Raw genomic sequence first — 57,388 nt, forward strand, 5'->3', positions numbered from 1 at the left:
CGGCGGGGGCCCCTCGCTCCCGGTAGCGCTGCTGCGGGAGCTGCGACTGACCGTCCATCACTTCTGCCCCACCCTTCGAGGATGACTCAGCCCTTACCTCCCGTGCCATGCCCGCGCAGACCCGGGTGCATTCCCGTCCACATCCCCGCAACACTCCCCTGACGCCCCTGACGCCCCTGCGGACATCCTCACGCGCGGCCCGACGGCCGGGCAACCGGGCGAATCCGCCCGGTGCGGCGGGAGAGCGCTTCCGATGGCCGCCGCGCATGGCCCGGTACGGCAGCGGGCAGATCGTGGGAGGTGCGGCGGATCGCCGCGCACCAGGAACGGGCAGGTGGGTGACGTGCACGACGACCGGCTGCTGGTGGAACGGCGACTCGACCGGGCGATGGAGCAGTGGATCCGCCCGGCGCAGTACGGCGCCCGGTCGCCGCTGCGGGTGGCGGCCCTGCACCTGCCGGGCGAGCCGGTGCCGGTGCGGGAGGTGCTGGGGGCGGCGTTCGAACCCTTCGCGGTCGGCGGGGCCTGGGGGCCGCCCTGGTCGACGACCTGGTTCCGGTTCGAGGGCGAGGTGCCCGAGGGGTGGGCGGGACGGCGGGTGGAGGCGGTCTTCGACCTGGGCTACGGGGAGGACGGGCCGGGCTTCCAGGCCGAGGCGCTGGTGTACGACGAGGCGGGCGCCCCGCTCAAGGGGCTCCATCCGCGCAACCGCTGGATCCCGGTGGGCACGCCCGCCGCCGGGTGCGAGCGGGTGCGGCTGCTGGCGGAGGCGGCGGCCAACCCGGCGGTGCTGCACGGCTTCCGGCCGACCCCGCTGGGCGATCGGCTCACCGCCGGCGACCAGCCGCTCTACCGGCTGGTGCGGGCCGACCTGGCGGTGCTGGAGGAGGAGGTCTGGCACCTGGTGCTGGATGTGGAGGTGCTGGCCGAGCTGATGCACGAACTGGCCGTCACCGACCCCCGGCGGCACGAGATCCTGCGCTCCCTGGAGCGGATGCTGGACGCGCTGGACCTGCACGATGTGCCGGGCACGGCCGCGGCGGGCCGGGCCGAGCTGGCGCCCGCGCTGGCCCGTCCGGCGCATGCCGGTGCGCATCGGCTCTCGGCGGTCGGCCACGCCCATATCGACTCGGCGTGGCTCTGGCCGCTGCGGGAGACGGTGCGCAAGGCGGCGCGGACCTTCGCCAATGTCACCGCGCTGGCCGGGGACTACCCGGAGCTGGTCTTCGCCTGCTCGCAGGCGCAGCAGTACGCCTGGGTGAAGGAGCACCAGCCGCAGCTGTGGGAGCGCATCAGGCGGGCGGTGGCGACCGGGAACTGGGTGCCGGTCGGGTCGATGTGGGTGGAGTCGGACACCAATATGCCGGGCGGTGAGGCGCTGGCACGGCAGTTGGTGCACGGCAAGCGGTTCTTCGCCGAGGAGCTGGGGGTGGACACCCGTGAGGTGTGGCTGCCCGACTCGTTCGGTTACACGGCGGCGTTTCCGCAGTTGGCGCGGCTGGCGGGGATCCGCTGGTTCCTCACCCAGAAGCTCAGCTGGAACCAGTCCAACCCGATGCCGCACCATACCTTCTGGTGGGAGGGGATCGACGGCAGCCGGGTCTTCACCCACTTCCCGCCGGTGGACACCTACAACGCCACCATGGCCGGTGGTGAACTGGCCCGGGCGGTGCGCAACTTCCGCGAGCACGGGCTGGCGACCCGGTCGCTGGTGCCGTTCGGCTATGGCGACGGCGGGGGCGGGCCGACCCGGGAGATGCTGGAGAAGGCCCGCCGGCTGCGTGACCTGGAGGGGTCGCCCCGGGTGGCGGTGGAGTCGCCGGTGGCGTTCTTCGAGGCGGCCGAGGCCGAGTACGGGACGCAGGCGCCGGTGTGGACCGGGGAGATGTACCTGGAGCTGCACCGCGCCACGTACACCACGCAGGCCAAGACCAAGCAGGGCAACCGGCGGGCCGAGGCGCTGCTGCGGGAGGCGGAGCTGTGGGCGGCCACGGCGGCGCTGCGGGTGCCGGGCTACGCCTATCCCTACGAGGAGTTGGACCGGCTGTGGAAGACGGTGCTGCTGCACCAGTTCCACGACATCCTGCCGGGCAGCTCCATCGCCTGGGTGCACCGGGAGGCCCGGGAGACCTATCGGGCGGTGCACCGGGAACTGGTGGGCATCGTGGAGGCGGCGGCCGGTGCGCTGGGGTCGGAAGCGGATGGGGAGCCGGGGGCGGCGGGGGCGGCGGGGGTGCTCAACGCGGCGTCGTACGACCGGGCGGAGGTGGTGGTGCCGGGTGACGGCGGCGATGGTGACGGCGGACGCGGTGAGCCGCAATGGGCGGAGGCGCCCGCGCTGGGGGCGGGCACGCTCCGCGCCGACCTGCCCGACGGGGTCGCGCCCGTGCTGCTGAGCGCCGACGGCGAGGGGTTTCTGCTGGACAACGGGCTGCTGCGGGTGGTGGTGGACGGCGACGGGCTGCTCAGCTCGGTACGGGACCTGGCCGAGGACCGGGAGGTGCTGCCGCCGGGGGCGCGCGGCAATCTGCTCCAGCTGCACCCGGACCACCCCAACCGGTGGGACGCCTGGGACATCGACCAGCACTACCGGCGCCGCCGCACCGACCTCACCGAGGCGGAGGCGGTGACGGCGGAGAGCTCCGGCCCGCTGCTGGCCTCGGTCCGGGTGGTGCGGCGGTTCGGTGCCTCCACGGCCACCCAGGAGCTGCGGCTGGCGGCCGGTTCGCGGCAGTTGGAGATCGACACCGAGATCGACTGGCGGGAGTCGGAGAAGGTGCTGAAGGCGGCGTTCCCGCTGGATGTGCATGCCGACCGGTCCACCGCCGAGATCCAGTTCGGCCATGTGCACCGGCCCACCCACACCAACACCGGCTGGGAGGCGGCCCGGTTCGAGATCTGCGCCCACCGCTGGATCCACGTCGGCGAACCGGGGTACGGGGTGGCGCTGCTCAATGACTCCACCTACGGCCATGACGTCACCCGCACCGCCGGACCGCACGGCACCACGACCACCGTCCGGCTGACGCTGCTGCGCGCCCCGCACTGCCCCGACCCGGAGACCGACCAGGACGTGCACCGCTTCCGGTACGCCCTGCGGCCCGGCGCCTCCATCGGTGACGCGGTCGCCGCCGGCCAGGCACTCAACCTGCCGCTGCGGCCGGTGCCCCGGGCGGCGGGCGGGCCGCCGCTGGTCGCCGTCGACCATCCGGCGATCACCGTGGAGTCGGTGAAGCTCGCCGACGACCGCTCGGGCGATGTGGTGGTGCGGCTGTACGAGTCCCGGGGCGGCCGTGCCCGGGGAACCCTGCGGGCCGGCTTCCCGGTCGCCGCCGCCGTCGTCACCGACCTGCTGGAGCGACCGGTTCCGGACGGGCCCGCCGATCCGCTGGCGCTGTCGCTGCGGCCCTTCCAGATCCTGACGCTCCGTCTGACCCCCGGGCCCGGGGTCGATGGAGCAGCAAGGCTGCCCTGACCTGGCAATGGCATCGGCCCCCCGGTCCTTGGTCATCACCGCCCCCGGCCAGAAGACCGGCTGCCCGGCGGGCGCCGGCCGCCGGCTGACCGTTCCCGGCGTGCCGACGGGGGCCGGACGGGCGAGGCTGGACAGAGCGGCACCGCTGGGGTTGAATGCGATCCAGCCCGTTTGAACGCCGTTCTAAACACTGCCGAGCGAGGGCCCGTGCGACTGACACCCACCGAGCGGGACCGGCTGCTGATCTTCACAGCCGCCGAACTGGCCCGCGCCCGCCGCGCCCGAGGGGTACGGCTCAACGTCCCCGAGGCGACCGCCCTGATCGCCGACACCGTCTGCGAGGCCGCCCGGGACGGGGCCCGGCTCGCCGAGGCCATCGAGGCCGGCCGCACGGTGCTCACCGCCGAGGACGTGCTGCCCGGCGTACCCGATGTGGTCACCGTGGTCCAGGTGGAGGCGGTCTTTGACGACGGCACCCGGCTCGCCGTGATCACCGATCCCTTCCAGGGCGCGGGTTCCCTCGGCGACGACGCCCCCGGCGCTCCCCTGCCCGGCAGCGGGGCGGGCTATGAACCGGCCGCCGCACCACTGCGCATCCCCGTGCACAACACCTCCGATGTGCCGATCTCCGTCACCTCCCACTTCCACTTCTTCGAGACCAATCCGCGCCTGGCCTTCGACCGCGCGGCCGCATACGGCACCCGGCTTGCCGTGGCGGCCGGTTCCTCCGTGCGCTTCGATCCGGGGGCGGTCGTGGAGGTGGAGCTCGTGCCGATCGGCGGCGCCCGGGTGGCCATCGGCTTCGCCGGGCTGGTCGACGGGCCGCTGGACGCGCCCGGGGCCAGGGAAGCGGCGCTCGCCAAGGCGCGGGCGACCGGATACCTGACCGCGTTCGACCGCCCCGACGGCGGCAGCGACGGCGGCAGCGACGACAGCGGCGGCGGCAGCGGCAGCGGCAGTGCGGGCGAAGGGAGCAGCGGGGTATGAGGTCCTCGAACGCGGAGATCACCGGCGGTGGCGGCACCAGCCTCCATGGCGGCATCGACCCTCATGACTACATCGCCGTACACGGCCCCCGGGCCGGCGACCGGATCCGGCTCGGTGACTCCGGGCTGATCATCCGGGTGGAGTCCGACTCCCAGGCCCCGGGCGACGAGTTCCTGGCCGGCTTCGGCAAGACCGCCCGGGACGGACTGCACCTCAAGGCCGCCGCCGTCCGCGCCACCTGCGACGTGGTGATCAGCAATGTCACCGTGATCGACGCGGTACTGGGCATCCGCAAGACCTCGATCGGGCTGATCGGCGGCCGGATCGCCGCCATCGGCCGGGCCGGCAACCCGGACACCCTGGACGGGGTGGACGTCGTCGTCGGCACGGGCACCACCATCGTCTCGGGCGAGGGCCTGATCGCCACCGCCGGTGCCATCGACACCCATGTCCATCTGCTCTCCCCCCGCATCATGGAGGCATCGCTCGCCTCCGGTGTCACCACGATCATCGGCCAGGAGTTCGGGCCGGTCTGGGGCGTCGGCGTCAACTCCCCCTGGGCGCTTCGGCACGCCTTCAATGCCTTCGATGCCTGGCCGGTCAACATCGGCTTCCTCGCCCGTGGCTCCTCCTCCGACGAGGCGCCCCTGGTGGAGGCGCTGGCCGAGGGCGGCGCCTCCGGCTTCAAGGTGCACGAGGACATGGGCGCCCACACCCGCGCCCTGGACACCGCGCTGCGCGTCGCCGAGGAGCACGACGTCCAGGTCGCCCTGCACACCGACGGCCTCAATGAATGCCTCTCGGTGGACGACACCCTCGCCGTCCTCGGGGGCCGCACCATCCACGCCTTCCACATCGAGGGCTGCGGCGGCGGCCATGTCCCCAATGTGCTGCGCATGGCCGGCGTACCCAATGTCATCGGCTCCTCGACCAACCCCACCCTCCCCTTCGGACGCGACGCGCTCGGCGAGCACTTCGGCATGATCGTCTCCGCCCATGCCCTCAAGGTGGACCTCCCCGGCGACGCCGCGATGGCCCGCGACCGGATCCGCGCCGGCACCATGGGCGCCGAGGACGTCCTGCACGACCTGGGCATGATCGGCATCACCTCCTCGGATGCCCAGGGCATGGGCCGTGCCGGCGAGACCGTACGCCGCACCTTCGCCATGGCCGGGAAGATGAAGGGCGAACTGGGCCCACTGGACGGCACCTCCTCCCTCGGCGAACGCGACAGCGGCGACGACAACGAGCGGGTCCTGCGCTACATCGCCAAACTCACCATCAACCCCGCCCTGGCCCATGGCCTGGCCCATGAGGTCGGCTCCCTGGAGGTCGGCAAGCTCGCCGACATCGTCCTCTGGCGCCCCGACCACTTCGGCGCCAAACCCCAACTGGTCCTCAAGGCGGGCTTCCCGGCGTACGGCGTGGTCGGCGACCCCAATGCCTCCACCGACACCTGCGAACCGCTGGTGCTGGGACCGCAGTTCGGCGCCCATGGGGCCACCGCCGCCGACCTGTCGGTGGCCTTCGTCGCCCAGGCTGCCGCCGACGCCGCAGACCCCGGCGCCTCCGGCATGGCACACCGCCCCGGCGACGGCATGCCCACCCGCCGCCGCCGCGTCGGCGTACGCGGAACCCGGGGCATCGGCCCGCGCGACATGGTCCGCAACGGCCGCACCGGCGAGGTACGGGTCGACGCCACCACCGGCCTGGTCACCCTTGACGGCGCACCACTGCGCTCCGAACCCGCCGACAGCGTCTCGCTCAGCCGCCTCTACTTCCTCTGAGCCTCGACCTCACACCACCTCACACCGCCTCACACGGCCCCACTCCTCCCCACGCTTCTAGGACCACCGATGACCAGCCCCACCCCCTCCGAACTCGGCTTCTCCATGCCCGCCGAATGGCAACCCCATGAGCGCACCTGGATGGCCTTCCCCACCCCCAACGACACCTTCGGCTCCGACCCCGCCGACGGCAGCGACCTTGACACCGCCCGCCGCGCCTGGGCCTCTGTCGCCAACACCATCGTCCGCCACGAGCCGGTCAGCCTCATCGCCAATATTGGGGAAATGGAGACCGCCCGCCGCTATGTCTCCCCCTCGGTGGAGATCGTCGAGCGACCGCTGGACGACGCCTGGATGCGCGATATCGGCCCCACCTTCCTCACCGACGGCAATGGCGGCCTGGCCGCCGCCGACTGGGTCTTCAACGGCTGGGGCGCCCAGTCCTGGGCCTCCTGGGACCACGACGAGCACATCGCCGAGCATGTCACCGGCCTGGCCGGCGCCCGCCGCTTCGCCTCCCGGCTGGTCAACGAGGGCGGCGGCATCCACGTCGACGGCGAGGGCACCGTCCTGATCACCGAGACCGTCCAGCTGGACCCCGGCCGCAACCCCGACTGGACCAGGGAGCAGGTCGAACAGGAACTGCACGCCTTCCTCGGCACCCGCAAGGCGATCTGGCTGCCCCGTGGCCTCACCCGCGACTACGACGAGTTCGGCACCCGGGGCCACGTCGACATCGTCGCCGCCTTCCTCAAGCCCGGCCTGGTCGTCACCCACAGCCAGCCCGACCCCGCCCACCCCGACCACGAGGTCGGCAAGGAGATCGCCGCCCTGCTGCGCTCCTCCACCGACGCCCACGGCCGCCCCCTGGAGGTCGTCGAACTGGCCGCCCCCACCGTGCTGCACGACGAGGACGGCGAACCGGTCGACTACTCCTACATCAACCACTACCTGGCCAACGGCACCGTCGTCCTCTGCGCCTTCGGCGACCCCCGCGACGAGGCGGCGGCCGAGGTCTTCGCCAAGGTCTTCCCGGAGCGTACGGTCGAACTGGTCGACGCCCGGCCGATCTTCGCCAACGGGGGCGGGATCCACTGCATCACGCAGCAGCAGCCCAGGGTCTGACGGCCCGACAGGCCGGGCCACGAGGCCGAGGCGGCTCAGTCGTCGCCGCTCCCGCGAAGGCAGCCAGGCTCCGGAGAGCGTCCACCCCGTCGGGATCGAAGTCGCGCTGTGCGGCCTTCCGTCGGCAAGTACACACCCGATAGTCACGAATGGGACACGAACCCTGCACAGCAGCCCCCGCTGCCGCGCACCGCTGACACTCTGTGCGGACTCCACCACCAGAACCTCGGGGGTCACATGCACAACCCTTATCAGCAGCCGCCCGCACGGCGGGGCGGGCAGTCCACGGGCAAGGGACCGAAGCTCGCAGCCATGGGCTGCGGCGGCCTTCTTGTGCTGCTGCTGGCCGGCTCCGTCGGAGCCGCCATCGGCGGTGGCGGTGAACCGGGCCCCAAGGCGGTGCCGACCGTCACCGCCACCACCACCGTCACCGCCATGGTCACCGCCGAAGCCGAAGCCGAAGCCGAACCGGCGCCCACGGTCACGGTCACGGTCACCGCCACCAAAACGGTCAAGGCCACGGTCACCGCTACCGCCACGGTCACCGCGAAGGCGGCATCGTCAGGCACCCGCAGCAGCACAAGCGGCGGCAGCAGCGGGGGCAGTGGCAGCAGCGGTGGCAGCGGTGGTCAGAGCAACGACCACGGCGGTGCGACGGCCCTGTGCAATGACGGCACCCTCTCATTCGCGGCCCACCACCAGGGGGCCTGCTCCCATCACCACGGAGTGGCCGTCTGGTACAAGTGAGGCCCCCCGGGCGGGGGCGTGCCCTCGGTGCGGCGGGTGGCCGGGGCCTGGTTTACTCACCCTTGAGCACCATGTGAGGGAGGGTGTGATCGCCATCCGTCCGCGAGAGAGCGGGGCGGGCCGCACCCGGCGGGCCGCTCAGCCCAGGGAGCAGGTGCTGGCCGCCGCCATGGCGGCCATCGCCGAGCATGGGCTCGCCAAGCTGACCATGGCGGGTCTTGGCAGGCAGGTCGGGATGAGCGGCGGTCACCTGCTCTACTACTTCGGCAGCAAGGACCAGCTGCTGCTGGAGACGCTGCGCTGGAGCGAGGAGCAGTTGGGCGAGCGGCGCCGCGAGGTGCTGGGCCGTACGGCGGTGGCCGCCCGGGTCCGGCTCGCCGAGTATGCCGACCTGTATCTGCCCGACGGCCCCGGTGATCCGCGCTGGACCCTCTGGATCGAGGTGTGGGGCCGCTCCCTCGGCGGCGAGGAGATGCGCGGCGGCCAGGTGGCGATCGAGGAACCGTGGCATCGCGATCTGGTGGCGCTGCTGGAGGAGGGTTCGGGCGCCGGGGAGTTCGGCCCGGTGGACGCGGAGGCGGCGGCCGTACGGATCCGGGCGCTGCTGGACGGGTTCTCCACGCCGATCGCGATCGGGCTGCCCGGGGTGCGGCGGGAGGAGTCGCTGGCGCATATCGCCGCCGTGCTGGACACCCTGCTGGCCGGGGGCTGAAGCGGAGGCGGCGGCGCGTCAGCCGCTCCAGAGCACCACTGCGGTGCGGTCGTCGGCGTAGCCCTTGGCGCGTACCTGGAGTTGGCGCAGGAAGTCCACCGTCCCCGGCGGGTGCGGGTGGGACCAGTGGGCGGCGAGGAAACCGGCCACGGCCGGTTCCTCGCGCACCGGGTCGGCGAAGCCCGCCGTGGCCAGCAGCAGCACGTCCCCGGGGCTCGCCGGGACCAGCCGGAAGCGGAAGGCTTGGTCGGACGGCGGGTCGGCGGCGGGCTGCTGCTCGCCCGGGTGGTGCAGCAGCCGGGCCCCGTAGGCGTCGATCCAGTGGGCGGAGCGCAGCAGGAACAGGCCGCCCGGGCCGATCCCGAAGCAGACCCGGTCACCGGCGGAGGGGTCGAGCGGGGAGAGTACACAGTGCAGCGAACCGGCGGCGGGTTCCTGCGGATCGCGTGGGTCCTGGGGGTCGCGCAGATACTGGGCGGCGCGGGCGGCCATCCGCTGGAGTCCGAAACGCAGCCCGTCGCGTGCCCCGCTGCGCAGGTCGGCGACCAGTTCGGCGCGGCTGCGGCCGACGGCGGCGGCGAGTTGGCGGCAGGCCTCGGCCGCTGCGAGCGGCGGTGCCTCGGCGCTCCGGGCGGCCCCGGCCACCACGGTGACCAGGATGCCGTCCGGCGGTTCGCCGAACCGGGCCACGAGCAGGGCGTCGCGGCGCGGCTCGCCCCGGTAGCGGGCGGAGTCGCCGCGCACGCTGGCGGCCCGCAGGGTGAGGGTGCCGTAGCGGGCGCCCTCCACGGCGGTGTCGGGGACCAGTTCCGCGAGGAGGTCGGGGTCGGCGAGGGGGAGCGCCGACGGCTCGGGGTCATAGGTGGGCGGTCTGTCGCCGATGTGCGGGAGCGGGGGCGCGGGCGCGGGCTGCGGGGCGGGCGGCGGCGCCTTCGCGCTCTGGGGCTGCCCGGTCGCGGCGGTCGGCTCGGTCGGCGGTTTCCCGTCGCTGCCGCGCGGCGGGTCGGTCGGTGCCCCGGCCGAGCGGGGGTCGGGCACCGTCGGGGGGCGGCGGCGCGGATCGGCGGCAGGCTCGGCGGGCTCGGCGGGCTCGGCAGCCGGGGTGGCGGCGTTGTCCCGGGGGTCCCGTACGGGCGTCGGCTCAACCGGCGGCGGAACCACAGCCGCGCCCGGGCCGCCCATAGCGCCCTGCGCAGAGTCGAACCACTCATCCACCGTCGACATCCCCCGCGCCCCCGCATCGGCCGGTGGCGAGACCACGTCCGAAGCCGGATCGCCGATGACGCCCTGCGCAGAGTCGAACCACTCATCCACCGTCGACACCCCCGCATCCCCAGGCGGCGGGACCACGCCGGAGCCCGAATCCGAGTCGCCGATGACGCCTTGCACCGAGTCGAACCACTCGTCCACCGAGCCCTGCCCGGTGCGGGCCAGGGGTGTGTCGGGGACCGTGCTGCGGGGGCCCTGGTACACGCTGTGCCACCAGGTGTCCTCGGCACCGTCCCGGGGTGTCGTCTCCTGGCTGCTCATCGTCGCTCTCCTCCGCCGGGTGGATGGGGTGAACTCCTGTGCTCGCAGGAGCTGCTGAGCGGTCACCGGATTGCAGCGGTCCGTGGGCCATTGTCCACAGGCGCGGCGGCGTACGCCGGGTGAACCACGGGATTGAGACACCTCGGAGACCCGGGCCGCCCGCCGGGTCGCCGCCGGCCGCACTGGCAGAGTCCGCAGGTGATCGAACATGATGTCGGAGGCGGTTCGGTGCGACGCGCGCGACCGCCACGGCACCGCGCGTCGCAGCGCAGCGCCTGCGGACGCGGCTGCCGGAGGCAGCGAGTAAGGGGTGGGTCGAGTGCTCGGCTTCGTCGGACTGGACGACCGCGAGGAGAGCGCCTACCGCGCGCTGGTCGGGGTGGGCGCGGCTGCCGCGCCTGAGCTGGCGCGGCGGTTGGGCGCCGCCGAGGACGAGATCGCCGTGGCGCTGCGGCGGTTGGAGCAGCGCGGGCTGGCGGCTCCGTCGCCGGGTCGGCCGGAGCGGTATGTGGCGGCCCCGCCCGCGGTGGCCCTGGGCGCGCTGCTCTCCCAGCGCAGGCATGAGCTGGACCAGGCGGAGCTTGCGGTCTCGGCGCTGGCCCGGGAGTACCGGGTGGGCGCGGCGGACATGGCGGCGCACGACCTGATGGAGGTGGTGACGGGCCTGGAGGCGGTGCGGCACCGCTTCGAGCAGTTGCAGTTGGGGGCCCGGCGGGAGGTGCTGGCGATGGTCACCGCGCGGCCCGTCGCGGTGACCGGGGAGGAGAACGCCGCCGAGGAGCGCGCGGTGGAGCGCGGTGTGGCGTACCGGGTGGTGGTGGAGCGCAGCCTGCTGAGCCGCCCCGGCGGCCTGGTGGAGCTGGCCGCCGCGCTCGGCCGTGATGAGCAGGTGCGGATGGTGGACGCGGTGCCGTCGAAGCTGATCGTGGCGGACCGGTCGATGGCGCTGATCCCGCTGACGGCGGGTTCGGCCTCGACCGAGCCGGCCGCGCTGGTGGTGCACGCCAGCGGGTTGCTGGAGGCGCTGGTCGGGCTGTTCGAGGCGGTGTGGGAGCACGCCCGTCCGGTACGGCTCTCGGGTGCCGTGGCGGAGCAGTCCGAGCCGGACCAGCCGGACGGCACCGACCTCCAGATTCTGTCGCTGCTGCTGATGGGCCTCACGGACAGCAGCGTCGCCAAGCAGCTGGAGCTGGGGCTGCGCACGGTGCAGCGGCGGGTGAAGCGGCTGATGGACATGGCGGCGGTGTCCACCAGGATGCAGCTGGGGTGGCATGCGTACGAGAAGGGATGGGTGCAGCGGCAGCCTGCGGGGGCGCAGGCTGCGGCGCCGGACGATGCCGCCCGGGGTGCGTAGAAGAGGTGTAAGAGCGCAAAGAGAGGCCGCTCGACCCCGACCCTCTCACCCGTTCGGCTGATTAATATGTGCGCATGACCGTATCTGTTCACGGACAACGCCCGGCGTGGCAGGCCCTGCGGCCCAGCCCGTCGGCGCGGACCCCGTGGACGGCGCTGCTGGTCATGCTGGTCCTCCTGGTGCCGTCGGCGGTGTCCGCGCACGGAACCGGCATCGGCGGTGGACACACCACCGCCGCTCCCGCGTCGACCCCTTACCCGGACGGGGCGGCCCCGGCGGACCGGGTGGGCCCGGCCCCCGTGGCGCAGCGCGGCCCTGCGATGCAGGGCTCCGGGCACTCGGGCGGCGGCGACCATGGCGTCCGGTCGGGCGCCGACCCATGGGACGACGGTCCGGCGATGCTCTGCCCCGTCCTCGGCGGCGGCAGGTCGGACAGCGGCTGCTCCAGCCACCGGCACTGCGCGCAGGACGCGATGCTGCCGAACGCCCCGCCGCAGCCGCCGGCCGCCACCCTGCCGAGGGCGCTGGTGCTGCGCCCGGTCCCCGGCGTCCAGCCGCGCGGCCCGCTGGTCGGCAGTGACCGGGCTCCCGACCTCCACCTGCTCCAGGTCCAGCGGACCTGAGCGGAACCCCCGCCCGACCGCGTGCTCTGCCGCAGCCGGGCCGGTTCGGCGTCCCCATCCGGGGGTGCCGGGCCACTCTCCGCAATCTCTTCCGTGAACACAGAGAAGGACACACCCATGGGTTCCGCTTCCAAGCAGGCCGCGGCGACGCGCAGAGCGCGTATCGAGCAGCTGCGGCAGGAGGAGAAGCGCCGCGAGCGCCGCAACAAGATCATCGCCTTTACGGTGTCGGTCCTAGTGCTCGCGGGCATGGTCGGCGGCGGTTTCTGGATCGTCTCCGACGCCAACAGCAAGGACGACGCCAAGAAGGCCGTCGCCGCCGCCTCGGCCTCCGCCAAGGCGCAGGCCGCCAAGGTCGAGATATCCGGGGTGAAGACCTGGAAGGACCTCACCTTCAACCATGTCCAGGGCAAGGTCGACTATCCGATGACCCCGCCGGTCGGCGGGGACCACAATGCAGCGTGGCTCGACTGCGACGGCAAGGTCTACGACAAGCAGGTGCCGAACGAGAACGCGGTGCACTCGCTGGAGCACGGCGCGGTCTGGGTCACCTACAACGACAAGGCCAGCCAGTCCGACATCACGACGCTGTCCGAGAAGGTCGCCAAGACCCCGTACTCGCTGATGAGCCCGTACCCGAGCGAGAAGGGGACCATCACCCTCTCCGCCTGGGGCACCCAGCTGGTGGTGGACAGTGCCACGGACCCTCGGGTGAACCAGTTCTTCCTCAAGTATGTGCAGGGGCCGCAGACGCGTGAGCCCGGGGCGTCGTGCAGCGATGTCGGGGTGATGCCGTGAGCGACACCCGGGAGGCTCTGACGGGCGGCGACGGCGCGGACGACGGCACCGGCGACGGCAGGGCGATGCCCGGGCGTCGGCAGCGCCGGCTGTGGTGGCCCGCTGCGGTGGCGGGGTTTGCCGCGCTCTGCGTGGGCGCGCTGGCGATGGTGGTCGGGGCGTCCGGCGGTTCGCCGGCTTCCGCCGGGGAGCGGCCCGCAGCGGTGGCGCCGGCGGACGACTCGGCTGACGCCGGGTTCGCCCGGGACATGTCGGTCCACCACCAGCAGGCGGTCAATATGTCGTTCATCGTCCGCGACCGCACCCGCGACCCGGAGGTGCGGCTGCTGGCCTTCGACATCATCAACACCCAGGCCAACCAGCGCGGCATGATGACCGGCTGGCTCGACCAGTGGGGCCTGACGCAGACCTCCAAGGCCAAGCCGATGGCCTGGATGCAGATGGGCCACGACTACCAGGCGCACGACGGCTCGCTGATGCCCGGCATGGCGACCAACGCGGACCTGGACCGGCTGCGCACGGCCGACGCCAAGACCGCCGAGGTGCTCTTCCTCCAGCTGATGATCGAGCACCACAAGGGCGGTGTGGCGATGGCCGACGGATACCTCGGACTCAGCCACAACGCGGTGGAGAAGCGGCTGGCGGAGACGATGGTGGTCGGGCAGATGTCCGAGATCAAGCTGATGACGGACATGCTGACCGCTCGCGGGGCCAAGCCGCTGAGCTGATTCCGGCGCACCCGGCAGGGGCGGGGCAGGGCGGCCGACGGTGCCGCCCTGCCCCGCCCCTCGCACCTGCGGCGGCGGGGTGCCCTTCGGCTACGGGGTGGCTGCGCCACGGCCGCCGGGGTCGCGCCTGACGTACAGGAGGGGTCCCACCGGGGGCGAGACGGGGGGTAAGGGCCGCCGACGCAACACCCGCACCCGGCCACCGCCCGGTCACCGCGTACAGCAGCGGCGGCCCCCGCCCCGGCCACGGGGGGCGAGCCACGCCGTAAGAGCCGCCGCAGCAGCCACGCCAAGCAGCACCAGCACCGCCCACCGAGGCCCCTCCGCTGCCCCCGTCCCCGGGGCGAGGTGGAGGGCGAGGGTGACCAGGGCGACGCCCAGTGCGGTGCCCAGGCCCCGGGCCATGTTGACCAGGCCGCCGCCGGTGCCGGAGACCCGGGCGGGGAAGGCGGACATGATCACGGTGTTGTTGGCGGGGGTGAAGACGCCCAGTCCCAGCCCGAGCAGTGCCAGCAGCGGCGTCAGCCAGGCCACCGTCAGCGGGACGGCGAGCAGTCCGGCCAGCGCCGCAGCGCAGACCGCCGCCCCCGTGAGGCAGCGGCCCCGGTCGGACAGGGCGCGGGGCAGCAGCCGGTCCGCACCGGCCGCCGCCAGGCCGAACCCGGTGGGCAGGGCGGTGAGCACCAGCCCCGCCGTGAGTTCCGAGGAGCCGGCCCCGGTGAGGACCACCGGCACCAGCACCAGCGGCCCGAACAGGACCAGGTAGCCGCAGAGCGCCCCCAGCAGTCCCAGGGAGACGGCCCGGGGCCGCAGCAGGGCCAGGTCGACCAGCGGCGCGGCCGTCCGGCGCTGCCGTACGGTGAACGCCCACCCGGCGCCGGCGGCCACCGCGAAGAGCGCGACGACGGCCCCGGCGGGCAGCGCCAGCCCGGAGGCGGCGGAGACTCCCAGCAGGGCGCTGGTGGTGGCGGTGGCCATCAGGAGCAGGCCCAGCGCGTCGAACCGGGCGGCCCGGTGGCGGGTGCGGGTGCGGGGCAGCAGGTAGTACCCCAGCACCACGGCGACGATCCCGACCGGGACGTTGATGCCGAAGACCCAGCGCCAGCCGAGCGTGGCCACCAGCGCACCGCCGACCGTAGGGCCGAGGGCCAGTCCCAGAGCCTGGGCGGCTGCCTGCACGCCCAGCGCGGTGCGCAGTCGGCCGCGCGGCGCGCTGGTGGTCACCAGGGCCACGCTGTTGGCCTGGAGCATCGCCGCCCCGGCGGCCTGGAGGACGCGGAAGACGACCAGCGCCCCCAGCGAGGGCGCCAGTCCGCAGGCGGCGGAGGCGGCGGTGAAGACCACGAACCCGTAGAGGTAGAAGAGCTTGCGGCCATGCGCGTCCGCGAGCCGTCCGACCGGGACCAGCAGGGCGACCAGGGTGAGGAGGTAGGCCAGCGAGACCCATTCCACGGCAGCCGGCGACACCCCGAAGTCGCTGCGCAGGCCGCCGTAGGCCAGGGTGACGATGCTGGCGTCCAACTGCCCCATGAAGGCGCCGAAGCAGACCGTGGCCACGGCCAGCCACCAGGCGCCGGGCCTGCTGCGTATGCGCTCCGGACGGGGCCGCTCCTGGACCAGTACCGCAGGCCAGGGGCGGTGCCGCAGCGACGACGGTGACGTCATGCCGACACCCGCCTCTCCTTGCCTCACGGACAGAGTACATCGGCGGCAGACATATTCGGTGGCCGACCCATAGGCGGTGTATCCGCGGCAGAATTGCTCTGTGGGCGACAACTTCCGGGAGCGAGCCGATCCGCCTGTGCACCGGTCGGGAAAGGAGCAGGTCGGCGGCGGTACGCTGTCCGCCATGCCGCAGCCCCAGGAGCAGCCCCCTGAACCCACCGGACGCACCGGGCGCACCGGAACTACCGCGCCCACCTCCGTACTTGAGGCGAACGCCGCAGCACAGCGGGCTCAGCGGCTGGCGGATGTGATCACCCGGCTGCGGCGGGCGCTGCGCAGCAGCATCCGCACCGAGTACCCCTGGGAGTCGCTGCCGATGGCCCAGGTGGAGCTGTTGCAGACGCTCGCCGCCGCGCCGCTGCGGGTCGGCGAACTCGCCGGGCGGCAGCGGCTGGCGCCGAACACGGTGAGCGGGCTGGTCGGGAAGCTGCTCGACGCCGGGTTCGTGGACCGCCAGCCGGACCCGGGCGACCGCCGCACCGCGCGGATCGCCCTCACCGAGGCGGGCCACCGGCAGTTGGCCGACTGGCAGCGCGCCCATGAGCAGCGGATGGCCACCGCGCTGGCCTCGCTCTCCCCCGCCGAGCGCGACCTGGTGATGCTGGCCCTGCCGGGGCTGGAACGCCTCGCGGACGTGCTCGCCGACCCCATCGACCCGGCCGGAGCCACCGGTGCCACCGGGGCAGCAGCCCCGGCCGCCGAGCAGCCTCCCGGGCGCCGCACCGGCACCGCAAACGGCGGCTGACGGCCGCGCCGGGAAGGCCGCTTCGGAATCCGCTTCGGAGGCCGCTTCAGAAGAGCGCGCCGAGGGGGCCGGCTGCGCCGCTCTCCAGCGCCAGCAGCATGCGCTTGCGCTCCACCCCGGCGGCAAAGCCGGTCAGCGAGCCATTGGCGCCGATCACCCGGTGGCAGGGCCGCACCACCAGCAGCGGGTTGGCACCGACCGCGCCGCCGACCGCCCGCACCGCGAGCGGCGACTCCCCGGCGGCGGCCGCCAGTTGGCCGTAGGTGACGGTGGTGCCGTACGGGATGTCGTCCAGGGCCTGCCAGATCCGCTGCCGGAAGGCGGTGCCGGTCGGTGCGAGCGGCAGCGAGAAGGCGGTCAGCTCACCGGCGAAGTAGGCGGTCAGCTGCTCCGCCGCAGCGGCGAAGCGCTCGGGCGCGTGATTCCGGACCGGCGGCGGGACGGCGGGCGCTCCCTTCTGCCCGGGCGCGGTCACGGCGGTGAGCAGGGTGCGCCCTGTCCCGTCGTCCTCGCCGCGGAGCAGCAGGGTGCCCAGCGGGCTGTCCAGCGTGGTCCAGAGGGTGCCGGTCGGGTCGGTCGGGTCGGTCGGGTCGGTCGGGTCGGTCGGGTCGGTCATCGGGCTTCGGCTTTCCGGGCGGGGGTTTCGGGATTCGGGGCGGCAGCGACCGCCCAGAGGTGGTGGACGGCGTAGGAGCGCCAGGGCCCCCAGGCCGCCGAGAGCTGTGCCGCCGAGGCGGGGTCGCCGGGGTGGCCGAGCCGGGCCAGGCCATGGCGCACTCCGGCGTCGCCGGGCAGGAAGACATCCGGGTCGGCGAGCGCCCGCATCCGGATGTAGCCGACCGTCCAGGGGCCGATGCCGGGCAGGTCGAGCAGTCGGTGGGCGGCCTGGTCCCGCTCGACACCGGCGTCCAGCCGGACCCGGCCGTCGGCCAGCGCGGCGGCCAGGCCGAGGACCGCGCGGCGGCGGGCGGCGGGCATCGCCAGATCCTCGGGGTCGGCACCGGCCAGCGTCTCCGCCGTGGGGAAGAGCACGGTCAGGCCGCCGCTGGGGCCGGCAGCGGCTTCCCGTACCGCGCGGCGAGCCGCCCGGCGAGGGTACGCGCCGCCGCCACCGTGACCTGCTGGCCCAGCACGGCCCGCACGGCGAGTTCCTGCGGGTCGACATGGCCGGGCGAGCGCAGGCCGGGCCGGGCCCGTACCCGGTCGCCGAGCACCGGGTCGGCGCCGAGCTGCCCGGTGACCGCGTCCGGGTCGGCGTCCAGGTCGAAGAGGGCGCGGAGCCGCTGCACCGCCGTGGTGAGGTCGCGCAGGTCGGAGAGGTGCAGCCGGCAGTCCAGCCAGCCCCGGCCGGACGACCCGCCGGACGACCCGCCGGACGACCCTCCGGAGGGCTCGCCCGGCGGCGGGCCGTCCACCTCGGCGATGCCATGGCCGTGCGGCAGCGCCAGGGTGCGCCGGTAGGTGCGTGTGCCGCGCCGCGCGCCGGGGACGACCTCCTCCACCCCGGGTATGGCACGCAGCGCCAGGAAGTCCAGCAGGTGGTCGGCGTCGATCGGCCCCCGGTGGGCGAGGCGCAACGCGATCCCGCCCCCGGCGCCACGGGCCCGCCGGGCGGCGCTGACCTCGGCGCGCAGCGCGCTGGGGGTGCGGTCGTACACCTGCCGCACCGTGTCGTTGAACTGCCGAACGCTGGCGAACCCGGCCGCGAAGGCGACCTCGGTCACCGGGACCTCGGTGGTCTGGAGCAGGATGCGGGCGGTGTGCGCCCGCTGCGCGCGGGCCAGCGCGATGGGGCCGGCGCCCAGTTCGGCGGCCAGCTGCCGACCGAGTTGGCGGGCGCTGTAGCCGAGGCGGTCGGCGAGCCCGGTGACGCCCTCGCGGTCCACCACGCCGTCGCCGATCAGCCGCATCGCCCGGCCGACCAGGTCGGCGCGGACATTCCACTCCGGGGAGCCGGGTACCGCGTCCGGGCGGCAGCGGCGGCAGGCGCGGAACCCGGCCGCCTGGGCGGCAGCGGCGGAGGGGTAGAAGCGGACGTTGGCACGCCGGGGGGTCACCGCCGGACAGCTGGGTCGGCAGTAGATGCGGGTGGTGGCGACAGCGGTGAAGAACACGCCGTCGAAGCGGGCGTCCCTGCTGCTCACGGCCCGGTAGCGGGCCTCGTCGTCCTGGATCACGCCTCCCAGTCTGCGGCATGCCGGGGGCCGCGACTGGCGGGAATCGGACGCGTACGCCGGGCCCCGGGCGGGCCGTCCGGCCGGGCCCCCGGCGGGCCGTCTACTGGAAGCGGACCTCCACGCTGGTGAAGCCGAGCGAGTGCAGCAGTCCCGCCAGCATGGAGCGGGTGTTCTGCTCGGCGCGGGTGTCGAGGTCGCTCTCCTTGGCGGCGTCCTGGATCTTCTGCGTGGCCAGGACGTTCAGCTCGTGCTCATTGCCGGGGTTGCTGCCGAAGAAGTCGCCCAGCCGGTCCAGCAGCCCGCGCTCCTTGGTGAAGACATAGGACCGCTTGGCGTCGAGCGCGGCCTGGTCCAGCTTGGCGTGCGGCAGCCGCAGGACGACGCTGCGGCGGTCGTCGGAGACGGTGACGCCGTCCTTGCCGACCCGGCCCAGGTCGACATACGCGCTGACGGCACCAGCCCCGACATAGAGGGTGCGGTTGCCCCGGATGGCGTCGGGCAGGAATTTGGCGTCCTTCTCCAGGTCCACGATCACCTGGAAGTTGCCGGTGGCGGCCTGGTAGCGGCTCATGTCCTGGATGGACTTGAGCACGGCCGGGCCGCTGCGGTCCTTGGTCTCGGTGCCGAAGATGTCCGGCAGGCCCGGCAGCCAGTCCAGCCGTACGGCGGCGAGGAAGGCCGCCGCGATCAGGGCCAGCGTGATCGGCAGCGCCACATACCAGGGCACCCGGCGGCCGCCGCCGGCCACGGCCCGGCTCTCGTCCCGACCCCTGCCCCGGCCCCCGTCCGGGCCTTCGTCCCGATCGCGCTCCTCGACCACGGTGCGGCCCGGCTTCCGGTCCGGTCCGCCTCTGCCACTCTTCGCTTCGCGTGCCTCTCGGTGGGGCGGCATAGACGAAGACACCTCCCGTCGCCCGCACGTGGGGGCCGATCCCCCACCGCGCTTATGCCCCGGCTCCGGCAGGTGCATGGCATGACTCGGCAGACCGTGACCATCCAGGGACGATTCCATGACCACCGACGGACGTGAGAGCGCTCTCACGCAAGGCCGCCAAAGGTTAAGCTCTCTGTAGACGACCCTCATCATCCGTACCGCAAGGAGCACCAGGTGACCGACGAGTCCGTGCAACAGGGGCGGACCGGCCCGCTCCGCCCGACCCTGGAGGCGGTGGCGGAACTCGCCGGGGTCTCCCGGGCCACCGTCTCACGGGTGGTCAACGGCGGCGTGGGCGTGCGGGCCTCGCTGCGGGAGCGGGTGCAGCACGCCGTCGAGGAGCTGGGCTATGTCCCCAACCAGGCGGCCCGCACCCTGGTCACCCGCCGCAATGACGCGGTCGCCGTGGTGATCGCCGAGCCGGAGAGCCGGGTCTTCTCCGACCCGTTCTTCGCCCAGCAGTTGCGCGGCATCAGCAAGGAGCTCTCCTCCGCCGACTCCCAGCTGGTGCTGCTGCTGGTCGAGGACACCGGGGACTACCAGCGGGTCGGCCGCTACCTGGCCGGCGGCCATGTGGACGGCGCGCTGATCTTCTCGCTGCACCAGGACGACCCGCTGCCCGCGATGGCGCGCAAGGTCGGGATGGTCACCGTCTTCGGCGGCCGACCGGGATGGGTCGGCGCGGAGTCCGACCACGACCTGGTGTACGTCGACACCGACAACCGGGGCGGCGCCCGGCTGGCCGTCGAGCACCTGGTCTCGCTGGGGAGGAAGCGGATCGCCACCATCACCGGCCCGCTCGACCAGACCTCCGGCGTCGACCGGCTCGACGGCTACCGCGACGTCCTGCCCTACGGCGATCCGGCGCTGGTCGCCGAAGGGGACTTCACCCAGGAGGGCGGCGGCCGGGCGATGGCCGAACTGCTCGCCCGCCGACCGGATCTGGACGCGGTCTTCGCCGCCTCCGACCTGATGGCCTCGGCCGCGCTGCGGGTGCTGCGCGAGCACGGCCGCCGGGTGCCGGAGGACGTGGCGGTGGTCGGCTTCGACGACCAGGAGTCGGTGGCCGCCTGGACCGACCCGCCGCTGACGACGGTCCGTCAGGACATCGAGGACATGGGCCGGTTGATGGCCCGGCTGCTGCTGCGCCGACTCGCCCAGGAGGGCTCCGAGGTGGCCCGCCCGGGCTCCCCGACCTCGGTGATCACCCCGGTCCGCCTGGTGGTCCGCGCCTCGGCCTGACGCCCCGGGGCGGTCGGCGCGGTTGCCCACCTCCTCTGCGCTGCTCGACGTACGACCGGCCCACCCGCCGTCCACCGCAGGCGAACCGAGCGGAATCAGCTGCTCGCGAACGGTGTGGACGCGGAGTGTGAGCCTCCGCTCCGCGGGGCACATCGGAGGTACCGCACCCGTCACCGACGACCGGAGGTACCCCATGGTCGGCGTCGTCATCCTGGGCATCGTCATCGTGGCCCTGTCCATCGCCAGCGTCGTCTTCACGCTCTGGCACGAGGGCGAGAAGCTGCCCGGCCGACTCCCGCGCCGCCCGGACCGGACAGGCTAGTGCCGCGTCCGGCCATGCACGCCGGGCGTGGCGTACATGGCCGGACACCGCCAAGGGCCGCCTTCGGCGCTGACCGGGACCGGCCCGGGACCGGCCCGGTCAGCGGCGGCGGACCACCCCGGAGTCGCGGACGGACTTCTGGAGCACCTTCCACCGGCGGCGGCGCTCGGCGGCGAGCCGGGCGTCACTGCGCGACTCGATCCAGGCGTTCTCCCGCTGGAGTTTGCGGTAGCTCTCCCAGCGCCGCTCCGCGAGGGTGCCGTCCGCCAGGGCGGCCACCACCGCGCAGCCCGGCTCGACGCCATGGGCGCAGTCGTCGAAGCGGCATGCGGCGGCCAGCGCCGCGACGTCCGAGAAGGCGCCGCTGATCCCCTCGGCGCCGCCGTAGAGGCCGACGCCGCGCAGGCCCGGGGTGTCGATCAGGACACCGCCGTCCGGGAGCGGGATCAACTCCCGGGTGGTGGTGGTGTGGCGGCCCTTGCCGTCGCTGTCCCGCACATGCTGGACGGCCATCACCTCGGCCCCGGCCAGCGCATTGGTGAGCGTGGACTTTCCGGCACCGGACTGGCCGATGAGGGCGGTGGTGGGGCCCAGGCAGGCGGCCAGTACATCCAGGTTCTCGCCGGTCGCCGCGGAGACCGTGAGCACGGTGACGCCGGGCGCCACATCCTCGACATCGGCCCGGATGTGTTCGGCGTCGCCGGCCAGGTCGGCCTTGGTGAGCGCGACCAGCGGCTGGGCCCCGCTCTCCCAGGCGAGGGCGAGGAACCGCTCGACCCGGCCGAGATCGGGCTCGGCGGCGAGCGAGACGGCGATCAGCACGGTGTCCACATTGGCGGCGAGGACCTGGCCCTCGGAGCGCTTGGTGGCATTGGTGCGGACGATGGCGGTGGAGCGGGGCAGCAGCGCCCTGAGCGCGGGCAGCGGGGCCGCCTCGGCGTCCACCGCCGCCCAGTCGCCGGTGCAGGGGCAGCGGACCGGGTCGGGGTCGCCGACCGGGGCGGTGTCGGCCCTCAGAGTGTGCAGGGTGCCGGTCACGGGGTCGGCGGTGATCACATCGCAGCGGCCCCGGTCGACCCGGGCGATCCGGCCGGGGATCAGCCCGGCTGCGCGGTGGGGGGTGAAGAGTGCGTCGAGTGCGGGGGTCCAGCCGTGTCCGGCCAGGAGGTGGGGTGCGGGGGTCGCGTCGGACAACGCAGAAAGCCCTTCGGGAGTGCGGGTCCCGGTCGGGCGGCGGTACGGGGGTCCGTACGGCTCAGGCGGCGACCGGGTGGAGGTGGGAGGCGCGGGGGCTGCTCGGGGCAGCCGTGATGACGGCGGCAGTCATCGGGCTCACCTCCCTGCTCCGTGCCGGTCTGCTGCCGGCGCTGCTCTCTGCCCGCATGGGCGCGGACCTGCTCCCTCGCCGGGCCGGTGGCTCTCCGGCCCGCGAAGGATCTGCCGTACGACGGCCGGGGACACCCGGGCGGCGCGACAGCGGGAGTCTACGGACCCGCCGACACGGCCGCACCCGGTTTTCGGACCGCACCCGGTTTTCCGGCCGCCCCCAGGTCAGCGGCGCGGCACCCGGTAGCCGACGGACCGGTCGGGCGGCGGGTCGCTGTCGGGCGGCGGCGGGCCGGGGCGTCGGCGCGGGCGGCGGCCGCCGATACGGCCCCGCAGGTCGCCCGGCGGCAGCAGGTCGGCCCAGCGTTCGGGGTACTCGGAGGGCACCTCGCCGCCCGGGTCGTCGTCGTCCGGGTCGGGGTCCTCGTCGTCCCCGGGGTCCGCCGGGTGCGGGGCGGGCGGGCGCTCGGCGGCCCGCCGGGCGGCGGCGCGGCGGATCACCGCAGCGGCGGCCTCCTCGTCGGCGCGCTTGTGCTCGGCGCGCGCCTCGGCGGTCTCCTGGCTGGGCCAGCGGCGGTCGATGGCGGTGTTCATGGCCGCGCCGATCAGTACGGCCAGCGCCACCACGAAGATCCAGAGCAGTACGGCGACAGGTGCGGCCAGCGAGCCGTACACGGTGGGGCCCTCTCCCCCCTCCACCGAGTTGACCAGGTAGACGCGGAGCAGCGCGCTGCACACCACCAGCACCAGCAGGGCGACCAGGGCGCCGGGGATGTCCTCCCGCCAGGGCGTCCGGGCGGGGACGGAGACGTGGTACAGGGTGGTGAGGAAGACGATCAGCAGCACGATCGCCACCGGCCAGTAGAGCGCGCTGACCAGCCCGGCGACTTCGGGTAGCGCGGCCACCACCATCCCGGGGCCGGCCACCAGCAGCGGCAGCACCAGCGAGCCGATCACCAGCGCGGCCAGGTAGAGGCCGAGGGAGAGCGCCCGGGTCTGCACGATGCCGCGCTTGCCGTCCAGCCCGTACATCACGGTGATGGTGTCGATGAAGATGTACAGCGCCCGCGATCCCGACCAGAGGGAGAGCAGGAAGCCGATGGAGATCAGGTCGGGTCGGCCGCCGTCGAAGACGCTCTTCAGCAGGGGTCTGACGATCTGGTCGACGGACTCCCGGGAGAGCACGGTGCCGGAGGCGTCGACGATGTCCTGCTGGAGGTTGTCGATGGTTCCGGCACCGACGATGTCGTCGAGGTAGCCGAGGGTGCCCGCCAGGCAGAGCAGCAGCGGCGGGATGGACAACAGGGTGAAGAAGGCCGCCTCGGCGGCGAGTCCGGTGACCCGGTACTCGACGCAGGTGTTGGTGGTGTCCTTGATCAGCGCCCAGACCGTGGAACGCCAGGAGTCACCCCCGAACCGCCGTCCCGCGCGCCGGGATCCCTTCGCCCGGTGCTTGGGGGCCTTCCGAGGGGTTTCGCCTGCTGGTTGCACGTCCCTACCGTATCCGGAGGGGACCTCCGCACTCACGTTCCGCCCGGGCTGCCGACCGGGCACCCAGCGACCCTGTCTCACCATGCGAATACATTCTGTCTGACATATGGACGACAGTGGACCTCCGGGAGATCCGCATGGGAATCTCTTGCCATGTCTGGTGCCGGAACAACCTTGGTCGGTCGACTCCACGTCGATCTGCTTCGCGTGTCCAGCGCCATCTGTCCGGTGACCTGATTCCCCTGCCGCCACCACTGATCCGGCGCCACCCACCTCGCCATCCCCGCCGACGCGGATGTGCGGGCGCCTCCGGCCAGGTCACTGCCTACCGTCCTTGCGAACCCCGCAGGTCACCGCAGTGCTGCGCCCAGGAGGCCGCCTGCCCCTGTGACACGCGTCACCACCTGCCGAAGGACGCACTCCATGGCCACCACTCCCGCCCCCGACCGGGCAGCGCCCCAGCCGGACGCCGCCCCCGAGCGCCGTCCCGCCGCCCGCAAGGTGACCCGTCACCGCGGCGAGGGACAGTGGGCGAGGGGACACTTCACGCCGCTGAACGCCAATGAGCAGCTGAAGAAGGACGACGACGGTCTCAATGTGCGGACACGCATTGAGACGATTTACGCCCATCGCGGCTTTGACTCCATCGACTCCGCCGACCTGCGCGGCCGGATGCGCTGGTGGGGCCTCTACACCCAGCGCCGGCCCGGGATCGACGGCGGCAAGACGGCCGTCCTGGAACCGCACGAGCTGGACGACGAGTACTTCATGATGCGGGTGCGCATCGACGGCGGCCGGCTCACCACCGACCAGCTGCGCGCCATCGGCGAGGTCTCCCAGGCGTACGCCCGGGGCACCGCCGACCTCACCGACCGGCAGAACGTCCAGCTGCACTGGGTCCGCATCGAGGACGTCCCCGCCATCTGGGAGCGGCTGGAGGCGGTGGGCCTCTCCACCACCGAGGCATGCGGCGATGTGCCGCGCGTGGTCCTCGGCTCCCCGGTCGCCGGGGTGGCCGCCGACGAGATCATCGACGGCACGCCCGCCATCGACGAGATCCACCGGCGCTTCATCGGCAGCAAGGAGTTCTCCAACCTGCCGCGCAAGTTCAAGACCGCCATCTCGGGCTCGCCGCTGCTGGACGTGGTCCACGAGATCAACGATGTGGCCTTCGTCGGCGTGGTCCACCCCGAGCACGGCCCGGGCTTCGACCTCTGGGTCGGCGGCGGCCTCTCCACCAACCCCAGGTTCGGCGTCCGGCTGGGCGCCTGGGTGCCGCTGAAGGAGGTGCCGGAGGTCTGGGCCGGGGTGATCTCCATCTTCCGCGACTACGGCTACCGCCGGCTGCGCAACCGCGCCCGGCTGAAGTTCCTGGTCGCCGACTGGGGCGCCGAGAAGTTCCGCCAGGTGCTGGAGGACGAGTACCTGAAGCGGTCCCTGCTGGACGGCCCCGCCCCCGAGCAGCCCGCCCAGCGGTGGCGCGACCACGTCGGGGTGCACCGCCAGAAGGACGGCAACTTCTACGTCGGCTTCGCGCCCCGGGTCGGCCGGGTGGACGGCGCCCTGCTGAGCAAGGTCGCCGACCTCGCCGCGGCCCATGGCTCCGGCCGGCTGCGGACCACCGTCGAGCAGAAGATGATCGTGCTGGATGTGGCCGAGGCGCAGGTCGACTCGCTGGTCGCCGGGCTGGAGGCGCTGGACCTGCGGGTCAGCCCCTCCCCCTTCCGGCGCGGCACCATGGCCTGCACCGGGATCGAGTTCTGCAAGCTCGCCATCGTGGAGACCAAGGAGCGCGGCCGCTCGCTGATCGACGAACTGGAGCACCGGCTGCCGGAGTTCGACGAGCCGCTCACCATCAACATCAACGGCTGCCCCAACGCCTGCGCCCGCATCCAGACCGCCGACATCGGCCTCAAGGGCCAGCTGGTCACCGGCGAGAACGGCGAGCAGGTGGAAGGCTTCCAGGTGCACCTGGGCGGTGCGCTCGGCCTGGAGCCGTCCTTCGGCCGCAAGGTCCGCGGCCTCAAGGTCACCTCGGCGGAGCTGCCGGACTACGTCGAGCGGGTGCTGCGCCGCTTCCAGGCGGAGCGCACCGAGGGCGAGCGGTTCGCCCAGTGGGCCGCCCGCGCCCCCGAGGAGGCGCTCTCGTGAGCGAACGGGCCGCGCCCTTCTACTGCCCGTACTGCGGCGACGAGGACCTGCGGCCGTCGGAGACCGGCGGCCACGGGGCCTGGGAGTGCGCCTCCTGCTCCCGCGCCTTCACCCTGCGGTTCCTCGGCCTGCTGGCCGGGCCCCGGCCCGAGGGGAGTACCCGATGACAAGCACCACCGCCGACGCCGGCCACCGCCCCGCCGAGGAGCTGGAGTCGCTGGCGCTGCGCGCCGGCCGCGACCTGGAGGACGCCTCCCCGCAGGAGGTGCTGCGCTGGGCAGCGGAGACCTTCGGCCGCCGCTTCTGCGTCACCTCCTCCATGGAGGACGCCGTGGTGGCGCACCTGGCCTCCTCGGTCTTCCCCGGGGTGGACGTGGTCTTCCTGGACACCGGCTACCACTTCCCGGAGACCATCGGCACCCGGGACGCGGTGGCGGCGGTGATGCCGGTCAACGTCATCACCCTGACGCCGCGTCAGACGGTGGCCGAGCAGGACGCCGAGCACGGGCCGAAGCTGCACGACCGCGACCCCGACCTCTGCTGCGCGCTGCGCAAGGTCGAGCCGCTGCAACGCGGCCTGGCCGGCTACGACGCCTGGGCCACCGGGCTGCGCCGCGACGAGTCCCCGACCCGGGCGAACACCCCGGTCGTCGGCTGGGACCCCAAGCGCCGCAAGGTGAAGGTCGCCCCCATCGCCCGCTGGACCCAGGACGACGTGGACGCCTATGTCGCCGAGCACGGGGTGCTGCTCAACCCGCTGCTCTGGGACGGCTACGCCTCGGTCGGCTGCGCTCCCTGCACCCGCAGGGTCGCCGACGGCGAGGACGCCCGCGCCGGCCGCTGGGCGGGCACCGGCAAGACCGAGTGCGGCCTGCACACCTGACCACTGCCTGACCACTGCCTGACCACTGCTTGACCACGCCCGATCTGACCACGCCCCACCTGACCACCCCTCAACTGCACCACCGACCGGGAGCGGACCACGTGACCACCACAGCCGACGGGACGGCGAGCCGGCAGGACACCGCAGCCGCCGCGCAGCAGCGCGGCGCCACCGTGTGGCTGACCGGGCTGCCCAGCGCGGGCAAGACCACCATCGCCTATGCGCTGGCCGAGCGGCTGCGCGCCGAGGGCCGCCGGGTGGAGGTGCTGGACGGCGACGAGATCCGCACCTTCCTCTCGGCCGGCCTCGGCTTCACCCGCGAGGACCGGCACACCAATGTCACCCGGATCGGCTTTGTCGCCGAGCTGCTGGCCTCGCACGGGGTGACGGTGCTGGCCCCGGTGATCGCCCCGTATGCCGCCTCCCGCGAGGCGGTGCGCGCCCGGCACGGCGAGGCGGGCACCGCGTTCCTTGAGGTCCATGTGGCGACCCCGGTGGAGGTCTGCTCGGTCCGCGACGTCAAGGGCCTGTACGCCCGGCAGGCGGCCGGTGAGATCTCCGGCCTCACCGGCGTGGACGACCCGTACGAGGCGCCCGAGCGGCCCGACCTGAGGATCGAGGCGCACACCCAGCCGGTGGCCGAGTCGGCCGCCGCCCTGCACGCCCTGCTCACCGAAAGGGGACTGGCATGACGACGGCGGCTCGGCAGCCCGCGCTCGACGGCACCGACAACCCCTACACCCTCTCCCACCTGGATGCCCTGGAGGCGGAGGCGGTCCACATCTTCCGCGAGGTGGCGGGCGAGTTCGAGCGGCCGGTGCTGCTCTTCTCCGGCGGCAAGGACTCCATCCTGATGCTGCAACTGGCGCTGAAGGCGTTCTGGCCCGCGCCGGTGCCCTTCGCCCTGCTGCATGTGGACACCGGGCACAACTTCCCGGAGGTCATCGCCTACCGCGACCGGGTGGTCGCGGAGTACGGGCTCCAGCTGCATGTGGCCTCCGTGCAGGAGTACATCGACAGCGGGCGGCTGCGCGAGCGCCCCGACGGCACCCGCAACCCGCTCCAGACGGTGCCGCTCACCGAGGCGATCCAGCAGCACCGCTTCGACGCGGTCTTCGGCGGCGGTCGGCGCGACGAGGAGAAGGCCCGCGCCAAGGAGCGGGTCTTCTCGCTGCGTGACGAGTTCTCCCAGTGGGACCCGCGCCGCCAGCGCCCCGAGCTGTGGCAGCTCTACAACGGCCGGCACGCCCCTGGTGAGCATGTCCGGGTCTTCCCGCTCTCCAACTGGACCGAGCTGGACGTCTGGCAGTACATCGAGCGGGAGAAGGTCGAGCTGCCGGAGATCTACTTCGCCCACCACCGCGAGGTGTTCCAGCGGGCCGGGATGTGGCTGACCGCCGGCGAGTGGGGCGGCCCCAAGGAGGGCGAGCCGGTCGAGCGGCGGCTGGTGCGCTACCGCACCGTCGGCGACATGTCCTGCACCGGCGCGGTCGACTCGGACGCCGTCACGGTGGCCGATGTGATCGCCGAGGTGGCCGCCAGCCGGCTCACCGAGCGGGGCGCCACCCGGGCCGACGACAAGCTCTCCGAGGCCGCCATGGAGGACCGCAAGCGCGAGGGGTACTTCTAGAGATGTCGACCGACCTTCACAATGACTCACCGGCACCTGCGGAGAATCCTTTCGGCGAGGCCTCGGCCACCGCGCTGCTGCGCTTCGCCACCGCCGGCTCGGTCGACGACGGCAAGTCCACCCTGGTCGGCCGGCTGCTGCACGACTCCAAGTCGGTGCTGACCGACCAGTTGGAGGCCGTCGAGCACGCCTCCCGCCGCCGTGGCCAGGAGGCCCCGGACCTGGCGCTGCTCACCGACGGCCTGCGCGCCGAGCGCGAGCAGGGCATCACCATCGACGTGGCCTACCGCTACTTCGCCACCCCGCGCCGCCGCTTCATCCTGGCCGACACCCCCGGGCATGTGCAGTACACCCGCAACATGGTCACCGGCGCCTCCACCGCCGAGCTGGCCGTGGTGCTGGTCGACGCCCGCAACGGCGTGGTGGAGCAGACCCGCCGGCACGCCGCCGTCGCCGCGCTGCTGCGGGTGCCGCATGTGGTGCTGGCGGTCAACAAGATGGACCTGGTGGAGTACGCCGAGCCGGTCTTCGCCGCCATCGCCGAGGAGTTCAGCGCGTACGCCGCCTCGCTGGGCGTGCCGGAGGTCACCGCCGTCCCCATCTCGGCGCTGGCCGGCGACAACGTCGTGGAGCCCTCCGCCCATATGGACTGGTACGGCGGCCCGACCCTGCTGGAGCACCTGGAGACCGTCCCGGTCGGCTCCGACCCGTCCGCCGAACCGGCCCGCTTCCCGGTGCAGTATGTGATCCGGCCGCAGTCCGGCGAGTACCGCGACTACCGGGGCTACGCCGGCCGGCTGACCTCCGGGGTGCTGCGCACCGGCGACCCGGTGACCGTGCTGCCGTCCGGGCTGACCACCACCGTGGCCGGGATCGACGCGCTGGGCGAGGAGACCGACATCGCCTGGGCGCCGCAGTCCGTCACCGTGCGGCTGGCCGACGACATCGACGTCTCCCGGGGCGACCTGATCGCCGGCGGCGCCGCGCCCGAGCCGGTGAAGGACGTCGAGGCGACCGTCTGCCATCTGCACGACCGGCCGCTGCGGGTCGGCGACCGGGTGCTGCTCAAGCACACCACCCGCACCGTGCGGGCACTGGTCAAGGAGATCCCGTACCGGGTCGACATCGACACCCTGGAGCGGCGCGGCGCCCCCGAGGGGCTGGCGGTCAACGACATCGGCCGGGTGGTGCTGCGCACCGCCGAGCCGCTGGCGCTGGACGAGTACGCGGACCATCGCTACACCGGGGCGTTCCTGCTGATCGACCCGGCGGACGGCACCACCCTCACCGCCGGCATGGCGGGCGAGGCTTTCGGCACCGCGCTGCATGACGCGGTCACCCAGGACGAAGGGGAGGACTGGGTCTGATGCCCGGCGAGGCGTTCTCCGGCATGGACAAGGAAGGCGGCCGCATCGGCAGCGGCGTCCTCGGCAGCGGCCAGGGCGGCGTGGCGCGATGTGCGCGCGGGCAGGGCGTCTGAGCGCGAAGCCGCGCTGACGCCCTGTCACCGGGCCGTCCGCCGTCCACAGCGGCGGCGGCCCGGGCCCGCCCGGCGTACCACGCCGGACCCGACCTCCCTGACCGCTCCACTCCCGTGAGGACCTGCCATGCCTCCTGCCTTCGCCCATCCTGATGCCCCCGTGCGCCCCGGCCTCGGTCGGATCAGACGTGCCGCCGCCACCGCGGTCGCCGGGCTGACCGCCGTCGGTCTGCTCAGCGCCTGCGGCTACGGCTCCCAGAAGACCGAGGACGACTCCACCCCTGCCGCCGCGACCGCCGGCGCCTCCGGCAAGAAGCTCTCCGCCGACACCGTGCGGATCGGCTACTTCGCCAACCTCACCCATGGCACCGCCCTGGTGGGTCTGAAGGAGGGGTTCTTCGCCAAGGAGCTGGGCGGCACCCAGATCAAGACGCAGGTCTTCAACGCCGGGCCGTCCGAGATCGAGGCGCTGAACGCCGGCTCCATCGACATCGGCTGGATCGGCCCCTCCCCGTCCGTCAACGGCTACGCCAAGTCGAACGGGCAGAGCCTGCGGATCATCTCCGGCTCGGCGTCCGGCGGGGTCAAGCTGGTCGTCAACGGCGACAAGATCAAGAAGGTGGACGACCTCAAGGGGAAGAAGATCGCCACCCCGCAGCTGGGCAACACCCAGGATGTGGCGCTGCTCAACTACATCGCCCAGAAGGGCTGGAAGGTCGACGCGCAGACCGGCCGGGGCGATGTCTCGGTGATCCGGCTGGACAACAAGGAGACCCCGGCGGCCTTCCAGTCCGGCTCCATCGACGGCGCCTGGGTGCCGGAGCCGACCGCGTCCAAGCTGGTCGCCGAGGGCGGCAAGGTCCTCCTCGACGAGAAGGAGCTGTGGCCGGAGAAGAAGTTCGTGATCACCAATGTGATCGTGTCCCAGGCGTTCCTCAAGGACCACCCGGACGTGGTGCAGGCCGTGCTGAAGGGCTCGGTCGCCACCAACGCCTGGATCGCGGCCAACTCCGACAAGGCCAAGGCCGATGCCAACGCCGAGCTGAACCGGCTCTCCGGCAAGCCCCTGCCGGACGATGTGCTCGACCCGGCGTGGGCGTCCATCGACTTCACCGACGACCCGGTCGCCTCCTCCCTCCAGACCAGCGCCGACCACGCCGTCACGGCGGGCCTGCTGGACAAGGTGGACCTGAAGGGGATCTACGACCTGGCCCCGCTCAACCAGCTGCTCAAGGCGGACGGCAAGCCCGGCTACGAGGACGCCGGGCTCGGCGTCGGCTGACCGGCTCCGCCTCCCCCGCTCCGGGGTCCGCCCCCGCCGCCCGTCGATGCCCGTCAAGGGCGGCGGGGGCGGCCCCCGGCACCCTCTCCCCTCTCCCCTCTCCACGCCCCGCCCCCCGTACCAGGAGGTGACCCGATGGCCCCCACACTGACCAAGGAGCAGGACGGCATGGCCGCCGGCGCACCGGCCGACGGCGCGTCCGCGGTCCGGATCGAGCATGTGCACAAGTCCTTCGGCCGCGCCGGCAGCGAGACCCCGGTGCTGGACGACATCACCCTCTCCGTCGCGCCGGGCGAGTTCGTCTGCCTGCTGGGCGCCTCCGGCTGCGGCAAGTCCACCCTGCTCAACCTGGTCGCCGGGCTGGACCGGCCCACCGCCGGGACCATCGAGGTGCCCGGGGGCCGCCCGTCGCTGATGTTCCAGGAGCACGCGCTCTTCCCCTGGCTGACGGCCGGCCGCAACATCGAGCTGGCGCTGCGGCTGCGCGGCGTACCGCGCGCCGAGCGGCGCACGGAGGCGGAGCGGCTGCTGGAGCTGGTCCGCCTGGGCGGTTCCTACCGCAAGCGGGTGCATGAGCTCTCCGGCGGCATGCGGCAGCGGGTCGCCATGGCCCGCGCGCTGGCGCAGGACTCCTCGGTGCTGCTGATGGACGAGCCGTTCGCCGCGCTGGACGCCATCACCCGCGATGTGCTGCACGAGGAGCTGACCCGGATCTGGGCCGAGACCAGGCTCTCGGTGCTCTTCGTCACCCACAATGTGCGTGAGGCCGTGCGGCTCGCCCAGCGGGTGGTCCTGCTGACCTCCCGGCCTGGCCGGATCGCCCGCGAGTGGCGGATCGACCTGCCGCAGCCGCGCCGGATCGAGTCCAGCGGCGTCGCCGAGCTCTCCGTCGAGATCACCGATGAACTGCGCAAGGAGATCCGCCGCCATGGCCAGCACTGAGACCGCGCCCGCCGAGCCCCGGCCGCCCGAGGCCGGGGCGACCGAGGCCGGGGCGACCGAGACCGGGGCGACTGCGGCCGGAGCTACTGCGGCCGGGGCGACCGCAGGCGACCTGGCGGGCGTCGAGGCCGGGCTGGACGCGCTGGACGCCGTACAGATCCGCCGCACCCCGCTCTCCCAGGTGCTGCGGGAGAAGGTGCTGCCCCCAGTGCTGGCCGTGGTGCTGGTGCTGGCGCTCTGGCAGGGCGTGTACGCCGCCGAGGTCTTCCCCGAGTACAAGTTCCCCGGCCCGGGCTCGGTCTGGGACAGCTTCCTGGACCTCTGGCGCCGGGGCCAGGTCTTCGAGGTGCTGTGGACCAGCGTCTCGCGCGGCCTCTTCGGCTTCCTGATATCGCTGGCCATCGGCACGCCCATCGGCCTGATCGTCGCCCGGGTGAGGCCGGTCCGGGCCGCCCTCGGCCCGATCCTGTCCGGCCTCCAGTCGCTGCCCTCGGTGGCCTGGGTGCCCGCCGCGATCATCTGGCTGGGCCTCAACGGCAGTGCCATGTACGCGGTGATCCTGCTCGGCGCCGTGCCCTCCATCGCCAATGGGCTGATCTCCGGCATCGACCAGGTGCCGCCGCTCTATCTGCGGGCCGGGCGCACCCTGGGGGCGACGGGGCCACGGGGTGCCTGGCACATCCTGCTCCCGGCCGCCCTGCCCGGCTATCTGGCCGGCCTCAAGCAGGGCTGGGCCTTCTCCTGGCGGTCGCTGATGGCCGCCGAGATCATCGCCAGCTCTCCCGATCTCGGCCTCGGGCTCGGGCAGTTGCTGGAGAACGGCCGGGTCGCCTTCGACATGGCCCGGGTGGAGCTGGCCATTCTGCTGATCCTGATCGTCGGCATCGCCATCGACCTGCTGATCTTCTCCCCGCTGGAGCGCCGGGTGCTACGCAGCCGGGGCCTTCTCGCCGCCGCCCGCTGACGGAGTCCCGTATGACCATCGGCGATCCCACCGCTCCCGGCCCGTACCGCGCGTACCGGCCGGTGCGGAGCCTCGCCCCGGGCCGCCGCCCGGCACCGGTGCTGCTGCTGATCGCGCACGGCAGCCGCGACCCCCGGCATGCGGCGACCGTGGAAGCGCTGGTCGGGCAGGTGCGCGGGGTGCGGCCGGGCACGCCGGTCGCCACCGCGTACCTGGACCACTGCGCACCGAGGATCCCGCAGGTGGTGCAGCGGCTCGCCGACTCCGGGACGGCTGCGGTGGCGGTACCGCTGCTGCTGGGCAGCGCCTACCACGCCCGCACCGACATCCCCGGTGCGCTGCGCGGTACGGGGCTTCCGGTGGCGGCCGTGCTCGGGCCCTCCCCGCTGCTGCTCGCCGCGCTGGACCGGCGGCTCGCCGAGGCCGGCCTCGATCTGCGCTCCCCCGCCGTACGCGCCCGCACCGGCGTTGTGCTGGCCTCGGCCGGCTCCTCCGACCCGGCCGCCAACGCCGCCACCCGCGAGGTCGCCGCCGAGTGGCAGCGCACCCGGGGCTGGGCTGCGGTGGAGGTGGCCCATGCCTCGGCGGTCCCGCCGCATGTGCCGGAGGCCGTGGCCGCGCTGCGCGGCGCGGGCGCCGAGCGGATCGCCGTCGCCCCGTATCTGATCGCCCCCGGGCTGCTGCCGGACCGCATCGCCTCGGCCGCCGCTGCCGCCGGGGCCGACCTGGCCGCCCCCGTACTCGGCGCCGCCCCGGAACTCGCCCGGCTGCTGCTGGCCCGCTACGACGCCGCCCGCACCGCCGCCACCACCGCCCTCACCGCCTGACACCCACCCCGGCCGCGCCACTTCGCCCACCGCCCCGCACCCGGCCTCGGCCCGGACCGGGTCTCATACGGCAGGCCCGCGCACCTCCCCCGGAACGCCAAGCCCTCCGCCGCGCCGCGCGCCCAGCCACCCCGACCGCCCCAGCCCGGCCCGGGTCTCCCCCACCAGGCCGCCGCGCCCCCGTCCGCCCCGCCCCAACCGCGCCACCCCGCCCGCCGCCGGAGCCGACCCGCCCGCCTCAGCACGACCCGCCCCGCCCCAGCCCGGCCCGGGTCTCCCCCACCAAGCCGCCATCCCCGCCCGCGCAGCCCCCCAATTCCTGACGCCCCGTCAATCCGCAGCTCTGCCGGGCGCGGCAAGCCCGCCCAGGAAGACCTCCAGCCAGCGGGCGCGGACCTCGGCGGGCCGGTCGGTGGGGGCGGTGGCGAGCAGCAGCGCGAAGTCGTCGGTGGTCACATCGGGGCGCAGCCCCCCCTCGGCCTTGGCCACGTCGATGATCCGTGCGGCAGCGGCGAAGGCGCGCTCCTCCAGGTCGCCGTAGTCGGTGGCGCCCATCGCGTAGGCCGCCGCCTTGACCGCGCGGTCCCGGGCCATGCCGTCGACGATGCGGGCGGCCAGGCCGCGCAGCTCGGCCATGGCCCGGCCGCTGTCGGCCACCCGCGCGGCGGTGGCCTCGACATCCTCGATCATCAGCTCGCCATGGACCCGTACCACCGCGCCCACCAGGTCGGCCTTGGTGGGGAAGTGCCGGTAGAGGGTGCCCACCGCCACTCCGGCTGCCGCTGCGATGGCCTCCATGGCCACGTCGGGGCCGTGTGCGGTGACCTGCTCCCGGGCGGCGGTCATGATCTTCTGCCGGTTGCGGACGGCGTCGGCGCGCAGTTGGCGGGGCTGGGGCATAGCGGGGTCCTTCGCTCGGTTGCAACAAGGTGAATACTAGTTCATGATGAAAGTGAGCACAGGTTCATCTTCCAGTCCGCGAGGAGCGGCCATGCCCGACGACATCCCCATCCCCGACCAGCACGGCAGGCTCGCCGTGGTCACCGGGGCCAACAGCGGCATCGGCTTCGAGACCGCCCGCCGCCTGGCGCAGGCCGGTGCCGAGGTGGTGCTGGCCGTACGCGACCCGGCCAAGGGCGCCGAGGCCGTCGAGCGCATCCACGCGGCGCACCCGGCGGCCCGGGTCTCCGCCGCGCAGCTGGACCTCTCCGACCTCGCCTCGGTCGCCTCCTTCGCCCGTACCCAGCTCGACCGGGACCGGCCGCTCGACCTGCTGGTCAACAACGCCGGGATCATGGCCGTACCCAGCCGCCGCACCACCGCCGACGGCTTCGAGCTGCAGTTCGGCACCAACCACCTCGGCCACTTCGCGCTGACCGGCCGACTGCTGCCGCTGCTGCGCCGGGGCAGCGCACCCCGGGTGGTGACGGTCAGCAGCGGCGCCCATCTGTTCGGCACGCTCGACTTCGACGACCTCCAGGGCGAGCGCCGATATGGCGCCTGGCGTGCCTACGGCGCCTCCAAACTGGCCAACCTGATCTTCACCAGGGAGCTCCAGCGCCGCAGCACCCGCCACGGCTGGGGCATCCTCAGCACCGCTGCCCACCCCGGTTCCACCGTCACCAACCTCCAGACCACCGGCCCCAACCTGGGCACCGCCCGCCGGGGCCGGGGCCTGACCGGACTGGTCATGGCGCTGCCCGGCATGTCCCAGCAGCCCGAGCAGGGAGCACTCCCCTCCCTCTACGCCGCCACCAGTCCCGACGCCACCGGGGGCGGCTACTACGGCCCGGGCGGCCTCTTCGGCCTCACCGGGCTGCCCGCCCCGGCCCGGAGCCGCCGCAGCGCCTCCGACGAAGCGCTCGCCACCCGGCTGTGGGAGGTCTCCGAGCAGCTCACCCGCGTCCACTACGGGCAGTCGGTCCCCGCGTCCTGACCGGCCCCCTGCCCCAACCACCCCGCCCCACCCCGAAAGGCCCCTCCGTGCCCCGCACCGCACCCCTGTCCCGCCTCGGCCGGCTGCTGCGACCCGCCGCGTTCGGCGGCATCCCCACCGGCGAGCGGCTGGAGCGCATCCGTACCTCGCCCCACTACGCGGACGGCACCTTCCGCAACCCCGTGGCCGCGCAGACCATGGCACGCGGCAACACGCTCTCCTATCTGCGGACCGCCCTGCGGCGGGCCGACCGGATCCGCCGCGCGCCCGCCGCCCCGATCCCGGTGCACCGGCCGGAGCAGGCCGGACCGCCCGCCTCCGGGCTGCGGCTCACCTGGCTGGGCCACTCCACCGTGCTCGCCGAGATCGACGGCGCCCGGGTGCTCTTCGACCCGGTGTGGGGCGAGCGCTGCTCCCCGCTGCCGTTCGCGGGCCCGCGAAGGCTGCACCCCGCGCCACTGCCGCTCGCCGACCTGGGGCCGCTGGACGCGGTGGTGATCTCCCATGACCACTACGACCACCTGGACATGGGCACCGTCCGCGCACTGATCGGCAGTGGCGCGCTCTTCGCCGTACCGCTGGGGGTGGGGGCGCACCTGGAGCGCTGGGGCGTACCGGCCGACCGGATCGCCGAGCTGGACTGGCACCAGTCCACCCGGGTCGCCGGGCTGACGCTGACCGCCACCCCGGCGCGGCACTTCTGCGGGCGGACGGCGCTGCGCGGGCGCACCCTGTGGGCGTCCTGGGTGGTGGCCGGTGCCCGGCACCGGGTCTTCCACAGCGGCGACACCGGTTACTTCCCCGGGTTCGCCGAGATCGGGGCGGCCCATGGGCCGTTCGACGCGACGATGATGCAGATCGGCGCCTACAGCGAGTTCTGGCCGGACATCCATATGACTCCGGAGGAAGGGATGCGCGCCCACGCCGACCTCTCCGGCGGCGTGCCGAGCGGGGTGCTGCTGCCGATCCACTGGGGCACCTTCAACCTGGCCCCGCACCCGTGGGAGGAGCCCGCCGAGCGCACCCTGGCCGCTGCGGCGGCGGCCGGCGCCGAGGTCGCGGTGCCGCCGCCGGGCCTGCCCTTCGAACCGGCCGGCGAGCTGCCCGTGCACCCCTGGTGGCGTGGTGTCGCGGCCCCGTCCGGGGTCGCCCCGGCGGCTCCGCTCCCGGCGGAGGACCGGCCGGTTCCGGTGGGTCAGCGGTAGTAGCAGACGACGTGAGGGCCCGCGCCGAACGGCGCGGGCCCTCACGGACAGCGGCACAGGGCCGCCGGGCGTCAGATGACGCGGATGTTCTCGGCCTGCGGGCCCTTCTGGCCCTGGGTGACGTCGAACTCGACCTTCTGGCCCTCGAACAGCTCACGGAAGCCCTGAGCCTGGATGTTCGAGTAGTGGGCGAAGACGTCGGCGCCGCCGCCGTCCTGCTCGATGAAGCCGAAGCCCTTCTCGCCGTTGAACCACTTCACGGTACCGGTAGCCATAACTGTCTCCTTCTGGGGCAGTGCCAGGACCCGCACCTCGCGGGCCCCGCGTAGCCGCGATCCCCATCCGGAGAAACCCGGACAAACAAAAGTGCGCCTGTTGGTTGGACCAGCAGGCGCACACAAACGTTCATGGGAACCAAAACTGCAACTGCATCGACTCTAACACGACCCGCCCGCGCTCCGCCCGGCCCATCTGGCAGGACCCCGAAGCGGGGGCCAGGCTGGAGGTATGAGCATCCACACAGGGCCGGTCTCCCTGGTGACCGGCGGATCGAAGGGCATCGGCGCGGCGACCGTCCGCCGCCTGCTGGCCGACGGGCACCGGGTGGCCGCCACCGGCCGCGACCCGGAGAGCCTCGCCCGGCTGGCGGCCGAGGCGGAGGCCGACGGGCGGCTGCTGACCCTGCCGGGCGACGCCGGCGAGTACGGGGATGTCGCGGAGGCGGTGCGGGCCACCGTGGAGGCGTTCGGGCGGCTCGACCATGTGGTGGCCAACGCCGGGTTCTCCACCTATGACAGCCTCGCCGACGGTGATCCCGAGGGGTGGCGCACCATGCTGCTGACCAATGTGCTGGGGCCCGCCCTGCTGGTGCGGGCGGCGCTGCCGGCGCTGCGGGAGAGCCGGGGGCGGATCGTGCTGGTCGGCAGCGTCGCCGGGTTCAAGAACACCCCGGGCAATATGTACTCGGTCACCAAGTGGGCGGTCACCGCGCTCGCCGAGAACACCCGCATGCTGGTCACCTCCGAGGGCATCGGGGTGACCCTGGTCGCCCCCGGCCGGGTGGACACGCCCTTCTGGGAGGGCCGGGAGCGCCCTCCGGGCCCGGTGCTCCCCGCCGAGAGCGTCGCCGACTGCATCGGCTGGGTCCTGGCCCGACCGGCCGGGACGGATGTCAACCAGGTCGTCGTCCGACCGGTCGGCCAGGCCGCCTGAACACGGGCCGCCTGAGCACGGGCCGCCTGACCACTGGCCCCCTGAGCAGCGGAGCGGGGCGCGCCCGGACCGGGGAACCGGTCCGGGCACGCCCCGTCGGGGTGGTGCGGGTCAGCGGCGGCTGCCGCTGGCGTCGTACTCGTCCTGGCCCGCCTCCGCCGCCTGGCCGGGCACACCGGAGGCGACGACCTTGCCGGGACGGTCGGGCCTGCTGTCGGCGTGGCCGGGCCACCACGCGGCATGGCCGATCAGCGCGGTCAGCGCCGGGGTGAAGAAGAGCGACATCACAAAGGCGGCGACCACGATGCCGAAGGCGACCGCGAACCCCATCTGGGTCATAAAGGAGTTGCCCGCCAGCATCAGGGTGGCGAAGGACGCCGCCAGGATGAAGCCGGCGGCGGCCACGGTCGGGCCGGTGTGCCGGATGGCCATGCTCGCCGCCTCCCGGGGGCTGCGGCCCTCCCGGGCCTCCTCCCGCAGCCGGGCGATCATCAGGATGTTGTAGTCGGTGCCGATGGCGACCACAAACAGGTAGACGATGATCGGCAGCATGAACATCAGGCCGCTCTCGCCCTGGATGTTCTGGAAGAGCAGCGTGGTCGCGCCGAGCGTCGCACCGAAGCCCAGACCCACCGAGGCCATCAGGTACCAGGGCGCCACCACACTGCGCAGCAGCAGTCCCAGGATCACCATGATCAGCAGCGCGGCGACCGGGAAGACCAGCTTGTAGTCGTGGTCCATCGCCAGGTTGATGTCCTTGTACACGGCGGTGATCCCGCCGACCAGGGCGGTGGTCCCGGCCGGGGCGTCGGCGTGCGCGGTGTTCCGCAGCCGGTCCACGGTGTCGATGGCGGCGCCGGACGCGGGCGCGTCCTTGAGCAGCACGGTGAAGTCGGCGGTGGTGCCGTCCTTGCTGATGCCGCTCTGCGGGTCCACCTCGGCGCTGGCGACGCCGGGCACCGACTGCAGCTTCTGCTGGAAGGCGGGGAGCGCGTCGCGGTCCAGCTGCCCGCCGGCCTTGACCAGGTAGACATGGGTGGGCTCGGCGGCGCCCGCCGAATAGGCGCTGATCATCTTGGACTGGACGACCATCGACTCCTTGTCCTTGGGCATCGAGCCCGAGGCGAGGTCGAAGGTGCCGGAGAAGCCCAGTGCGGCAAGCGCCAGGCCCGCCATGAGCAGGCCGGAGATGCCGGCCACCAGCGCCGGGCGCAGCCCGGTGAAGCGGCCGAACGAGGCGAAGCGGGCACCGGTGGGCTCCCGCTGCCATGCCTTGGAGGGCCAGAAGAGCACCCGGGGGCTGAACAGCGACAGCACCGCCGGGAAGAGCGTCAGCGCGGCGAGCAGGGTCACCGCGACCGCGATGGCGAGCGACGGGCCCAGCGAGCGGAACATGCCCAGCGAGGAGAGGATCAGCGCCATAAAGGCGATGATCACCGCTCCGGCGGCGGAGGCGATGGCCTCACCGACCCGGCCGACCGCGTTGACCACGGCCTCCTTGGGGTCGTCGCCGGCCCGCAGCCGCTCCCGGTAGCGGAACATCAGGAAGAGGAAGTAGTCGGTGCCCACCCCGAAGAGCACCACCACCAGGATGCCGGTGACCGTGCTGTCCGCCTTGAGGTCGAACAGCTTGTTGGCATCCGCGATCAGGCCGTTGGCCGCCATCGCGACCACAATGACCAGCAGGATCGGCAGCAGCGCGATGATGGGGGCCCGGAAGATGATCAGCAGGGTGATCACAATCGCGCCGATGGTGCCGAAGGCGATCAGCGAGTCGCCCTTCTGACTGGCGTCCTGCTGGTCCAGCTGCTGCGCGGCGGAACCGCCGAGCAGCACATCCAGATGGCTGCCCCTGGCGAGCTCCTTGCCCTTGTCGCGGAGCTGCTCGGCGGCGTCGGCCATCTTGGACGGATCGCCGCCGGTCTGCTTCATCTTGACGTAGGCGAGGGTGTACTTGCCGTCCTTGGAGGTCTCCGGCGACGGGATGACGGCCTCGACGGTGTCGATCTTGGCGGCGCCGACACCGGCCACGACCTTCTGCGCGATCTCCTTGTCGGCGGCGTCCAGGGCGCCGCCGTCCGTACGCTCGAAGAGGAAGATCGCGGACGGGGTGAACGCCTGCGGGAACGCCTTGGACTGGACCTCGGCGGCCTTGATCGACTCATAGTGACGGGGCAGGAAGCTGCTCTCGTCGGTGTTGGTCGTCAGCTTGGGAGCCGTGGCGACGATCGCCGCTGCGGCCACCAGCCACGCGACGATCGTCCACCAGCGGTGCCGGACGACAAAGCGTCCTATGCGATGGAACATGCTTGAAGTGCCTCCCGGGCATGGCACCGCAGCCCAGGGACGGAGAGGGCTCACGGCTGAGGACCGGCTCTGTCAGCCGATCGGCAGGTATGTACGCGAAAGCATCCTAGAAAGCTTGCTTGCCGCCCGGCAAGTTGGCTCCGGAACTCGCGCCGACCCCACCATCCTCGCCCGGGACCGGCGGGCCGCACCTCCTGCTCCGGGTGGAGACCGCTCCCCCTCCAGGTGGAGATCTCAGGGTCGCATCCTGGGGAAAACCCCACCCCCACCCTGGGGAGAGCGCCAGGGTGCAGTCGGCCGCCAGCCGGATGGAGCCCCGACTCCCGTGCCCCTAGCGTCGGTTGCAGCCCCGCACCGAGCGCGGCACCTGACACCGGCGGCCCGCACCGCCGCCTTCCCAAGGGGGATTCCCACCGTGGCACCCAGACTCGGGCTCGCCGCCGCCATGGGCGGCTGGAGCGCTCGGCACCGCAGGACGGCCGTCGCCGGCTGGCTGCTCTTCGTCGTGCTCGCCGCCTGGCTCGGCGGCCTGGCCGGCAGCGTCAAGCTCGGCGACGCCGAGCAGATGCCCGGCGAGGTCGCCCGGGCGCAGCAGATCCTCGACGACGCCGGGATCAAGAGCCCGGCCGGTGAGAGCGTCATCATCCAGAGCACCACCCTGACCACCGCCGACCCAGCCTTCCGCAGCGCGGTCGGCGAGGTGCTGGGCGCGGTCGGCCGCACCGGCCTGACCAGCGGCGCGCGGTCCCCGTACCAGAGCGGCGCGGTCTCCGCCGACAAGCACGCGGCGCTGGTGCAGTTCACCATGGCCGACGCCGAGGGGACCGAGACCGACAAGCAGGTCTCCACCGTGCTGGACGCGGTGGCCGCCGTCCAGGCGCACCACCCCGACCTGGTCATCGAGGAGTTCGGCAGCGCCAGCGCTGACAAGTGGTTCCAGGACCAGTTCAGCGACGACTTCGCGCGCGCCGAGTGGACCGCCGTGCCGCTGGCCCTGGGCATCCTGCTGATCGCCTTCGGCGCACTGGTGGCGGCCGTGCTGCCGGTGATGCTCGCCCTCACCGCCTTCATCGCCGCCGGCGGACTGGTGGCGCTCAGCAGCCACCTGCTGCACACCAGCGACGACGCCGGCTCGGTGATGCTGCTGGTCGGCCTCGCCGTCGGCGTCGACTACTGCCTCTTCTACCTGCGCCGGGAGCGCGAGGAGCGCGCCGCCGGACACGACCCGGAGACCGCGCTCCGGATCGCCGCCGCCACCTCCGGCCGCGCCGTGCTGGTCTCCGGCCTGACCGTGGTCGTCGCCATGGCCGGCATGTTCCTCACCGGCATCGCCGACTTCCAGGCCATGTCGATGGCGACCATCGTGGTCGTCGTGGTGGCGGTGCTGGGCTCGGTCACCGTGCTGCCCGCCCTGCTGTCGATGCTCGGCGACCGGGTGGAGAAGGGCCGCGTCCCGCTGCTCCACCGGCTGCGCCGCAGCGACGCCGCCGGCGGCAGCCGCGTCTGGAACGCGGTGCTCACCCCCGTACTGCGCCGCCCGCTCGCCGCCGCGGTGCTCTCCACCGGCGTCCTGCTCGCCCTGGCCGCACCGCTGCTCACGCTGCGCACCGCCAATCTGACCTTTGAACAGCAACTGCCCAAGGGCAACCCGCTGGTGCAGACCTACCAGCGGATCGACGCCGCCTTCCCCGGCAACCCGGCGCCCGCCCTGGTCGTGGTCAAGGCCGCCGACCTCGGCTCCCCGCAGATGAAGCGGGCCATCGCCGACTTCCGCAGCGCCGCACTGGCCACCGGGCAGCTGCACGAGCCGATCGAGGTCACCCTGCACAGCGCGGAGAACGTCGCCGAGATCCAGGTGCCGCTGGCCGGCTCCGGCAACGACAAGGCCAGCGAGGACGCCCTCCGGACGCTGCGCGAGGACGTGGTGCCCCGCACCCTGGGCGCCGTGCCCGGCACCGAGGCCCCCGTCACCGGCTCCACGGCGGGCAGCCACGACTTCAACCAGCAGATGTCCCGGAGCGTCCTGCCGGTCTTCGGCTTTGTGATCGCCTTCGCCTTTCTGCTGATGCTGCTCTCCTTCCGCTCGCTCGCCGTCGCGGTGACCGCGGTGCTGCTCAACCTGCTCTCGGTCGGCGCCGCGTACGGAGTGCTGTCGCTGGTCTTCCAGCACGGCATCGGCGCCTCGCTGCTGGGCACGGCCGGGGTGGGCGCGATCGAGTCCTGGGTGCCGCTCTTCCTCTTTGTGATCCTCTTCGGCCTCTCCATGGACTACCACGTCTTCGTGGTCTCCCGGATCAAGGAGGCCCACGACCGGGGCATGGACACCCGCTCCGCGGTCTCGTACGGCATCCGCACCACGGCGGGCGTGGTGTCCAGTGCAGCCGTGATCATGGTGGCGGTCTTCGCGGTCTTCGGCACCCTCTCCATGCAGTCCATGAAGCAGACGGGCGTCGGCCTGGCCGTCGCCGTCCTGGTGGACGCCACCGTCATCCGAGGGGTGCTGCTGCCCTCGGTGATGACCCTGCTCGGCGAGCGCAACTGGTACCTGCCCCGGTGGCTGAACCGGCTGCCCGACCTCTCGCACACCGAGGCCCTGCCGTCGGCCACCGCTCCGCAGCCCGCTCCGGTGCCCGTCCCGGCGCCCGGCCCGGCCCCGGTGCCGCAGCTGGTCGGCCGGGCCCCGGACGACCACCGGCCCGGCCGCTCCCCGGCCGACGTCTGACCGGTCCCACCAGGGCCGGGCTCCGCTCCGCTGCGGGGTCCGGCCCTCATCCGTCGTCTGCCAGACTGGCGGCCGCCGCCATCACCACGACCGCCACCGCCGCAGACCGGAGCACCACCGCACCATGAAGAGCAGCCCCTTCGACGAGAGCCGAGCCCGCGCCGTCCTGGACACCGCCTGCGCGCAGGCCGGACTGCCCGCCCCCGCCGACGCACGGCTGCTCGCCCTCGGCGAGAACGCGGTCCTCACGGTGGGCCGCCTGGTGGCGCGGATCGGCCGCTCCACCGCGCTGCTGGAGCGCGCGGAGCGCGAACTGCGCATCGCGGGCTGGCTCGCGGAGCAGGGCGTCCCGGCGGTCCGGCCCGCCGACGGCCTGCCCCTGCGGCCCCTGCTGGTCGACGGCCATCCGGTCACCTTCTGGCAGCGGCTCCCGGAGGCCGTACGCCCCGCCGGTCCGGCCGACCTGGCCGCGCTGCTGCGGGCGGTGCACCGGCTGCCCGCACCGCCTGACCCGCTGCCCCGCCGCGACCTGCTCTCCGGCGTGGAGCGCTGGCTGCGCGCCGCCGAGGGGCATATCGACCCCGCCGACGCCGCCTATCTGCGGGCCCGGCGCGACGGCTTCGCCGAAGCCGCCGCCGAGCTGGTGCCGCAGCTGCCGCCCGGCCCGATCCACGGCGACGCACTGCCCCGCAATGTCCACATCGGCCCGGACGGGCCGGTGCTGCTGGACCTGGAGACCTTCTCCGGCGACCTGCGGGAGCACGACCTGGTGGTGATGGCGCTCAGTCATGACCGCTACGGCGTGCCCGACGAGGACTACCGCGCCTTCACCCGCGCCTACGGCTGGGATGTGCGGGAGTGGCCCGGCTGCGCGGTGCTGCGCGGCGCCCGGGAGACCGCCAGCGCCTCCTGGGTGGCGCAGCACGCCCCGGGCAACCCCAAGGCACTCGCCGAGTTCCGCCGCCGGGTGGCCTCGCTGCGGGACGGTGACGCCTCGGTGCGCTGGTACCCGTTCTGACGGACGCGGGCGCCACCGACCGGGCCGGGCCAAGCGCGTGCCGGGTGTGCACCTCGCTGCATATGCCGTGCCACGGCCCGGTACGTCCGGACGGACCGGATCGCCGTGGCGCCGAGAGGCGCCCCCGGCCGCTGCGCCGTGCGCTTCAAGGCTTCCGGGCCGTCTGCCGGGCGGTCAGCGGATCGGCCACCGGGCGTCTATCACCGCCTGTGGGTCCTTCTCCTTGCGCAGCCACGCCTGGAAGTTCTCCGCCCAGGCCGTGTACCAGCCGATCTGCTGCTCATGGAGGGCCGCCGGGTGCAGCTCCCCCACCTCCCGGGGGTAGCGCTCCGCCAGGCGGACCGCGACCCGTACGGCGGCCAGCGCATCACTGCCGGCCTCGTGAGCGTCGGCCAGCTCCACCCCGTACACCCCGCAGACGCTCTGGAGGCTGCGCGAGCCCCGGCGGTAGCGGTCCACCGAGCGGTCGACCACCAGCGGGTCCACGACCGGGCCGACCGGTCGGCCGCCGAGCCGCTCCGCCAGGGTGGGCAGCCGGTGGCGGCGCAGCTCGGCGTCGAGCAGGCTGAGGTCGAACGGCGCGTTGAAGGCCACCACCGGCACGCCCTCGGCGAGGCGGCGGCAGAGCTGCCCGGCGATCTCCTCGACCGCCTCCGGCGCGGGCCTGCCCCGGGCGGCGGCCTGCTCGGTGCTGATGCCGTGGATGGCGGCGGCCTCGGCCGGTATCGGCACGCCGGGGTCGACCAGCCAGGCCGTGGTGCGCAGCGGCTCGGCGCCCTTGGTGTCCACCAGCGCGGCGGTGACGATGCGTGATGTGTCCGGGTCCGTCCCGGTCGTCTCCAGGTCGAATCCGACCAGCGGCTCGTGCCACCAGCTCATGTGCGGCGTCCTCTCGTACGACCCCCGTTGAGGACCCCATCATCCCGTGCGCCTCTGACAGTCCGGCCGGGGGCCCGGCCGGGCGGCGGTCAGGAGACCGGGCGGGAGTCCGCCCAGCTGCTCTCGAACTCCTCGCGGTAGACGTCCAGCAGGCCCGGCTCCGCACCGGCCGCCTCGGGATCGCGGTCGGTGCCGCGCAGCACCAGGGCGGGGGACTCCATGCCCCGGGAGCGCCGCAGGTAGGGCTGGACCACCGCGAGGCCCTGCGGCCGCTCGCCCTCCACCAGGTAGGCCGTGAAGCGGGGCGTCTCGTCGAAGACCCGGATCTCGAAGCCGTTGGTGTCGCGCAGCCGGGCCCGGACCCGCCGCACATGCATGATGTTCATCTCCACGGACCGGGCGAGCTCGCCGCGTCCCAGCCCCAACTCCCGCTCCCGGCGCCGGACCGCACTGCTGGCCGGGTTGAGGAAGAGCAGCCGCACCCGGCAACCCCCGGCGGCCAGCCGGACCAGCCGCCTGCCGGTGAAGTTCTGGCAGAGCATGGAGAGTCCGATACCGACGGCGTCCAACCGGTGCGCCCCGGCGAGCAGTTCCTCCATCGGCAGGTCGCTCTGGAGCCGCACCCGGTCCGAGTGCACCGAGACCACGTCGGCGTAGCGGTCGCCGACCAGCTCCTCCACCACGTCACCGGGTGTGCCGACGTCCGCCGCGCGGCCGCCGTCCAGCAGGGCCAGCAGCCGGGCCGCGGCGCGCTCCGCCTGGGCGAGCACCGTCTCGGAGAGCGACCGGTTGCGGGAGACCACATGCCGGGCGACCTCCAACTCGTCCAGCGCCATCTCCACTTCGCGCCGGTCGGCGAGGTGGGGTTCGAAGCACGCCCAGTGCTGCACCATCAGCTCGCGCAGTTGGGGCAGCGTCAGGAAGACCACCAGCTCGTCGTCGGCCGGGTCGAGGAGGTAGCCCTTGCGGCGGCTGACCTCGCGGACCGCCCCGGCGCGGTGCGCCCACTCCTCGCCGACCGGGCCGGCCGCCGCGGTGACCCAGTCCTCGCCGTGGGCGGGCTCGTAGACCGGGCGCAGCACCTCGGAGACCAGGGACCGCATCCGCTGCTCGACGAGGTTGAGCCAGACATAGGCGCGGCCGGCGCGACGGACCCGCTGCCGGGCCTCCTCCCAGGAGGCCGGACCCCACACGGGACCGGTCTGCGGGCTCCCGGCCTGCCGGGGTGCGGTGCGGCCCGCCGCCGTCCTTCCGGCGACCGTCGGCGCGTCTCCCCGCACCGTGCCTCCCGCGGCACCCCCGTCGGCGGGGACCACCATGGAGTACCTCACCCTCCCCTGCTGTGCCGGACGATCAAGGGTACTTCGCCACCGCCGGGACCGCACCCGGATCGGCAGCCGGATCCGGTCCCGGACCGCGTGCGGCGCGACACGCGGCGCCGGGCGGCGGGGGGCGGCCGGTCAGGGCCGGTTCCGGCCGTTTCACCACGGATGAGACACCCGTTCGGGCGAAGATGTCGCGAAAGGGCATCAGTTCGGCCTTCCGGTCGGCGAGTATGCGGGAGGACGGGCGCCATCGACCCGGCACCGGGAGGGGGTGCGCACATGGCGTCCGGCGCCACCGGGCATACGGCACGCGTCGGCGGTGTGCGGGAGCAGGGTCCGGGCAGCAGTCCGCCGCGACGACTGGAAGAAGAGGGACCATGCAGGTCTGGCCGGGACACCCGTACCCCCTCGGCGCCACCTACGACGGGGCCGGAACCAACTTCGCGGTCTTCTCCGAGGCCGCCGACCGGATCGAGCTCTGCCTGATCGCGGACGACGGCTCGGAGACCGCGGTGGAGCTGCGGGAGACCGACGCCTTTGTGCGCCACGCCTACCTGCCCGGGGTGCAGCCGGGGCAGCGGTACGGCTTCCGGGTGCACGGGCCGTACGAGCCGGAGCACGGCCACCGCTGCAACAGCGCCAAGCTGCTGCTGGACCCGTACGCCAAGGCGATGAGCGGCACCATCGACTGGCACGAGGCGGTCTACGGCTACCACTTCGGCTCCCCGGAGCGGCGCAACGACCTGGACTCCGCCATGCACACCATGCACTCGGTGGTGATCAACCCCTACTTCGACTGGGGCAACGACCGCCCGCCGCGCACCGACTACCACCGCACGGTGCTCTACGAGGCCCATGTGAAGGGGCTGACCAAGCTGCACCCGGGCATCCCCGAGGAGATCCGCGGCTCCTACGCGGGGATCGCCCACCCGGCGGTGGTCGAGCACCTGGTGGACCTCGGGGTGACCGCGATCGAGCTGATGCCGGTGCACCAGTTCGTCCACGACCACCGGCTGGTGGACATGGGCCTGTCCAACTACTGGGGCTACAACACCATCGGCTTCTTCGCCCCGCACGGCGCCTACTCCTCGGTCGGCGACCGGGGGCAGCAGGTGCAGGAGTTCAAGTCGATGGTCAAGGCGCTGCACGCGGCCGGCATCGAGGTGATCCTCGACGTGGTCTACAACCACACGGCGGAGGGCAGCCACCTGGGCCCCACGCTCTCCTTCCGGGGCCTGGACAACGACAACTACTACCGGCTGGCCGAGGACAGGCGCTACTACGAGGACACCACCGGCACCGGCAACAGCCTGCTGATGCGCAGCCCCCACGTGCTGCAGTTGATCATGGACTCGCTGCGCTACTGGGTCACCGACATGCACATCGACGGCTTCCGCTTCGATCTGGCCGCCACCCTCGCCCGGCAGTTCCACGAGGTGGACCGGCTGTCCTCCTTCTTCGACCTGGTGCAGCAGGACCCGGTGGTCTCCCAGGTGAAGCTGATCGCCGAGCCGTGGGACGTCGGCGAGGGCGGCTACCAGGTGGGCAACTTCCCGCCGCTGTGGACCGAGTGGAACGGCAAGTACCGCGACACCGTGCGCGACCTCTGGCGCGGCGAGACCGCCACCCTCGCCGAGTTCGGCTCCCGGCTGACCGGCTCCTCCGACCTCTACCAGGACGACGGCCGCCGCCCGATCGCCTCCATCAACTTCGTCACCTGCCACGACGGCTTCACCCTGCGCGACCTGGTCTCCTACAACGACAAGCACAACGAGGCCAACGGCGAGGAGAACCGCGACGGCGAGAGCCACAACCGGTCGTGGAACTGCGGCGCCGAGGGCGACAGCCGCGACCCCGGCGTGCTGGAGCTGCGCGCCCGCCAGCAGCGCAACTTCATCGCCACCCTGATGCTCTCCCAGGGCGTGCCGATGCTCTCGCACGGCGACGAGCTGGGCCGCACCCAGCGCGGCAACAACAACGCCTACTGCCAGGACAGCGAGCTGGCCTGGGTGCACTGGCCGGCGGCCGGCACGGCGAGCCCGGCGGCGCACGGCGGCGGACAGCCGCAGGCGGCGGCCGACCCGGGCGCGCAGTTGCTGGAGTTCACCCGGGCCATGGTGTGGCTGCGCCGCGACCACCCGGTCTTCCGCCGCCGCCGCTTCTTCCACGGCCGCCCCGTCTCCGGCACCCACGACGACCTCTCCGACATCGCCTGGTTCACCCCCGACGGCCATGAGATGACCGACAGGGACTGGTCCACCTCATACGCCAAGTCGCTCACCGTCTTCCTCAACGGCTATGCGATCTCCGAGCCCGACCGGCGCGGCGGGAAGATCGTGGACGACTCCTTCCTGCTGATGTTCAACGCCCACTACGAGCCGCTGGACTTCGTGGTCCCGGTCAACCACGGCCGGGAGTGGCAGGTGGTGGTGGACACCGCGCTGCCCGGGACCATCGCCCCGGGCGCCGGGGCCAGGGTCAAGGCCGGCGACCGGCTCTCGCTGGCCGACCGCTCCCTGCTGGTGCTGCAACGGCCCGCCTGACCGACCCGGGCCGGAGGGGAGCGCGGGCACCGGCGCGGCCACTGCCCGGTCGCCCGGCTGACCGCGCCCGGGATGTGCATCCGGCCGCCACCGGGTAGGCATGGGCACATGACAGCCGCCGCCCCCACGCCCGAGCCGGGCCGGACCGACCCCCGCCGCCCCGGGCCGACCGCCACCTACCGGCTCCAGCTCCAGCCCGGCTTCACCCTCCACGACGCCACTGCGGCCGTCCCCCACCTCGCCGCCCTCGGGGTCTCCCACCTCCACCTCTCCCCGCTGCTGGAGGCCGTCCCCGGCTCCGCCCACGGGTATGACACCGTCGACCACACCCGGATCAGCGAGCAGCTGGGCGGCGAACCCGCGCTGCGCGCACTGGCCGACCGCGCCCACGCCCACTCCCTGCGGCTGATCGCCGACACCGTCCCCAACCACATGGCGCTGCCCGCCCCCGAGCACCTCAACCACCCGCTCTGGCATGTGCTCCGCGAGGGGCCCGACTCCCCGTACGCCCACTGGTTCGACATCGACTGGACCGCCCAGCCCGGCCCTGCCGACGCCCCCCACCGGGGGCGGGTGCTGCTGCCGCTGCTCGGCGACCGGCTCGGTGCCGTCCTGGACCAGCTCACTCTCGGCAAGACCGCCGTGCGGCACCAGGAGCACGGCGACACCGCTGCCGAGCCCGTGCTGCGCTACCACGACCACGCCTTTCCGCTGCGCCCCGGCACCGAGCACCTGCCGCTGCCCGAACTGCTCGACCACCAGTGGTACCGCCTCGCCTGGTGGCGGCTGGCCCGCACCGACCTCAACTACCGCCGCTTCTTCACCGTCAACGACCTGATCGCGCTGCGCGCCGAGGACCCGGAGGTCTTCCGGGCCACCCACGGCGTGCTGCTGCAACTGCACGCCGACGGTGTCCTGGACGGCTTCCGCATCGACCACCCGGACGGGCTCGCCGACCCTCGCGGCTACCTCCGCCGCCTCACCGAGGCCACCGGCGGCGCCTGGACCGTGGTGGAGAAGATCCTCACCGGCGACGAGCCGCTGCCCGCCGACTGGCCCTGCGCCGGCACCACCGGCTACGACGCGCTGCTGCGCATCGACGGGGTGCTCACCGACCGCGAGGGCGTCCAGCGGATCACCGAGGACACCGCCCATATCCTCGCCGCACCCGGCCGCGCATCCGACTACCGGCAGGCCGCGCGGGACGCCCGCCGCGAGGTCGTCCGCCGTGAACTCGCCGCCGAGATCGCCCGGTTGGGCCGCACCGCCGCCCGCGCCTGCACCGAGGACCCGGCGGACGCCCGGCAGCGCGACCACCCCGGCTGGGCGCTGACCGAGGCGGTCGCCCAACTGGTCGCCGCCCACCCCGTCTACCGGCCCTATGTCGTGCCTGGCGAACCCGCCTCCGAGCGGGACGCGCAGTCGCTCACCACACCCGCCTCCGACGCGCCACTTACCGCCCCCGCCCCCGCCTCCGGCCCCGACGCGCCGCTCACCACCCCCGCCGACCCGGCGCCCGCCCCCTCCGACCGCGAACAACTCACCGCCGCCCTCGCCACCGTCCGCGATCTGGCGCTGGGCCGCCTCGGGCGAGGCCCTGCCCGGGACGACTTCGCCGCCCGCTTCGCCCAGACCTGCGCCGCCGCCGCGGCCAAGGGCCTGGAGGACAAGGCGTTCTACCGCTGGTACCCGCTGCTCTCACTCAACGAGGTCGGCGGCGACCCCGGGCACCCCGGCACCACGCCCGAGCAGTTCCACGCCTGGTGCACGCACATCCAGCGCCACTGGCCCACCGGCCTGGCCGCGCTCTCCACCCATGACACCAAGCGCAGCGCCGACGCCCGGGCCCGGTTGGCGGTACTCGCCGAGATGCCCGACGCCTGGGCCGAGGCCCACCGTGCCTGGTCGCAGGCGGCAGCCCGGCACCGCACCGGCTCCCAGCCGGGCCCCGCCGCCGAGTACCTGCTGTGGCAGACCCTGGTCGCCGCCTGGCCCATCGACGCCGACCGGCTGGTCGCCGCGCTGCTCAAGTCCGTCCGCGAGGCCGACCGGCAGACCTCCTGGACCGAACCCGACCCGGCCTTCGAAGCGGCCCTGGAGCACCTGGCCCGCGCCGTACGGGACGACCCCGCGCTCACCCGCCCGATCGGGGCGTTCGTGGAGTCCACCGCACCGTATGCGCGCAGCAACACGCTCGCCGCCGCCCTGCTGCACCTCACCGTGCCCGGCGTCCCGGACCTCTACCAGGGCAGCGAGGAACCGCTGTACACGCTGGTCGACCCCGACAACCGGCGCCCCGTCGACCTCACCGGGATGGCCCGCCGACTCGCCGCCCTGGACGCCGCCGACCCGGCCGCCGCCCCACCCGCCGACCTGGCCGCCGAGAAACTGCATCTGACCGCCACCGCGCTGCGGCTGCGCCGCGACCGGCCCGACTCCTTCATGGGCGGCCACATCCCGGTCCCCGCCGACGGCGCCGCCGCCCCGCATCTGCTCGCCTACCGGCGGGGTGACGATGTGCTGGTCGCCGCCACCCGCCTGCCGTACGGGCTGCACCGTGGCGGCGGCTGGTCCGCGACCACCCTGCCGCTGCCCCCCAGCCCCTCCGGCAGCTGGACCGACCTGCTCACCCGCCGCACCTTCCGCCCCGGCCCCCTCCCCGTCGCCGAACTGCTGTCCCGACTCCCCGTGGCCCTCCTCGCCGCCTGACCCCCAGCCACCCTGCACCCGACCGCCAGCCACCCCACCCCCAAAGACACCACTCCCCGACTGCCACCAGCCCCTCCCTCCCCCAACCGCCCTCCGCCACCACCTTGCACCCAACCGCCAACCCGAAACCCCACCGAACCGCACAGGCCGCCCCACCCACCAGCCACCCCACCCCAAAGAACGCCGCTCCCCGACTGACGGCCGGTGAGGCGGCACGCCGAGCGGGTACAGATGCCCGTGGGCCCGACCGGACCCGCCTCCCCGCCGCATCCGAGGAGCCCGCATGGCCGACCGCGCCACCCCCCACCCCTTCCGGCTCTGGGCCCCCGAGGCCCGGCATGTCGAGGTCGAGGTCGACGGCGCGCGCCACCCCATGCACGCGGTCCCCGACCGGCCCGGCTGGTGGCAGGCCACCGCACCGGCCGACCCCGGCGGCTCCGACTACGGCTTCCGGCTGGACGGCGGCGAGCTGCTGCCGGACCCGCGCTCGGCCCGCCAGCCGTACGGCCCGGACGGGCCGAGCCGCCTGGTCGACCACGCCGCCTTCCGCTGGTCGGACACCCCCTGGCAGGGCCGTGCGCTGCCCGGCAGTGTGCTGTACGAGCTGCACATCGGCACCTTCACCCCCGAGGGCACCTTCGGTGCCGCCGCCGAGCGCCTGGACCACCTGGCCGGGCTGGGCGTCGACCTGGTGGAGCTGATGCCGGTCTGCCCGTTCCCCGGCCGCCACGGCTGGGGGTACGACGGCGTCAGCCTCTGGGCGGTGCATGAGCCGTACGGCGGCCCCGACGGCCTCAAGCGGTTCGTGGACGCCGCGCACCGCCGGGGGATCGGGGTGGTGCTGGACGTGGTCCACAACCACCTGGGCCCGGCGGGCAACCACCTCCCCCGCTTCGGCCCCTACTTCACCGACCGCCACCACACCCCCTGGGGCGCTGCGGTCAACCTGGACGCCCCCGGCTCCGACGAGGTGCGCGACTACCTCCTCGGCAGCGCCCTCGCCTGGCTGCGCGACTACCGCATCGACGGCCTGCGGCTGGATGCCGTGCACGCCCTCGCGGACGACCGCGCCACCCCGTTCCTGGAGGAGCTGTCCAGGGAAGTCGACCGGCTGGGCGCCGCCACCGGCCGCCCGCTCTTCCTGATCGCCGAGTCCGACCTCAACGACCCCCGCACCACCGCGCCGCGCGAGGCCGGCGGCCTGGGCCTGACCGCGCAGTGGAGCGACGACTTCCACCACGCTCTGCACGCCGCCCTGACCGGCGAGTCGCAGGGCTACTACGCCGACTTCGCCGGCCGCCCCGACGGCCCACCGCAGGCGGTCGCCGGGCTCCCCCGGGGCCCGCTGGCCGCCCTCGCCAGGACCCTCACCCGGGGCTGGCTGCACGACGGCACCTGGTCGTCGTTCCGGCAGCGCACCCACGGCCGCCCGCTGGACCGCCACCGCACCCCCGGCCACCGGCTGCTCGGCTACCTCCAGACCCACGACCAGGTCGGCAACCGGGCCCTGGGCGACCGCATTTCGGCCACTGCCTCCCCCGGGCTGCTGGCCGCCGCCGCAGCGCTGGTGCTGGCCTCCCCCTTCACCCCGATGCTCTTCATGGGCGAGGAGTGGGGCGCCGCCACCCCGTGGCAGTACTTCACCGACCACACCGACCCCGACCTCGCCGAGGCGGTACGGCAGGGCCGCAGGCGGGAGTTCGCCCAGCACGGCTGGAAGGCCGAGGAGGTCCCCGACCCGCAGGCCCGGTCCACCGTGGCCGCCTCCACGCTCGACTGGTCCGAGCCGGACCGCGAACCGCACCGCGCCCTGCTGGCCTGGTACCGCGAGCTGATCCGGCTGCGCCGCGCCCACCCCGCGCTCACCGACCCGGACCTGTCCGCCGTCGAGGCGCGGTACGACGAGGCCGAGCGGTGGCTGGTGGTGCACCGGGGCCCGTACCGGGTCGCCGCCAACCTCTCCGCCGAGCCCCGCACCGTCCCGCTCGGCGGCGTGCACACCGCTACGCTGGCCGCGTTCGGCTGCCCCCGTGCGCCCGACCCCTCCGGGCCCCGGGACCGGCTGCCGCTGCCGGCCGCCTCGGTGGCCGTGGTCCGCACCACCGGGTGACCGGAAAACGCCTGCCCAGCAGGGTTTCTGACGGGGCGGCGACCACGCCATCGAACATCCGGCCTATCCTGCTCGGCACAGCAATACGGATCACATCGGGGAGATGCGATGACCCAGGACCGACAGTGGATGCGCGCGGGCGAGGACGATGTACGTCCCCCCACCGATCTCCGCACCGACATCCCCCACCCTGCGCGGATGTACGACTACTTCCTGGGTGGAAAGGACAACTTCCCCGCCGACCGCGAGGCGGCGGAGCGGGCGCTTGCCATCAGCCCGGAGTTCCGCACCGGCGCCCAGGCCAACCGGGGCTTCCTCCAGCGGGCGGTGCGTCAGGTGACCGGGCAGGGGGTCCGGCAGTTCCTGGACATCGGCACCGGGATCCCCACGGCCGGCTCCACCCACCAGATCGCCGCCGAGGTCTCCCCCGATGTGCGGGTCGCCTACCTGGACAACGACCCCATCGTGCTGGTGCACGGCCGCGCCCTGCTGGCCGGCGCCGGTCGGGGTACCGCCACGGTGATCCACGCCGACCTGCGGGAGCCGGAGAAGATCCTGGCCAACGCGGAGGTCCGCGAGGTGCTGGACTTCGACCAGCCGATCGCCCTGATGCTGGTGGCCATCCTGCACTTCGTCGCCGACGACCAGGACCCGGTCGGCATCGTCCGCCGACTGGTCGACGCGCTGCCCTCCGGCAGCCGACTGGTGCTCTCCCATGCCACCGGCGACTTCGCCACCCCCGAGCAGGTCAAGCAGGCACGGGCGCTCTACTCGAACTCGGCGGCCCCGCTGGTGCCGCGCAGCCGTGAGCAGGTCGCCGCCTTCTTCGAGGGCCTGGAACTGGAGGAGCCGGGCCTGGTCACACCCCCGCTGTGGCGCCCCGACGCCCCGCTGAAGGAGGGCGACGACCGCGCCCCGGGCTGGGCCGCCGTCGGCATCAAGCCCTGACCCCTCCGCCGCCTGCGGCCGGATCGGCTCTTCCTCTCGACCCGGCCGCAAGCGCCTGTCCGCACCCGCACCCGCGCAGCCCACCCGTTCCGAGCCGCACGGCGGCGCTCAGCGACCGGCGGCGGCGCGCTCCCGCAGCCGCTCCCACACCGCCCGTACCTGCGGTTCCAGCCCGGCCAGCGGCCCGCTGTTGTCGATCACCACATCGGCCACCGCCAGCCGCTCCTCGCGGCCCGCCTGGGCCGCCATCCTGGCGCGGGCCTCCTCCTCCGACATACCGCGCAGCCGCACCAGCCGGTCCAGCCGCACCTCGTCCGGCGCATCCACCACGACCACCAGGTCATAGAGCGCCGCCAGGCCGTTCTCGGCCAGCAGCGGCACATCCTGGACGACCACGTCGTCCGGCCCGGCGGCGGCCTCCAGCTCGGCCGACCGGTCCCGGACCAGCGGATGGACGATGGCGTTGAGCGCGGCCAGCCGCTCGGGGGCGGAGAAGACCACCGCCCCGAGTGCCGGCCGGTCCAGGGCCCCGTCCGGCCGCAGCACCCCCTCGCCGAACTCCGCGACCACCGCCGCCAGACCCGGCGTGCCCGGCGCGACGACCTCGCGGGCGATCAGGTCCGCGTCCACCAGGACCGCCCCCCAGGAGGCGAGCAGCCGGGACACCTCGCTCTTGCCGGCGCCGATCCCGCCGGTCAGGCCCACTCTCAGCATCGGGCCAGGCTACCGCCGCGCCCCGGGCGGCAGTCCCCCGGTGGCTCGGCGGCTACGGCTCGACGGCTACGGCTCGGCGGCTACGGCTTGGCCGCCGCCGCGCCGCGTACCCGGGGGTGCGGCAGCCGAGCGGCCAGCTGCGGCGGCAGCTGGGGCAACTGGGGCAGCTGCGGCAGCGCGGGGAGGTGCGGACGGAGCGACGGCAGCGGCGGCAGCACCACATGCTCGCGCAGGCCGACCCGGCCGTGCAGCCACTTCAGCGGGCGCGGTGCCCACCAGTTGAACTCGCCGAAGAGGCTCATCGCGGCCGGTACCAGCAGGCACCGCACCAGCGTGGCGTCCACCGCGACGGCGACCGCCAGCGCGATCCCCATCTCCTTGATCATCAGCATCTGGCCGGCCGCGAACCCGGCGAAGACGATCACCATCAGCAGCGCGGCGGAGTTGATGATCCGCCCGCTGCGCTGGAGCCCCAGTTCCACCGCGCGGGCGCAGCTGTGCCCCTCGTCCCGCAACTCCTTGATCCGGGAGAGCAGGAAGACCTCGTAGTCCATCGAGAGGCCGAAGGCGAAGGAGAAGACCAGGACCGGTATATAGCTCTCCAGCCCGCCCGCCGGGGTGAAGCCCAGCAGGCCGCTGAACCAGCCGTGCTGGAAGACCAGGGTGAGCGCGCCCAGCGAGCAGCCCAGTGAGAGCACATTCATCAGCAGCGCCTTGACCGGCACCACCACCGAGCCGGTCATCAGGAAGAGCAGCAGCAGGGTGCCGCAGGCCACCAGGGCAAAGGCGATCGGGCCCCGGTGCGCGATCTCCTGCTTGAAGTCGACCACGGAGGCGGCGTCACCGGTGACCCAGGTGCGCAGTCCGCCCCGGTGGTCGCGCAGCTCGCCGACCACCGACTGGGCCCGGGCACCCTGGGGGTCTCCGGCCACCAGGACGTCGACGGTGGAGAGGTTCCCGGCGACCTGCTGAGCGGGGCGGACCCCGGACACCCCGGGCAGCTCGGCCACCTGCCGGGCGTAGCGCTGGGCCTGCTGCTGCGGCGCCTCGACCACCACCGTGACCGGCGCCGGTATCTGCTGCGGGAAGCGCTGCTGCACGGTGTCGGCCACCGACCGGCTGGCGAAGGAGGCGGGCAGGACATCGGCCCCGGCGGTGTGGGCGCGGGCGGTGAGGAACGGCGCTCCGGCGGCCACCAGCAGGGCGACGGCGGCCAGTGCCACCGGCAGCGCGCGGCGCTGTACCCGGCGTACGGTGCGGGCGAAGAACCCGTCGTCGGGTACCGGGCCGACCGGGGCCCTGATCCGGTGCCCGGCGAACCCCAGCAGGGCCGGGACCAGGGTGAGCCCGGCGGCGACCGTGATCACCACGACGCTCACCCCGGCGGCGCCGACCGCGCGGAAGACGGGGCTGGTGAAGACGAAGAGCCCGGAGAGGGCCACCGCGACGGTGACCCCGGAGAAGGCGACGGTCCGCCCGGCGGTGGCGCTGGTGCGCTCCACGGCGGCGGTGACCGAGGCTCCCCGGCCGCGTTCCTCGCGGAACCGGTTGACCATCAGCAGCGCGTAGTCGATCGAGAGGCCGAGGCCGAGCACGGTGGCGATCGGCAGCACGCTGGTGTCCAGGGTCATGATCCGGCTGAACCCGAAGATCGCCAGCAGCGCACCGCCGACCGAGGCGACCGCGCCGATCAGCGGCAGGCTCGCGGCGGCGAAGCCACCGAAGACCAGCACCATCACGATCAGCACGATCGGCAGGGTGACCAGTTCGCCG

General features: G+C 73.6%; 47 protein-coding genes and 1 pseudogene (2 of these 48 running past the window's edge). 33 read left to right on the plus strand and 15 right to left on the minus strand.

The window, feature by feature from the left end:
• On the minus strand, positions 1–58 hold the 5' portion of the coding sequence (locus tag C7M71_RS05490; protein ID WP_114914204.1) for a PP2C family protein-serine/threonine phosphatase. Its footprint begins 1,427 nt before the window's first position; the window shows 58 of its 1,485 coding nt (coding positions 1–58); the start codon lies at positions 56–58; its stop codon lies beyond the left edge, outside the window.
• Positions 59–343: 285 nt separating this feature from the next.
• Between C7M71_RS05490 and C7M71_RS05495 the strand changes: the two genes are divergently transcribed.
• From C7M71_RS05495 to C7M71_RS05520, 6 genes are all read left to right on the plus strand, one after another.
• Positions 344–3,475, plus strand: coding sequence for an alpha-mannosidase (locus C7M71_RS05495; protein ID WP_111492771.1), 3,132 nt, complete (start codon positions 344–346; stop codon positions 3,473–3,475).
• Between the two features lie 207 nt (positions 3,476–3,682).
• On the plus strand, positions 3,683–4,462 hold the full coding sequence (gene ureA, locus C7M71_RS05500) for an urease subunit gamma (protein WP_111492766.1): 780 nt from the start codon (positions 3,683–3,685) through the stop codon (positions 4,460–4,462).
• Positions 4,459–6,249 carry an urease subunit alpha gene (locus tag C7M71_RS05505; protein ID WP_111492767.1) on the plus strand — a complete coding sequence of 597 codons (1,791 nt, stop codon included), beginning with the start codon at positions 4,459–4,461 and terminating at the stop codon, positions 6,247–6,249. Before ureA ends, C7M71_RS05505 begins: the two co-directional genes overlap by 4 nt.
• A 69-nt stretch (positions 6,250–6,318) precedes the next feature.
• Entirely contained in the window at positions 6,319–7,374 is a 1,056-nt protein-coding gene (locus tag C7M71_RS05510) for an agmatine deiminase family protein (RefSeq protein ID WP_111492768.1), read from the plus strand.
• Positions 7,375–7,611: 237 nt separating this feature from the next.
• Complete coding sequence (locus C7M71_RS05515; RefSeq protein WP_175607636.1) at positions 7,612–8,121, plus strand: DUF3761 domain-containing protein; 510 nt, start codon at positions 7,612–7,614, stop codon at positions 8,119–8,121.
• Positions 8,122–8,290: 169 nt separating this feature from the next.
• Positions 8,291–8,833: a TetR/AcrR family transcriptional regulator gene (locus C7M71_RS05520; protein WP_111492772.1), complete on the plus strand. Its 543-nt coding sequence runs from the start codon at positions 8,291–8,293 to the stop codon at positions 8,831–8,833.
• A gap of 18 nt (positions 8,834–8,851) precedes the next feature.
• On the opposite strand, the gene C7M71_RS05525 is transcribed toward C7M71_RS05520, so the two are convergent.
• Positions 8,852–10,363, minus strand: a complete 1,512-nt coding sequence (locus C7M71_RS05525) for a protein phosphatase 2C domain-containing protein (RefSeq protein WP_229758555.1) — start codon at positions 10,361–10,363, stop codon at positions 8,852–8,854.
• A gap of 319 nt (positions 10,364–10,682) precedes the next feature.
• Between C7M71_RS05525 and C7M71_RS05530 the strand changes: the two genes are divergently transcribed.
• The 4 genes from C7M71_RS05530 to C7M71_RS05545 all read left to right on the plus strand — a co-directional run bounded on the left by C7M71_RS05530 (position 10,683) and on the right by C7M71_RS05545 (position 13,866).
• Entirely contained in the window at positions 10,683–11,717 is a 1,035-nt protein-coding gene (locus C7M71_RS05530) for a helix-turn-helix domain-containing protein (protein WP_111493847.1), read from the plus strand.
• Between the two features lie 74 nt (positions 11,718–11,791).
• Entirely contained in the window at positions 11,792–12,340 is a 549-nt protein-coding gene (locus C7M71_RS05535) for a hypothetical protein (RefSeq protein WP_162824147.1), read from the plus strand.
• 117 nt (positions 12,341–12,457) lie between these two features.
• Complete coding sequence (locus C7M71_RS05540; protein ID WP_111493851.1) at positions 12,458–13,138, plus strand: DUF3105 domain-containing protein; 681 nt, start codon at positions 12,458–12,460, stop codon at positions 13,136–13,138.
• 65 nt (positions 13,139–13,203) lie between these two features.
• On the plus strand, positions 13,204–13,866 hold the full coding sequence (locus C7M71_RS05545; RefSeq protein ID WP_407675971.1) for a DUF305 domain-containing protein: 663 nt from the start codon (positions 13,204–13,206) through the stop codon (positions 13,864–13,866).
• A 210-nt stretch (positions 13,867–14,076) separates the two neighbouring features.
• Here the strand turns inward: C7M71_RS05545 and C7M71_RS05550 are convergent, their stop codons facing one another.
• Positions 14,077–15,531, minus strand: coding sequence for an MFS transporter (locus C7M71_RS05550; RefSeq protein WP_111493853.1), 1,455 nt, complete (start codon positions 15,529–15,531; stop codon positions 14,077–14,079).
• A gap of 184 nt (positions 15,532–15,715) precedes the next feature.
• Here C7M71_RS05550 and C7M71_RS05555 point away from each other — a divergent pair, with 184 nt between their 5' ends.
• Positions 15,716–16,336 carry a MarR family winged helix-turn-helix transcriptional regulator gene (locus tag C7M71_RS05555; protein WP_111493859.1) on the plus strand — a complete coding sequence of 207 codons (621 nt, stop codon included), beginning with the start codon at positions 15,716–15,718 and terminating at the stop codon, positions 16,334–16,336.
• Between the two features lie 46 nt (positions 16,337–16,382).
• On the opposite strand, the gene C7M71_RS05560 is transcribed toward C7M71_RS05555, so the two are convergent.
• The 3 genes and pseudogenes from C7M71_RS05560 to C7M71_RS05570 all read right to left on the minus strand — a co-directional run bounded on the left by C7M71_RS05560 (position 16,383) and on the right by C7M71_RS05570 (position 19,261).
• On the minus strand, positions 16,383–16,952 hold the full coding sequence (locus tag C7M71_RS05560; RefSeq protein WP_111493855.1) for a methylated-DNA--[protein]-cysteine S-methyltransferase: 570 nt from the start codon (positions 16,950–16,952) through the stop codon (positions 16,383–16,385).
• Positions 16,949–18,510 (minus strand): annotated as a pseudogene (locus tag C7M71_RS05565) (DNA-3-methyladenine glycosylase 2 family protein). Before C7M71_RS05565 ends, C7M71_RS05560 begins: the two are co-directional and overlap by 4 nt.
• A 103-nt stretch (positions 18,511–18,613) precedes the next feature.
• On the minus strand, positions 18,614–19,261 hold the full coding sequence (locus C7M71_RS05570) for a DUF4230 domain-containing protein (RefSeq protein WP_407675865.1): 648 nt from the start codon (positions 19,259–19,261) through the stop codon (positions 18,614–18,616).
• Positions 19,262–19,621: 360 nt separating this feature from the next.
• Here C7M71_RS05570 and C7M71_RS05575 point away from each other — a divergent pair, with 360 nt between their 5' ends.
• Entirely contained in the window at positions 19,622–20,689 is a 1,068-nt protein-coding gene (locus C7M71_RS05575) for a LacI family DNA-binding transcriptional regulator (protein ID WP_229758556.1), read from the plus strand.
• A gap of 193 nt (positions 20,690–20,882) precedes the next feature.
• Positions 20,883–21,011 (plus strand): hypothetical protein, encoded by a 129-nt coding sequence (locus C7M71_RS32525; protein WP_265737641.1) that lies wholly within the window; start codon positions 20,883–20,885, stop codon positions 21,009–21,011.
• 99 nt (positions 21,012–21,110) lie between these two features.
• On the opposite strand, the gene rsgA is transcribed toward C7M71_RS32525, so the two are convergent.
• Both rsgA and C7M71_RS05585 read right to left on the minus strand, forming a co-directional pair.
• Positions 21,111–22,205, minus strand: a complete 1,095-nt coding sequence (rsgA, locus tag C7M71_RS05580; RefSeq protein ID WP_111494655.1) for a ribosome small subunit-dependent GTPase A — start codon at positions 22,203–22,205, stop codon at positions 21,111–21,113.
• Between the two features lie 357 nt (positions 22,206–22,562).
• The gene (locus tag C7M71_RS05585) at positions 22,563–23,828 is read right to left on the minus strand and encodes a YihY/virulence factor BrkB family protein (protein WP_407675866.1); all 1,266 of its coding nucleotides are present in this window, start codon (positions 23,826–23,828) and stop codon (positions 22,563–22,565) included.
• A 153-nt stretch (positions 23,829–23,981) separates the two neighbouring features.
• Here C7M71_RS05585 and C7M71_RS33125 point away from each other — a divergent pair, with 153 nt between their 5' ends.
• From C7M71_RS33125 to C7M71_RS05635, 11 genes are all read left to right on the plus strand, one after another.
• The gene (locus C7M71_RS33125; protein WP_402601470.1) at positions 23,982–24,065 is read left to right on the plus strand and encodes a putative leader peptide; all 84 of its coding nucleotides are present in this window, start codon (positions 23,982–23,984) and stop codon (positions 24,063–24,065) included.
• Between the two features lie 186 nt (positions 24,066–24,251).
• Positions 24,252–25,979, plus strand: a complete 1,728-nt coding sequence (locus tag C7M71_RS05590; protein ID WP_111492789.1) for a nitrite/sulfite reductase — start codon at positions 24,252–24,254, stop codon at positions 25,977–25,979.
• The gene (locus C7M71_RS30980; RefSeq protein WP_175607637.1) at positions 25,976–26,146 is read left to right on the plus strand and encodes a hypothetical protein; all 171 of its coding nucleotides are present in this window, start codon (positions 25,976–25,978) and stop codon (positions 26,144–26,146) included. The genes C7M71_RS05590 and C7M71_RS30980 overlap by 4 nt, the downstream gene beginning before the upstream one ends.
• Complete coding sequence (locus C7M71_RS05595; protein WP_111492788.1) at positions 26,143–26,862, plus strand: phosphoadenylyl-sulfate reductase; 720 nt, start codon at positions 26,143–26,145, stop codon at positions 26,860–26,862. Before C7M71_RS30980 ends, C7M71_RS05595 begins: the two co-directional genes overlap by 4 nt.
• Positions 26,863–27,035: 173 nt before the next feature.
• Positions 27,036–27,554 carry an adenylyl-sulfate kinase gene (cysC, locus tag C7M71_RS05600; RefSeq protein WP_229759057.1) on the plus strand — a complete coding sequence of 173 codons (519 nt, stop codon included), beginning with the start codon at positions 27,036–27,038 and terminating at the stop codon, positions 27,552–27,554.
• Positions 27,551–28,492: a sulfate adenylyltransferase subunit CysD gene (gene cysD / locus C7M71_RS05605; RefSeq protein ID WP_111492787.1), complete on the plus strand. Its 942-nt coding sequence runs from the start codon at positions 27,551–27,553 to the stop codon at positions 28,490–28,492. The genes cysC and cysD overlap by 4 nt, the downstream gene beginning before the upstream one ends.
• Before the next feature lie 2 nt (positions 28,493–28,494).
• Complete coding sequence (locus C7M71_RS05610; RefSeq protein ID WP_111492786.1) at positions 28,495–29,859, plus strand: sulfate adenylyltransferase subunit 1; 1,365 nt, start codon at positions 28,495–28,497, stop codon at positions 29,857–29,859.
• A 240-nt stretch (positions 29,860–30,099) separates the two neighbouring features.
• Positions 30,100–31,254: an aliphatic sulfonate ABC transporter substrate-binding protein gene (locus tag C7M71_RS05620; RefSeq protein WP_111492784.1), complete on the plus strand. Its 1,155-nt coding sequence runs from the start codon at positions 30,100–30,102 to the stop codon at positions 31,252–31,254.
• Positions 31,255–31,389: 135 nt separating this feature from the next.
• Complete coding sequence (locus tag C7M71_RS05625; RefSeq protein ID WP_111492783.1) at positions 31,390–32,196, plus strand: ABC transporter ATP-binding protein; 807 nt, start codon at positions 31,390–31,392, stop codon at positions 32,194–32,196.
• A complete protein-coding gene (locus C7M71_RS05630) occupies positions 32,183–33,160 on the plus strand; it encodes an ABC transporter permease (RefSeq protein WP_111492782.1) in 978 nt (325 codons plus the stop codon). Before C7M71_RS05625 ends, C7M71_RS05630 begins: the two co-directional genes overlap by 14 nt.
• A gap of 11 nt (positions 33,161–33,171) precedes the next feature.
• On the plus strand, positions 33,172–33,987 hold the full coding sequence (locus tag C7M71_RS05635) for a sirohydrochlorin chelatase (RefSeq protein WP_114914206.1): 816 nt from the start codon (positions 33,172–33,174) through the stop codon (positions 33,985–33,987).
• A gap of 330 nt (positions 33,988–34,317) precedes the next feature.
• Here C7M71_RS05635 and C7M71_RS05640 read toward each other — a convergent pair whose 3' ends face one another.
• On the minus strand, positions 34,318–34,887 hold the full coding sequence (locus C7M71_RS05640) for a TetR/AcrR family transcriptional regulator (RefSeq protein ID WP_111491891.1): 570 nt from the start codon (positions 34,885–34,887) through the stop codon (positions 34,318–34,320).
• Between the two features lie 91 nt (positions 34,888–34,978).
• Between C7M71_RS05640 and C7M71_RS05645 the strand changes: the two genes are divergently transcribed.
• Positions 34,979–35,923, plus strand: a complete 945-nt coding sequence (locus C7M71_RS05645) for an SDR family oxidoreductase (protein ID WP_111491892.1) — start codon at positions 34,979–34,981, stop codon at positions 35,921–35,923.
• Between the two features lie 47 nt (positions 35,924–35,970).
• Positions 35,971–37,128, plus strand: coding sequence for an MBL fold metallo-hydrolase (locus tag C7M71_RS05650; RefSeq protein ID WP_175607639.1), 1,158 nt, complete (start codon positions 35,971–35,973; stop codon positions 37,126–37,128).
• 71 nt (positions 37,129–37,199) lie between these two features.
• Here the strand turns inward: C7M71_RS05650 and C7M71_RS05655 are convergent, their stop codons facing one another.
• Positions 37,200–37,403, minus strand: coding sequence for a cold-shock protein (locus C7M71_RS05655; protein ID WP_111491893.1), 204 nt, complete (start codon positions 37,401–37,403; stop codon positions 37,200–37,202).
• A 232-nt stretch (positions 37,404–37,635) separates the two neighbouring features.
• Here C7M71_RS05655 and C7M71_RS05660 point away from each other — a divergent pair, with 232 nt between their 5' ends.
• Positions 37,636–38,340, plus strand: a complete 705-nt coding sequence (locus C7M71_RS05660; protein WP_111491894.1) for an SDR family oxidoreductase — start codon at positions 37,636–37,638, stop codon at positions 38,338–38,340.
• 111 nt (positions 38,341–38,451) lie between these two features.
• Here C7M71_RS05660 and C7M71_RS05665 read toward each other — a convergent pair whose 3' ends face one another.
• Positions 38,452–40,647 (minus strand): MMPL family transporter, encoded by a 2,196-nt coding sequence (locus tag C7M71_RS05665; RefSeq protein ID WP_111491895.1) that lies wholly within the window; start codon positions 40,645–40,647, stop codon positions 38,452–38,454.
• A gap of 445 nt (positions 40,648–41,092) precedes the next feature.
• Here C7M71_RS05665 and C7M71_RS05670 point away from each other — a divergent pair, with 445 nt between their 5' ends.
• Entirely contained in the window at positions 41,093–43,369 is a 2,277-nt protein-coding gene (locus C7M71_RS05670; protein ID WP_111491901.1) for an MMPL family transporter, read from the plus strand.
• Between the two features lie 124 nt (positions 43,370–43,493).
• Positions 43,494–44,387 (plus strand): phosphotransferase enzyme family protein, encoded by an 894-nt coding sequence (locus tag C7M71_RS05675; RefSeq protein WP_111491896.1) that lies wholly within the window; start codon positions 43,494–43,496, stop codon positions 44,385–44,387.
• 174 nt (positions 44,388–44,561) lie between these two features.
• On the opposite strand, the gene C7M71_RS05680 is transcribed toward C7M71_RS05675, so the two are convergent.
• Positions 44,562–45,266, minus strand: a complete 705-nt coding sequence (locus tag C7M71_RS05680; protein WP_111491897.1) for a 3'-5' exonuclease — start codon at positions 45,264–45,266, stop codon at positions 44,562–44,564.
• An 89-nt stretch (positions 45,267–45,355) separates the two neighbouring features.
• Complete coding sequence (locus C7M71_RS05685) at positions 45,356–46,585, minus strand: SAV2148 family HEPN domain-containing protein (protein ID WP_111491898.1); 1,230 nt, start codon at positions 46,583–46,585, stop codon at positions 45,356–45,358.
• A 383-nt stretch (positions 46,586–46,968) separates the two neighbouring features.
• Between C7M71_RS05685 and glgX the strand changes: the two genes are divergently transcribed.
• The 4 genes from glgX (at position 46,969) to C7M71_RS05705 (ending at position 54,901) form a co-directional block, all read left to right on the plus strand.
• Complete coding sequence (gene glgX, locus C7M71_RS05690) at positions 46,969–49,134, plus strand: glycogen debranching protein GlgX (RefSeq protein WP_111491899.1); 2,166 nt, start codon at positions 46,969–46,971, stop codon at positions 49,132–49,134.
• A 108-nt stretch (positions 49,135–49,242) separates the two neighbouring features.
• The gene (gene treY, locus C7M71_RS05695; protein ID WP_114914207.1) at positions 49,243–51,843 is read left to right on the plus strand and encodes a malto-oligosyltrehalose synthase; all 2,601 of its coding nucleotides are present in this window, start codon (positions 49,243–49,245) and stop codon (positions 51,841–51,843) included.
• 283 nt (positions 51,844–52,126) lie between these two features.
• Positions 52,127–53,953, plus strand: a complete 1,827-nt coding sequence (gene treZ, locus C7M71_RS05700) for a malto-oligosyltrehalose trehalohydrolase (protein ID WP_111493052.1) — start codon at positions 52,127–52,129, stop codon at positions 53,951–53,953.
• Between the two features lie 108 nt (positions 53,954–54,061).
• A complete protein-coding gene (locus tag C7M71_RS05705; RefSeq protein WP_229758558.1) occupies positions 54,062–54,901 on the plus strand; it encodes an SAM-dependent methyltransferase in 840 nt (279 codons plus the stop codon).
• 108 nt (positions 54,902–55,009) lie between these two features.
• Here C7M71_RS05705 and coaE read toward each other — a convergent pair whose 3' ends face one another.
• Both coaE and C7M71_RS05715 read right to left on the minus strand, forming a co-directional pair.
• A complete protein-coding gene (coaE, locus tag C7M71_RS05710) occupies positions 55,010–55,615 on the minus strand; it encodes a dephospho-CoA kinase (protein WP_111493053.1) in 606 nt (201 codons plus the stop codon).
• Positions 55,616–55,695: 80 nt separating this feature from the next.
• Positions 55,696–57,388: the 3' portion of an MMPL family transporter gene (locus tag C7M71_RS05715; protein WP_111493054.1), read on the minus strand. The gene runs 734 nt beyond the window's last position; only the last 1,693 of its 2,427 coding nucleotides appear in the window; the start codon falls outside the window, past its right edge; it ends in the stop codon at positions 55,696–55,698.

The organism is Peterkaempfera bronchialis, from assembly GCF_003258605.2.
GTDB lineage: Bacteria > Actinomycetota > Actinomycetes > Streptomycetales > Streptomycetaceae > Peterkaempfera > Peterkaempfera bronchialis.

What these genes read in the sequence shown, in the direction of transcription:
- C7M71_RS05505 (WP_111492767.1), top strand. Translation starts at nt 4,459, where the DNA reads ATGAGGTCCTCGAACGCGGAGATCACCGGCGGTGGCGGCACCAGCCTC.
- C7M71_RS05510 (WP_111492768.1), top strand. Translation starts at nt 6,319, where the DNA reads ATGACCAGCCCCACCCCCTCCGAACTCGGCTTCTCCATGCCCGCCGAA.
- C7M71_RS05515 (WP_175607636.1), top strand. Translation starts at nt 7,612, where the DNA reads ATGCACAACCCTTATCAGCAGCCGCCCGCACGGCGGGGCGGGCAGTCC.
- C7M71_RS05520 (WP_111492772.1), top strand. Translation starts at nt 8,291, where the DNA reads ATGGCGGCCATCGCCGAGCATGGGCTCGCCAAGCTGACCATGGCGGGT.
- C7M71_RS05525 (WP_229758555.1), bottom strand. Translation starts at nt 10,363, where the DNA reads ATGAGCAGCCAGGAGACGACACCCCGGGACGGTGCCGAGGACACCTGG.
- C7M71_RS05535 (WP_162824147.1), top strand. Translation starts at nt 11,792, where the DNA reads ATGACCGTATCTGTTCACGGACAACGCCCGGCGTGGCAGGCCCTGCGG.
- C7M71_RS05540 (WP_111493851.1), top strand. Translation starts at nt 12,458, where the DNA reads ATGGGTTCCGCTTCCAAGCAGGCCGCGGCGACGCGCAGAGCGCGTATC.
- C7M71_RS05545 (WP_407675971.1), top strand. Translation starts at nt 13,204, where the DNA reads ATGCCCGGGCGTCGGCAGCGCCGGCTGTGGTGGCCCGCTGCGGTGGCG.
- C7M71_RS05550 (WP_111493853.1), bottom strand. Translation starts at nt 15,531, where the DNA reads ATGACGTCACCGTCGTCGCTGCGGCACCGCCCCTGGCCTGCGGTACTG.
- C7M71_RS05555 (WP_111493859.1), top strand. Translation starts at nt 15,716, where the DNA reads ATGCCGCAGCCCCAGGAGCAGCCCCCTGAACCCACCGGACGCACCGGG.
- C7M71_RS05560 (WP_111493855.1), bottom strand. Translation starts at nt 16,952, where the DNA reads ATGACCGACCCGACCGACCCGACCGACCCGACCGACCCGACCGACCCG.
- C7M71_RS32525 (WP_265737641.1), top strand. Translation starts at nt 20,883, where the DNA reads ATGGTCGGCGTCGTCATCCTGGGCATCGTCATCGTGGCCCTGTCCATC.
- C7M71_RS33125 (WP_402601470.1), top strand. Translation starts at nt 23,982, where the DNA reads ATGTCTGGTGCCGGAACAACCTTGGTCGGTCGACTCCACGTCGATCTG.
- C7M71_RS05590 (WP_111492789.1), top strand. Translation starts at nt 24,252, where the DNA reads ATGGCCACCACTCCCGCCCCCGACCGGGCAGCGCCCCAGCCGGACGCC.
- C7M71_RS05595 (WP_111492788.1), top strand. Translation starts at nt 26,143, where the DNA reads ATGACAAGCACCACCGCCGACGCCGGCCACCGCCCCGCCGAGGAGCTG.
- cysD (WP_111492787.1), top strand. Translation starts at nt 27,551, where the DNA reads ATGACGACGGCGGCTCGGCAGCCCGCGCTCGACGGCACCGACAACCCC.
- C7M71_RS05610 (WP_111492786.1), top strand. Translation starts at nt 28,495, where the DNA reads ATGTCGACCGACCTTCACAATGACTCACCGGCACCTGCGGAGAATCCT.
- C7M71_RS05620 (WP_111492784.1), top strand. Translation starts at nt 30,100, where the DNA reads ATGCCTCCTGCCTTCGCCCATCCTGATGCCCCCGTGCGCCCCGGCCTC.
- C7M71_RS05625 (WP_111492783.1), top strand. Translation starts at nt 31,390, where the DNA reads ATGGCCCCCACACTGACCAAGGAGCAGGACGGCATGGCCGCCGGCGCA.
- C7M71_RS05630 (WP_111492782.1), top strand. Translation starts at nt 32,183, where the DNA reads ATGGCCAGCACTGAGACCGCGCCCGCCGAGCCCCGGCCGCCCGAGGCC.
- C7M71_RS05635 (WP_114914206.1), top strand. Translation starts at nt 33,172, where the DNA reads ATGACCATCGGCGATCCCACCGCTCCCGGCCCGTACCGCGCGTACCGG.
- C7M71_RS05640 (WP_111491891.1), bottom strand. Translation starts at nt 34,887, where the DNA reads ATGCCCCAGCCCCGCCAACTGCGCGCCGACGCCGTCCGCAACCGGCAG.
- C7M71_RS05645 (WP_111491892.1), top strand. Translation starts at nt 34,979, where the DNA reads ATGCCCGACGACATCCCCATCCCCGACCAGCACGGCAGGCTCGCCGTG.
- C7M71_RS05655 (WP_111491893.1), bottom strand. Translation starts at nt 37,403, where the DNA reads ATGGCTACCGGTACCGTGAAGTGGTTCAACGGCGAGAAGGGCTTCGGC.
- C7M71_RS05660 (WP_111491894.1), top strand. Translation starts at nt 37,636, where the DNA reads ATGAGCATCCACACAGGGCCGGTCTCCCTGGTGACCGGCGGATCGAAG.
- C7M71_RS05665 (WP_111491895.1), bottom strand. Translation starts at nt 40,647, where the DNA reads ATGTTCCATCGCATAGGACGCTTTGTCGTCCGGCACCGCTGGTGGACG.
- C7M71_RS05670 (WP_111491901.1), top strand. Translation starts at nt 41,093, where the DNA reads ATGGGCGGCTGGAGCGCTCGGCACCGCAGGACGGCCGTCGCCGGCTGG.
- C7M71_RS05675 (WP_111491896.1), top strand. Translation starts at nt 43,494, where the DNA reads ATGAAGAGCAGCCCCTTCGACGAGAGCCGAGCCCGCGCCGTCCTGGAC.
- C7M71_RS05680 (WP_111491897.1), bottom strand. Translation starts at nt 45,266, where the DNA reads ATGAGCTGGTGGCACGAGCCGCTGGTCGGATTCGACCTGGAGACGACC.
- C7M71_RS05685 (WP_111491898.1), bottom strand. Translation starts at nt 46,585, where the DNA reads ATGGTGGTCCCCGCCGACGGGGGTGCCGCGGGAGGCACGGTGCGGGGA.
- glgX (WP_111491899.1), top strand. Translation starts at nt 46,969, where the DNA reads ATGCAGGTCTGGCCGGGACACCCGTACCCCCTCGGCGCCACCTACGAC.
- treY (WP_114914207.1), top strand. Translation starts at nt 49,243, where the DNA reads ATGACAGCCGCCGCCCCCACGCCCGAGCCGGGCCGGACCGACCCCCGC.
- treZ (WP_111493052.1), top strand. Translation starts at nt 52,127, where the DNA reads ATGGCCGACCGCGCCACCCCCCACCCCTTCCGGCTCTGGGCCCCCGAG.
- C7M71_RS05705 (WP_229758558.1), top strand. Translation starts at nt 54,062, where the DNA reads ATGACCCAGGACCGACAGTGGATGCGCGCGGGCGAGGACGATGTACGT.
- coaE (WP_111493053.1), bottom strand. Translation starts at nt 55,615, where the DNA reads ATGCTGAGAGTGGGCCTGACCGGCGGGATCGGCGCCGGCAAGAGCGAG.